The sequence below is a fragment of the Chengkuizengella axinellae genome (assembly GCF_030730905.1).
Lineage (GTDB): Bacteria > Bacillota > Bacilli > Paenibacillales > KCTC-33759 > Chengkuizengella > Chengkuizengella axinellae.
Map to the genome: position 1 here is coordinate 1 of NZ_JAVAMP010000017.1, position 57671 is coordinate 57671.

61 protein-coding genes (1 of these 61 running past the window's edge) are annotated in these 57671 nt (G+C 35.3%); 23 read left to right on the top strand and 38 right to left on the bottom strand.

Annotated features, from left to right (window positions below):
* From Q5Y73_RS21305 to Q5Y73_RS21360, 12 genes are all read right to left on the bottom strand, one after another.
* Nucleotides 1–690 (bottom strand): hypothetical protein (locus tag Q5Y73_RS21305; protein ID WP_305993943.1); only part of this gene is annotated, 690 nt, incomplete at its 3' end.
* Between the two features lie 51 nt (nt 691–741).
* The gene (locus tag Q5Y73_RS21310; RefSeq protein WP_305993944.1) at nt 742–3258 is read right to left on the bottom strand and encodes a phage tail protein; all 2517 of its coding nucleotides are present in this window, start codon (nt 3256–3258) and stop codon (nt 742–744) included.
* Nucleotides 3258–3617: a phage tail protein gene (locus tag Q5Y73_RS21315; protein ID WP_305993945.1), complete on the bottom strand. Its 360-nt coding sequence runs from the start codon at nt 3615–3617 to the stop codon at nt 3258–3260. Before Q5Y73_RS21315 ends, Q5Y73_RS21310 begins: the two co-directional genes overlap by 1 nt.
* 162 nt (nt 3618–3779) lie before the next feature.
* A complete protein-coding gene (gene groL, locus Q5Y73_RS21320) occupies nt 3780–5426 on the bottom strand; it encodes a chaperonin GroEL (RefSeq protein WP_305993946.1) in 1647 nt (548 codons plus the stop codon).
* Nucleotides 5427–5463: 37 nt separating this feature from the next.
* Nucleotides 5464–5745, bottom strand: a complete 282-nt coding sequence (gene groES, locus Q5Y73_RS21325; protein WP_305993947.1) for a co-chaperone GroES — start codon at nt 5743–5745, stop codon at nt 5464–5466.
* Nucleotides 5746–5982: 237 nt separating this feature from the next.
* Nucleotides 5983–6735 (bottom strand): twin-arginine translocase subunit TatC, encoded by a 753-nt coding sequence (gene tatC, locus Q5Y73_RS21330; protein ID WP_305993948.1) that lies wholly within the window; start codon nt 6733–6735, stop codon nt 5983–5985.
* A gap of 14 nt (nt 6736–6749) precedes the next feature.
* A complete protein-coding gene (gene tatA, locus Q5Y73_RS21335) occupies nt 6750–7004 on the bottom strand; it encodes a twin-arginine translocase TatA/TatE family subunit (protein ID WP_305993949.1) in 255 nt (84 codons plus the stop codon).
* A 120-nt stretch (nt 7005–7124) separates the two neighbouring features.
* Nucleotides 7125–8141, bottom strand: coding sequence for a molybdopterin-binding protein (locus Q5Y73_RS21340; RefSeq protein ID WP_305993950.1), 1017 nt, complete (start codon nt 8139–8141; stop codon nt 7125–7127).
* The gene (gene mog / locus Q5Y73_RS21345) at nt 8138–8632 is read right to left on the bottom strand and encodes a molybdopterin adenylyltransferase (protein WP_305993951.1); all 495 of its coding nucleotides are present in this window, start codon (nt 8630–8632) and stop codon (nt 8138–8140) included. Before mog ends, Q5Y73_RS21340 begins: the two co-directional genes overlap by 4 nt.
* A gap of 17 nt (nt 8633–8649) precedes the next feature.
* On the bottom strand, nt 8650–9132 hold the full coding sequence (moaC, locus tag Q5Y73_RS21350; RefSeq protein ID WP_305993952.1) for a cyclic pyranopterin monophosphate synthase MoaC: 483 nt from the start codon (nt 9130–9132) through the stop codon (nt 8650–8652).
* A gap of 126 nt (nt 9133–9258) precedes the next feature.
* Nucleotides 9259–9852, bottom strand: a complete 594-nt coding sequence (locus Q5Y73_RS21355; RefSeq protein ID WP_305993953.1) for a 5-formyltetrahydrofolate cyclo-ligase — start codon at nt 9850–9852, stop codon at nt 9259–9261.
* Nucleotides 9853–10503: 651 nt separating this feature from the next.
* A complete protein-coding gene (locus tag Q5Y73_RS21360) occupies nt 10504–11331 on the bottom strand; it encodes an endonuclease/exonuclease/phosphatase family protein (RefSeq protein WP_305993954.1) in 828 nt (275 codons plus the stop codon).
* Between the two features lie 250 nt (nt 11332–11581).
* On the opposite strand from Q5Y73_RS21360, the gene Q5Y73_RS21365 reads away from it, so the two are divergent.
* Both Q5Y73_RS21365 and Q5Y73_RS21370 read left to right on the top strand, forming a co-directional pair.
* Nucleotides 11582–13519 carry an ABC-F family ATP-binding cassette domain-containing protein gene (locus Q5Y73_RS21365; RefSeq protein WP_305993955.1) on the top strand — a complete coding sequence of 646 codons (1938 nt, stop codon included), beginning with the start codon at nt 11582–11584 and terminating at the stop codon, nt 13517–13519.
* Nucleotides 13520–13665: 146 nt separating this feature from the next.
* A complete protein-coding gene (locus tag Q5Y73_RS21370) occupies nt 13666–14118 on the top strand; it encodes a GNAT family N-acetyltransferase (protein WP_305993956.1) in 453 nt (150 codons plus the stop codon).
* Nucleotides 14119–14181: 63 nt separating this feature from the next.
* On the opposite strand, the gene Q5Y73_RS21375 is transcribed toward Q5Y73_RS21370, so the two are convergent.
* Nucleotides 14182–15090, bottom strand: coding sequence for an NAD(P)/FAD-dependent oxidoreductase (locus Q5Y73_RS21375; RefSeq protein WP_305993957.1), 909 nt, complete (start codon nt 15088–15090; stop codon nt 14182–14184).
* Between the two features lie 157 nt (nt 15091–15247).
* Between Q5Y73_RS21375 and Q5Y73_RS21380 the strand changes: the two genes are divergently transcribed.
* On the top strand, nt 15248–15979 hold the full coding sequence (locus Q5Y73_RS21380; RefSeq protein ID WP_305993958.1) for a MerR family transcriptional regulator: 732 nt from the start codon (nt 15248–15250) through the stop codon (nt 15977–15979).
* A gap of 267 nt (nt 15980–16246) precedes the next feature.
* On the opposite strand, the gene Q5Y73_RS21385 is transcribed toward Q5Y73_RS21380, so the two are convergent.
* The 7 genes from Q5Y73_RS21385 to thiL all read right to left on the bottom strand — a co-directional run bounded on the left by Q5Y73_RS21385 (nt 16247) and on the right by thiL (nt 23271).
* Nucleotides 16247–18490 carry an alkaline phosphatase family protein gene (locus Q5Y73_RS21385; RefSeq protein WP_305993959.1) on the bottom strand — a complete coding sequence of 748 codons (2244 nt, stop codon included), beginning with the start codon at nt 18488–18490 and terminating at the stop codon, nt 16247–16249.
* Between the two features lie 717 nt (nt 18491–19207).
* Nucleotides 19208–19336, bottom strand: coding sequence for a hypothetical protein (locus tag Q5Y73_RS21390; RefSeq protein ID WP_305993960.1), 129 nt, complete (start codon nt 19334–19336; stop codon nt 19208–19210).
* Nucleotides 19337–19462: 126 nt separating this feature from the next.
* Nucleotides 19463–20485: a tRNA (adenosine(37)-N6)-threonylcarbamoyltransferase complex transferase subunit TsaD gene (tsaD, locus tag Q5Y73_RS21395; protein WP_305993961.1), complete on the bottom strand. Its 1023-nt coding sequence runs from the start codon at nt 20483–20485 to the stop codon at nt 19463–19465.
* Nucleotides 20482–20946, bottom strand: a complete 465-nt coding sequence (gene rimI / locus Q5Y73_RS21400) for a ribosomal protein S18-alanine N-acetyltransferase (RefSeq protein ID WP_305993962.1) — start codon at nt 20944–20946, stop codon at nt 20482–20484. Before rimI ends, tsaD begins: the two co-directional genes overlap by 4 nt.
* 13 nt (nt 20947–20959) lie before the next feature.
* On the bottom strand, nt 20960–21745 hold the full coding sequence (gene tsaB / locus Q5Y73_RS21405) for a tRNA (adenosine(37)-N6)-threonylcarbamoyltransferase complex dimerization subunit type 1 TsaB (protein ID WP_305993963.1): 786 nt from the start codon (nt 21743–21745) through the stop codon (nt 20960–20962).
* Nucleotides 21742–22227 (bottom strand): tRNA (adenosine(37)-N6)-threonylcarbamoyltransferase complex ATPase subunit type 1 TsaE, encoded by a 486-nt coding sequence (gene tsaE / locus Q5Y73_RS21410; protein ID WP_371320254.1) that lies wholly within the window; start codon nt 22225–22227, stop codon nt 21742–21744. The genes tsaB and tsaE overlap by 4 nt, the downstream gene beginning before the upstream one ends.
* 18 nt (nt 22228–22245) lie before the next feature.
* A complete protein-coding gene (gene thiL / locus Q5Y73_RS21415) occupies nt 22246–23271 on the bottom strand; it encodes a thiamine-phosphate kinase (RefSeq protein WP_305993965.1) in 1026 nt (341 codons plus the stop codon).
* 260 nt (nt 23272–23531) lie between these two features.
* Here thiL and Q5Y73_RS21420 point away from each other — a divergent pair, with 260 nt between their 5' ends.
* Nucleotides 23532–23861 (top strand): inorganic diphosphatase, encoded by a 330-nt coding sequence (locus Q5Y73_RS21420; protein WP_305993966.1) that lies wholly within the window; start codon nt 23532–23534, stop codon nt 23859–23861.
* Nucleotides 23862–23939: 78 nt separating this feature from the next.
* Here the strand turns inward: Q5Y73_RS21420 and Q5Y73_RS21425 are convergent, their stop codons facing one another.
* Nucleotides 23940–24122, bottom strand: coding sequence for an H-type small acid-soluble spore protein (locus Q5Y73_RS21425; RefSeq protein WP_305993967.1), 183 nt, complete (start codon nt 24120–24122; stop codon nt 23940–23942).
* A 55-nt stretch (nt 24123–24177) separates the two neighbouring features.
* Complete coding sequence (locus Q5Y73_RS21430; RefSeq protein WP_305993968.1) at nt 24178–24375, bottom strand: hypothetical protein; 198 nt, start codon at nt 24373–24375, stop codon at nt 24178–24180.
* Between the two features lie 223 nt (nt 24376–24598).
* On the opposite strand from Q5Y73_RS21430, the gene ku reads away from it, so the two are divergent.
* The 9 genes from ku (at nt 24599) to Q5Y73_RS21475 (ending at nt 33571) form a co-directional block, all read left to right on the top strand.
* A complete protein-coding gene (gene ku, locus Q5Y73_RS21435) occupies nt 24599–25435 on the top strand; it encodes a non-homologous end joining protein Ku (protein WP_305993969.1) in 837 nt (278 codons plus the stop codon).
* 15 nt (nt 25436–25450) lie between these two features.
* Nucleotides 25451–26383 (top strand): ATP-dependent DNA ligase, encoded by a 933-nt coding sequence (locus Q5Y73_RS21440; RefSeq protein WP_305993970.1) that lies wholly within the window; start codon nt 25451–25453, stop codon nt 26381–26383.
* A gap of 46 nt (nt 26384–26429) precedes the next feature.
* The gene (locus Q5Y73_RS21445; protein ID WP_305993971.1) at nt 26430–27317 is read left to right on the top strand and encodes a DNA polymerase domain-containing protein; all 888 of its coding nucleotides are present in this window, start codon (nt 26430–26432) and stop codon (nt 27315–27317) included.
* 82 nt (nt 27318–27399) lie between these two features.
* On the top strand, nt 27400–28998 hold the full coding sequence (locus tag Q5Y73_RS21450; RefSeq protein ID WP_305993972.1) for a spore germination protein: 1599 nt from the start codon (nt 27400–27402) through the stop codon (nt 28996–28998).
* Nucleotides 28991–30169 carry a Ger(x)C family spore germination protein gene (locus Q5Y73_RS21455; protein WP_305993973.1) on the top strand — a complete coding sequence of 393 codons (1179 nt, stop codon included), beginning with the start codon at nt 28991–28993 and terminating at the stop codon, nt 30167–30169. The genes Q5Y73_RS21450 and Q5Y73_RS21455 overlap by 8 nt, the downstream gene beginning before the upstream one ends.
* Nucleotides 30166–30396 carry a hypothetical protein gene (locus Q5Y73_RS21460; protein WP_305993974.1) on the top strand — a complete coding sequence of 77 codons (231 nt, stop codon included), beginning with the start codon at nt 30166–30168 and terminating at the stop codon, nt 30394–30396. Before Q5Y73_RS21455 ends, Q5Y73_RS21460 begins: the two co-directional genes overlap by 4 nt.
* A 22-nt stretch (nt 30397–30418) precedes the next feature.
* Entirely contained in the window at nt 30419–31741 is a 1323-nt protein-coding gene (locus tag Q5Y73_RS21465; RefSeq protein ID WP_305993975.1) for a GerAB/ArcD/ProY family transporter, read from the top strand.
* 315 nt (nt 31742–32056) lie between these two features.
* Entirely contained in the window at nt 32057–33118 is a 1062-nt protein-coding gene (locus Q5Y73_RS21470; RefSeq protein WP_305993976.1) for a M23 family metallopeptidase, read from the top strand.
* 63 nt (nt 33119–33181) lie between these two features.
* Nucleotides 33182–33571, top strand: a complete 390-nt coding sequence (locus Q5Y73_RS21475) for a bactofilin family protein (protein WP_305993977.1) — start codon at nt 33182–33184, stop codon at nt 33569–33571.
* Between the two features lie 75 nt (nt 33572–33646).
* Here Q5Y73_RS21475 and Q5Y73_RS21480 read toward each other — a convergent pair whose 3' ends face one another.
* The 11 genes from Q5Y73_RS21480 to Q5Y73_RS21530 form a co-directional block, all read right to left on the bottom strand.
* The gene (locus Q5Y73_RS21480; protein ID WP_305993978.1) at nt 33647–33907 is read right to left on the bottom strand and encodes a metal-sensitive transcriptional regulator; all 261 of its coding nucleotides are present in this window, start codon (nt 33905–33907) and stop codon (nt 33647–33649) included.
* 86 nt (nt 33908–33993) lie between these two features.
* Complete coding sequence (locus Q5Y73_RS21485; RefSeq protein ID WP_305993979.1) at nt 33994–34626, bottom strand: carbonic anhydrase; 633 nt, start codon at nt 34624–34626, stop codon at nt 33994–33996.
* 16 nt (nt 34627–34642) lie between these two features.
* A complete protein-coding gene (locus tag Q5Y73_RS21490) occupies nt 34643–36301 on the bottom strand; it encodes a SulP family inorganic anion transporter (RefSeq protein ID WP_305993980.1) in 1659 nt (552 codons plus the stop codon).
* Nucleotides 36302–36516: 215 nt separating this feature from the next.
* Nucleotides 36517–36744 (bottom strand): sulfurtransferase TusA family protein, encoded by a 228-nt coding sequence (locus Q5Y73_RS21495; RefSeq protein ID WP_305993981.1) that lies wholly within the window; start codon nt 36742–36744, stop codon nt 36517–36519.
* Nucleotides 36745–36760: 16 nt separating this feature from the next.
* A complete protein-coding gene (locus Q5Y73_RS21500; protein ID WP_305993982.1) occupies nt 36761–37894 on the bottom strand; it encodes an MBL fold metallo-hydrolase in 1134 nt (377 codons plus the stop codon).
* A gap of 73 nt (nt 37895–37967) precedes the next feature.
* Nucleotides 37968–38363, bottom strand: a complete 396-nt coding sequence (locus Q5Y73_RS21505) for a DsrE/DsrF/DrsH-like family protein (RefSeq protein ID WP_305993983.1) — start codon at nt 38361–38363, stop codon at nt 37968–37970.
* 48 nt (nt 38364–38411) lie between these two features.
* Nucleotides 38412–38648, bottom strand: coding sequence for a glutaredoxin family protein (locus Q5Y73_RS21510; protein WP_305993984.1), 237 nt, complete (start codon nt 38646–38648; stop codon nt 38412–38414).
* Between the two features lie 31 nt (nt 38649–38679).
* Nucleotides 38680–39252, bottom strand: a complete 573-nt coding sequence (locus Q5Y73_RS21515; protein WP_305993985.1) for a sulfurtransferase TusA family protein — start codon at nt 39250–39252, stop codon at nt 38680–38682.
* A 96-nt stretch (nt 39253–39348) separates the two neighbouring features.
* Nucleotides 39349–39660: a rhodanese-like domain-containing protein gene (locus Q5Y73_RS21520; RefSeq protein ID WP_305993986.1), complete on the bottom strand. Its 312-nt coding sequence runs from the start codon at nt 39658–39660 to the stop codon at nt 39349–39351.
* Nucleotides 39661–39683: 23 nt separating this feature from the next.
* Nucleotides 39684–40040 carry a rhodanese-like domain-containing protein gene (locus Q5Y73_RS21525; RefSeq protein WP_305993987.1) on the bottom strand — a complete coding sequence of 119 codons (357 nt, stop codon included), beginning with the start codon at nt 40038–40040 and terminating at the stop codon, nt 39684–39686.
* Between the two features lie 26 nt (nt 40041–40066).
* Nucleotides 40067–40537, bottom strand: a complete 471-nt coding sequence (locus tag Q5Y73_RS21530) for a DsrE/DsrF/DrsH-like family protein (RefSeq protein ID WP_305993988.1) — start codon at nt 40535–40537, stop codon at nt 40067–40069.
* Between the two features lie 159 nt (nt 40538–40696).
* On the opposite strand from Q5Y73_RS21530, the gene Q5Y73_RS21535 reads away from it, so the two are divergent.
* The 5 genes from Q5Y73_RS21535 (at nt 40697) to Q5Y73_RS21555 (ending at nt 47517) form a co-directional block, all read left to right on the top strand.
* A complete protein-coding gene (locus tag Q5Y73_RS21535; RefSeq protein WP_305993989.1) occupies nt 40697–41791 on the top strand; it encodes a GerAB/ArcD/ProY family transporter in 1095 nt (364 codons plus the stop codon).
* A 56-nt stretch (nt 41792–41847) separates the two neighbouring features.
* Entirely contained in the window at nt 41848–43272 is a 1425-nt protein-coding gene (locus tag Q5Y73_RS21540; RefSeq protein ID WP_305993990.1) for a spore germination protein, read from the top strand.
* A gap of 34 nt (nt 43273–43306) precedes the next feature.
* Entirely contained in the window at nt 43307–44440 is a 1134-nt protein-coding gene (locus Q5Y73_RS21545; RefSeq protein ID WP_305993991.1) for a Ger(x)C family spore germination protein, read from the top strand.
* A gap of 495 nt (nt 44441–44935) precedes the next feature.
* Nucleotides 44936–46591 carry a M4 family metallopeptidase gene (locus Q5Y73_RS21550; RefSeq protein ID WP_305993992.1) on the top strand — a complete coding sequence of 552 codons (1656 nt, stop codon included), beginning with the start codon at nt 44936–44938 and terminating at the stop codon, nt 46589–46591.
* Between the two features lie 281 nt (nt 46592–46872).
* A complete protein-coding gene (locus Q5Y73_RS21555) occupies nt 46873–47517 on the top strand; it encodes a TVP38/TMEM64 family protein (RefSeq protein ID WP_305993993.1) in 645 nt (214 codons plus the stop codon).
* A gap of 112 nt (nt 47518–47629) precedes the next feature.
* On the opposite strand, the gene ilvD is transcribed toward Q5Y73_RS21555, so the two are convergent.
* Complete coding sequence (gene ilvD, locus Q5Y73_RS21560; RefSeq protein ID WP_305993994.1) at nt 47630–49315, bottom strand: dihydroxy-acid dehydratase; 1686 nt, start codon at nt 49313–49315, stop codon at nt 47630–47632.
* A 160-nt stretch (nt 49316–49475) separates the two neighbouring features.
* Between ilvD and Q5Y73_RS21565 the strand changes: the two genes are divergently transcribed.
* Both Q5Y73_RS21565 and Q5Y73_RS21570 read left to right on the top strand, forming a co-directional pair.
* Nucleotides 49476–50450, top strand: coding sequence for a M23 family metallopeptidase (locus Q5Y73_RS21565; protein ID WP_305993995.1), 975 nt, complete (start codon nt 49476–49478; stop codon nt 50448–50450).
* Between the two features lie 14 nt (nt 50451–50464).
* A complete protein-coding gene (locus Q5Y73_RS21570) occupies nt 50465–50950 on the top strand; it encodes a bactofilin family protein (RefSeq protein ID WP_305993996.1) in 486 nt (161 codons plus the stop codon).
* 193 nt (nt 50951–51143) lie between these two features.
* Here Q5Y73_RS21570 and Q5Y73_RS21575 read toward each other — a convergent pair whose 3' ends face one another.
* The gene (locus Q5Y73_RS21575; protein ID WP_305993997.1) at nt 51144–51284 is read right to left on the bottom strand and encodes a hypothetical protein; all 141 of its coding nucleotides are present in this window, start codon (nt 51282–51284) and stop codon (nt 51144–51146) included.
* A 311-nt stretch (nt 51285–51595) separates the two neighbouring features.
* On the opposite strand from Q5Y73_RS21575, the gene Q5Y73_RS21580 reads away from it, so the two are divergent.
* From Q5Y73_RS21580 to Q5Y73_RS21590, 3 genes are all read left to right on the top strand, one after another.
* Entirely contained in the window at nt 51596–51922 is a 327-nt protein-coding gene (locus Q5Y73_RS21580; RefSeq protein ID WP_305993998.1) for a hypothetical protein, read from the top strand.
* 171 nt (nt 51923–52093) lie between these two features.
* A complete protein-coding gene (locus tag Q5Y73_RS21585; protein WP_305993999.1) occupies nt 52094–52405 on the top strand; it encodes a hypothetical protein in 312 nt (103 codons plus the stop codon).
* Between the two features lie 131 nt (nt 52406–52536).
* Nucleotides 52537–53559 (top strand): polysaccharide deacetylase family protein, encoded by a 1023-nt coding sequence (locus Q5Y73_RS21590; RefSeq protein ID WP_305994000.1) that lies wholly within the window; start codon nt 52537–52539, stop codon nt 53557–53559.
* A gap of 75 nt (nt 53560–53634) precedes the next feature.
* Here Q5Y73_RS21590 and Q5Y73_RS21595 read toward each other — a convergent pair whose 3' ends face one another.
* The 3 genes from Q5Y73_RS21595 to Q5Y73_RS21605 form a co-directional block, all read right to left on the bottom strand.
* Nucleotides 53635–55413 carry an acyl-CoA dehydrogenase FadE gene (locus Q5Y73_RS21595; protein WP_305994001.1) on the bottom strand — a complete coding sequence of 593 codons (1779 nt, stop codon included), beginning with the start codon at nt 55411–55413 and terminating at the stop codon, nt 53635–53637.
* Nucleotides 55414–55641: 228 nt separating this feature from the next.
* Complete coding sequence (locus Q5Y73_RS21600) at nt 55642–56820, bottom strand: acetyl-CoA C-acyltransferase (RefSeq protein WP_305994002.1); 1179 nt, start codon at nt 56818–56820, stop codon at nt 55642–55644.
* A 192-nt stretch (nt 56821–57012) separates the two neighbouring features.
* On the bottom strand, nt 57013–57671 hold the final stretch of the coding sequence (locus tag Q5Y73_RS21605; protein ID WP_305994003.1) for a 3-hydroxyacyl-CoA dehydrogenase/enoyl-CoA hydratase family protein. It continues 1714 nt past the right edge of the window; 659 of the gene's 2373 nt are visible here — the last part of the coding sequence; the start codon falls outside the window, past its right edge; the stop codon is at nt 57013–57015.

The window sequence follows — 57671 nt, forward strand, 5'->3', positions numbered from 1 at the left end:
CATAACTGCTTTATTTCCGTTAGGGTTCTCTCCAAAACCATACCAACGATAAGTCCAATATATATCTGATTGATTAGCCCTTTGTACCTTATCCTCAATCGTTAAGCAACCTTCAAAAAATCCATCTCCTAGTTTATCTTGGATGGCTCGGAGGATGTTGAAGGAGAACAGTTGTTGTGAAATTGTATTATTTGTATCAGTAGTGGTACTGCTAACATTTGAATCGAGACTATATATATTTTCATAACCCACTTGTGATTTTTCGTTATTAAAATCATTTGGAATAATTAAAGTGTCATTTTGTCTCCCATGAAATTCATGAGGAACTAAGTCCGTATCACCACTTTCTTTCCCTTCAAAATAAGCTTTAATTGTTACAATTCCATCTTCAGACTTTATAAGTTTCTGACCATTCACTTCACTTTCTAGTACGTTCTTAGGTACATGTTCAATCCCTTGACCCCCTGCAAAGTTAACACTGTACTCAATTAATATATCTGCTGTATTATCGCTTGGTGCTGTGTCTATAGTAAAAGTAGCTTCACTTGTTGCTAGATTCGTCCATGTTCCGTTTATTCCATCAACTTTCACTACTGGTGTTGATGTGTCTGCTGTGGTTTCTACAATCCAATAACTACTTATGTCAGAGCTGTTGTATTCTGCATCCGTTGAAACAATGTTATTGTTCACATCTATATCAATTACTGTAATTGTTAGGCTATAATCTATATTGTAGTCAGGCTACCAAAGGTTGTAAGTATCTCCTATTGAGAGTTTCGACACATCACTTACTTTAAATTTAGTTGAATCTGAAGTTAAATCTTTGTGAGTATGCCCATCTGCATAGCTAATAATCTCCGATATCGCTGTATCTTCATCAATCACACCACTAACAATACCGTCATAGCCTTTAACCTTTATAGTATCTCCAACACTCCAAACACCTTCAACAACTTGTGAAACTTCAATGTGTTTTAAATGATCGTTGGATAATACATCTATTTTATCCAAACATCGTTGACTTGTTTGTGCATCGGAAAAAACTCTGCGTTTTTCAGTGAATTTTGGTTGGATGTTTGAATATCCATCGATCAAATCTTTTGGTAGGTTTGACTCACCTCGGTCTGTGCTTGATATATGGAGTTCTGAAATCGTTAACCCACTTGCTGATCTACCACCAACGTCACTCCCTTCCCCTAATTGTATAGTTAAGAGAGCGGTCTTATCTACACCTAAGAAACTATATGAATTGACCAAATTACCATTTACATATGCTGTAGTTTCTTCATTATTTATAATAAGTCTAACATGATTGAATTTCCCAATATTTATACCTGCATCTCTTATTCTGATATCTCCTCTAGTACTAGCCCATCCAGCTTGTATTAATGTTTTATTAGTTTCTTCAATTCTATCTACTTTTAATAACATATCAATTGTCATTTCAGCCATAGTATTGTCTAAATCACTTATAGAAAAATCTTCAAAAGTCTCTCTGTATGCCCCTAATCCTGTTGGTGAGGGTCTGTATGAAGGGTCTGAAACAAAAACAGGATTTGTTCCTACTTCGGCATTAAGAGTCCCATCAAAACTAGCATAAAATATCGTATGTTCATCCGTTACTGCTTTCTGCAATCCAAAATACTCTTTCTTCATCTCAACATTTCCGTTTTCCCCTGCTAAGAGTCGGTTAAATTCTTCGTTGAGAATTTTGTTGTAATCTTCTTCTCTTACTTTGTGTCTTAGGTCGATGATGTCACGTTGATCTATGATATTTGAGTATAGGTTGTTGGGACGGTCTGATTCAATATTAAATTCATATCCTGTCCAAAACTGAGCCGTACCTTGAGATAGTCTTTTTACACCTATAGTATCGTTGTTTACAGTAATTATTTCGTATCGATGCTCACCAAGGTTTTTATATCTAATAATATTACCAACGGATAACCCTACTATATTTATAAAAGATAGTGTTTCTATATCATCTTGACCATGATTAGTGCTATTTTGAGTTAAAGTATAAACTACATACTCTCTAGCCCCATTCCCATTCTCAACACTATATCCACCGCTGTTTCTACGTGGTATACGAAACATAGGGACGGCATAGACATAACCGTCTGCTGTTTGGAGTAGGTCTTTGGAGTTTTGAGTTCCATCTCCTGCTAAAAACAAACCAGCGTCATTAAAGTTTAAAAAGAATTTTGAATTACTATGAGCCCCTGCATAATTATTGTTATAGATACCACTTCCAAAAAATTGTACATAATCAGTCTGACTTTCGATTGGATCTGTATTACCACCTTGAGGTTTGACAACTAGATTTTTATAAACATATTTATTAATACCATGATCTGAAATACCTTCAGAATAAGTGTCAAAGTCCACCCCTGCAACAGTGCGTGTTCTGAACGTCATTTCATGACCATTTCCATCAATCGGAAAATAAAATTCTAAGAAAGCTAAATCTTCTCTACTTCCCACAGTGGGTGCTTCAGGTAAATCAAATGTAGTTCCTGCTGGAATAGTGTTTAAATATCCATTTACATTGAGTACGGTGTCGGAAATCATCTTAATTTTATTAGGTTCAGATAAATCAAAATCAGATAAGCTTAAAAACCCACTGTGGGCTGTGTTTCTAGTTACTTCAGTTTGTGAGTCCTTTGCCTTTGCTTCTGCTAAATCTGCTTTCTCCTGGGCTCCTGTGGGTGTCTCTGCTCCAATCTGCTCAACCGTTACACCGTGTGGATTGTTTTTATTATTTTCATGGTCATTTACTTGTGTTTCTAGCTCTCTATGCTGTTCCAAAGTGGGGTTTACCGTTTGTTGAATCGTTGCAGATACTTCAGCATCATTACCTGCAAAAATAATTAATGTGATTAATTCCTCGAACACATCAGGTCCGTTACTTGGTGGTAAATGATCTGCCTGATCTCCTGCATTTGCTACACTATATAAAATTTCACCCTTATCAGGATCATCTGCAAACAAACCAATTTCACGAATAAATGAACCTTCAGGATTATCCTGGTTTACTAGAGTGGTTTTTACCTGTGTTTTTCCACCGCCTAAGTTATCTAGCTGTTGGATCTCCAGGGAAAAAGTTTCATTAATGAGCTCAGTAAGATCAACTAAGCTCCCTATTAATTCCCCATCACCAATAGCTATTCTTGTAAAATTCAATGTTGCCCCTGCTTGAACTTTACCTTGTAAATCTATCCCATCATTGGTTAGCTTCATTCCGTCAAAACTTGCCATTAGCTCACTCCTTCCTGGTAAATTGTTATTTTACGCCTGGTGTGTATTACTGAACCAACATAAATACTTTGTGTGGTATCTCTTGCTATTTCTAAAGCTTCCAACCATGCACTATTACGTTTTACTGAGTTAATAATTTTTGCTAGTTCAATTAGTTTGTTTGGATCCGAAACAACTTTTCTAGTTGTCACTCTAAAATGGTAAGGGGCTCCACCGTATTCATACCATTCTGAAACTACTGCATCATCAAAAGCAGCTTTAACAACCTCTTCGATTACTGAGGCTGTTCCTTTCCTTCTATGCCATGCAGCAGAGTTTTTTACGAGTTCTCGCTTAACCTCAAGATGATAACACAACAAAAAATGTTTATCTCCATGTAACTAAACCTAAAAAAAAGGAGGCTTCCGACAAGTTCAGCGAACTCATGAGAAACCTCCATTAAGTAAAATGTTAAACCAATGTTAAACTTTCAACGTAACATCCTTCAAAACCATTGATGCTACAGGCTTTTTAGGGCGATTTTACATCATGCCGCCCATACCGCCCATGCCACCCATGCCGCCCATATCAGGCATTGCAGGAGCACCACCAGCATTTTCTTCAGGTTTGTCAGCGATAACCGCTTCAGTAGTTAAGAACATAGCTGCAACAGAAGCTGCGTTTTGCAATGCAGAACGAGTAACCTTAGCAGGGTCAACAATACCAGCTTCAACCATGTTTACCCATTCACTAGTAGCTGCATTGAAACCAATACCTACTTCTTCTTTTTTCAAGCGATCAACGATAACAGAACCTTCTAAACCAGCATTAGAAGTGATGATACGTACAGGCTCTTCTAAAGCACGAAGAACGATGTTCACACCAGTTTTTTCATCGCCAGTTGCATCTACAGCTGCAACTGCACTAAATACATTAACTAATGCGGTACCTCCACCAGAAACGATACCTTCTTCTACAGCTGCACGAGTAGAATTCAAAGCATCCTCAATACGAAGTTTACGCTCTTTTAATTCAGTTTCTGTAGCTGCACCCACTTTGATTACTGCTACGCCACCGCTTAATTTAGCTAAACGCTCTTGTAATTTTTCTTTATCAAACTCAGAAGTTGTTTCTTCTAATTGATTACGGATTTGTTGAACGCGAGCACCGATATCAGCCGCTTCACCAGCACCATCAACAACGATTGTGTTTTCTTTTTGAATTACGATCTGACGAGCGCGTCCTAATTGAGAAATATCCGTATTTTTCAATTCTAAACCAAGCTCTTCTGTAATCACTTGACCACCAGTTAATACAGCAATATCTTGAAGCATTGCTTTACGGCGATCACCAAATCCAGGTGCTTTCACTGCAGTACAGTTGAAAGTTCCACGTAATTTGTTTACTACTAGAGTAGCAAGTGCTTCACCTTCAACATCTTCAGCCATAATAACTAAAGGCTTACCTTGTTGAACTACTTTTTCAAGTACCGGAAGAATTTCTTGAATATTAGTGATTTTTTTATCTGTAATTAAAATGTAAGCATCGTCTAAAACAGCTTCCATTTTATCAGTATCTGTAATCATGTATGGAGAAATATATCCACGGTCAAATTGCATACCTTCAACCACTTCTAATTCAGTTACAAATCCTTTAGATTCTTCAACTGTGATTACTCCATCATTTCCTACTTTCTCCATTGCTTCAGCGATTAATTGCCCTACTTCTTCATCAGCAGCAGAAATCGCAGCAACTTGAGCAATAGATTGTTTGTTTTCAACTGGTTTCGCAATTTCTTGAAGTTGAGTTACTGCAGCAGCAACTGCTTTTTCAATCCCCTTGCGGATTACCATTGGGTTTGCACCCGCTGTAACATTTTTTAAACCTTCACGAATCATAGCTTGCGCTAATACAGTCGCTGTAGTTGTACCGTCACCAGCAACATCGTTAGTTTTTGTAGCTACTTCTTTAACAAGCTGTGCACCCATGTTTTCGAAAGCATCTTCTAGTTCGATTTCTTTAGCAATCGTAACACCATCATTTGTGATCAATGGGCTGCCAAATTTTTTCTCAAGAACAACATTACGCCCTTTTGGACCTAAAGTTACTTTTACAGCATCTGCTAATTCATCTACACCGCGAAGCATCGCTCTGCGAGCATCTTCACTAAATTGAATTTGTTTCGCCATTTTATATGTTACCTCCTCAAATTAAAACCTTATATATTTATGCTAAAACTGCAAGAATGTCACTTTCACGCATGATCAATAATTCTTGACCGTCGTATTTTACTTCTGTACCTGCATATTTAGAGAATAATACAGTGTCTCCTTCTTTTACTTCAAGAGGAACACGCTCTCCATCTTTTAAAGTACCGCTTCCTACAGCAATAATTTTACCTTCTTGAGGTTTTTCTTTCGCTGAATCTGGTAATACGATACCGCTAGCTGTTGTTTCCTCCTTCGCAACAGCTTCTATCACTACGCGATCACCTAGTGGTTTAATCATAGGTAATAACCCTCCTTAAAATAAATATGTAATGTGAGTTACATTATTTTGGTATTATTAGCACTCGGATTAGTATAGTGCTAACAATACTATTTATCATACTCATTTTATTTCCATTTTTCAAGTCATTTAAGTAAATTTTTTGTTAAAATCATAAAATCAATAAAAAAACACTATACTTGTGCACTACTATTCACAGGTATAGCGTAAATTCATTAATCCTAATCTATAATCTCATTACTTCTCTCCGTATTCCTCTTCCCATGCACGCTCCATTTCTAGTTGTTTTTTAAACACTCTCTTAGATAGCAATACACTGAATTCATATAGTAGGATCATAGGAACAGCAACAATTAAAGCTGTTATTGCATCTGGAGGTGTAACCAATGTACCTAAAACAACTAATGTAAAATAAGCAAACTTTCTCACTTTTTTTAAAAGATTTGGATTTAATATTTTTAATTTCGTTAAAAACATCACAACAACCGGCAATTGAAAGATCACTGCCAGGGGAATTAGAATATTAAACATAAAAGAAAAATATTGAGCTATTCCATAGGTTTCAGTCAATCCCAAGCTTTCTGTAATCGTAGACGTAAATAAGAATGCTAAAGGAAATACTACAAAATAACCGAAGGACAACCCGACTAATACCATTAAAAAAGCAAAAGGAACGTATGCCAATGAAGCTTTTTGTTCTTTAGGTTTTAATCCTGGTTTCACAAATGCCCAAACTTGAAACAAAGTAAAGGGAAGTGAAATGACTAATGCGAAAATAAAAGCTACATTGACATACAACCGAACAGAATCCCAAGGAGATAATGCATGTAAACTGATATCAGGTGCTGCTTCCATTAAATACTTGATGATTGGTTTTGCTATAACAAAACCTGCCACCATACATATAACTAATACGATAACGACCCAGATAATACGCTTGCGTAGTTCACCTAGGTGCTGAACTAAATCCATGTCTTGTTTAGAACTCATCTCTACTCACCAACTTATTCAGGCAATCTTCTATTATCTTCCTTCTCATTTTTACTTTGTGTTACTTCTGCATCACTGATCTCTTTTCTTGACGAATTTTGATTCTTTTTGTCATCCTCATCTAAAATACCATTCGCACCTTTTTTAAATTCCTTTAACGTTTTGCCGAATGCACGGCCCAACTCCGGAAGTTTATTGGGACCAAATAAAACTAGTGCAATAATTAAAATCAAAATAAGCCCAGGTATTCCTATCGCTCCAATACCCATATTAAATTCCTCCTTCAAGTTCATTATTTATTTAAACCATAACGTATATTGCGTACTCAAGTAACGATAATATGAACTGCTCTATACATTTTGTGAACAACCTATATTCATCATTATAACTTAACAATTGTGTAATCCACCATAGCCTAACACAGTAATATCTTCCTTTTCAATTTTTTCACCTGCACAGATTCGAGGCAGCAAAACGTCAAATGAAGTATAAGGATCATGCATGACACACCCTGGCAGCCCCATGATAGGCGTACCATCTAAATAAGCCATCATCAGCATTGAACCTGGCAGCATAGGAGTTCCGTAACTCACAATATCTGCTCCCGCTTGTTTAATCGCACCAGGTGTTCTGTCATCGGGATCCACGGACATACCGCCTGTAATTAATATAAGATCGACTTTTTCCTCTTTAAAATCTCGAATATGCTGTACAATCGTTCCAGCATCATCAGGTGAAAAGCGCTGCTCCACAACTTCAGATCCAAAATCAGCAATCTTTTGTTTCACAATGGGTCCAAACTTATCCTTGATTCGACCTGTGTAAACCTCTCCCCCAGTTGTGATCAATCCTACCTTTAATTTTAGAAACGGTTTTACTTGAATGATGGACCTGCTGTTGTGATTTTGTTTAAATTGCTCGATCGTTTTTTCAAACAGCTCAAGTTTCTCCTTTTTAACAATTAAAGGGATCACTCGGGTTCCAACAATACCTTGATCCGCTTCTACAACAGAATTGTTTTTCAAAGTCGCTACAGCTATCTCATCTATTTTATTAAGCTGATGTATGAGCTCTGGTTCTACTTTAGCTAAACCAGGAATTATGGATTTAATCGTTACCTTTCCTTCATGCGGTTCCGTCAATTCGACATTTTCACCTTGGACAAGGTTAGCCATTTGTATCGCTGCATCATTCTCATGAAGATATCCTGCTTTTAAATTTAAAATATAAATATGCTCTTTACCAATATCAAGCAATTTAGGAATGTCATCTTTCTGAATCACATGCCCTTTTTTAAACAGTCTGCCCTTAAATTCACCAGGAATAATTTGAGTCAAATCATGAGCTAAAACCATTCCAACCGCATCTTCAGTACGTATCTCTTGCAACATGTTATCACTTGTCATGATTTATGCTCCCCTTCCACTCCTTTGAGAATAGCAAGTGCGTGAGGCAATTGATCAATAATGACTTGTAAATTTTCATGTACACCTTTCGGACTACCTGGTAAATTAATAATTAATGTTGTTCCTCTTATACCTGAAACAGCTCTTGATAACATGGCACGCCTCGTTTTCAACACCGAAGCTGATCTCATCACTTCTGTAAATCCAGGGACTTGTTTTTCAACAACTTTCAAAGTCGCTTCTGGTGTAACATCCCTAGGAGCAAACCCAGTTCCCCCTGTAGTTAAGATCAAATCGACTTGATGTTTATCTGCCATTTCAATTAGTGCATCCTCAATATGATGTTGTTCGTCTGGAACGATTTTATACATTTTAACGTCCCCATTGATCTCTTCTTCGATCAACTCTCTGATCACCTGAGCACTTACGTCTTCTCTTTCTCCTCTGGAGCCTTTATCACTTGCTGTTAAGATTGCTACTTTCCAGCGCATTGTGTCTCCACCTCCATTTACTCCCTGTAGTAATCCCCGCTTTTACCACCTGTTTTTTCTGCTAAATAAGTGGGACCGATGACAATTGCTTTTTCCAGCGCTTTGCACATATCATATACCGTTAGCGCTGCTGCAGATGCAGCTGTTAAAGCCTCCATCTCAACCCCTGTTTTCCCTATTGTACTCACAATGGCTTCAATATACAATTCATCCTGGTCATTATCTGAAAAACGAATATCTATACCTGTAATTGGGATTGGGTGGCACATAGGAATCCAATCGCTGGTTTTTTTAGCAGCCATAATCCCTGCTACCTGTGCTACAGCTAGTACATCCCCTTTTTTAATTTTCCCTAGCTTTATGGCACTTAAAGTAGTGGGCTTCATTTTCATTGATGTTTTGGCAAGAGCCGTCCTTTTGGTTTGATCTTTTTCTGAAACGTCAACCATCCGTGCTCTTCCTTGATCATTCATATGAGTAAATGTATTTCCTTCTTTCAAACCGCATTTCTCCTTCAAGTATATTCTATCTTAATTTTAAAATAATTATCTGCTGAACATGTTACAAATTCATTAAATGAACATTAATTTTATCTTATACTTCAAAAAGATTTTCGAGTGCTTTCTTTATAATACTCCTTTTTCCGTAATCACTTGATCCATCCTATAATCATGTTCTTCAATTGGAATGTTTTCAACAATTTGTGCATCATATGCAACGGCTATTTTGTAGGGTTGTTTTATACCTAATTTATCATACCGCGAGAAAAAGCGATCATAGTACCCACCACCGAAACCTAGTCTACCTCCAGATGAATGAAAAGCAATTCCAGGGACAATGACAATTTTGATCTGAGATAGATCATGACAAATATCTGTATTTGACTTAGGTTCCAAAATACCAAACTTTCCTGCTTCAACATCTTGTAAGCTATGTATATGATGAATCTCCATTTCATAATTATGAACTACTTTCGGAAGAAAAACAGATCCTCCTGATTTCCAGCACCAATCCATTAAGGGTGTGATATCTACTTCATTTTTAAAAGGCATGTACATTAACAGTTTGATTGGCTGCTTCTTATTTAATGTTCCCTTAAGGAATTGAATCATGTGATTACAGATTTGTTCTGACTTGATTGTTCTTTCCTCCAAGGTGATTTGAGCCCGTACTTGAAGCATATGATTTCTTAATTCCAACTTTTTATTTTTTATGGACATTGTTCATATAACCTCTCCATATTTATTCATAATTATATGTATTCACCATAATTTTATCATGTATATGAAAAAAAGACTGCTTTTCAATAGAAGGTTATGCAATCAATATATCTATTACTCTAATAAAATTCTATTTATAAGCAACAATTTAATCAATAAGAATACAATAAATATTGAATATTTTTCCTTCGATGACCTTTAGAAAATAAAAACGAAAGAAATTTATGTATATGATGAAGAAGAATTTATACTATCCAAAATTGAAATCTATTATGATCCTGCATTAAGGAAAAGAGTTATCTTAGTGTATACAGAATGGATAGTGTGAATATGGAAAGAATACGGGTTGATGAGGGATTAAACAATATTTATTCTACTAGCTTTACGACTTCTGGTGTTTTTTTCAATTAATTACAACAAATACTACAGAATACACACAGAGTTCAGATAGTAAAAAACAAAATGAAGCCATGCAAAGTAAGATGATAAATGTAAATACGGATATTGTAAGTACTATACAGCAATACATCTTAGATAAAAACTATTAATAAACATTACGAATATAAATACGAATAATACATTGAACTAAACATCTCGAATTTAAAGAGATGTTTTATTCTTTATGAGATATTAAAAGAAATCAACCACGAATTAGTACATCTCTGTCATCGATACTTCCGCAACTACAGGCAAATGATCTGAAGCTTCAGAAGGAATTGTCCAGCTTTCCGTCATTAATAAACCATTGTTCGTGAAAATATAATCGATCTCCAATCCACTGATTATAGTGGCAGAGTCTGTACGTGAGCTTTGCCATGTTTCTGTTACAACCTGCATTAACTCGTGATCATATGTCATATTAAAGTCCCCCATTAAAACAATAGGATTTTCTTTCTCTTGTATATGTAACATCAATTGCATCATTTGTGATTCCTTTTCTTCATATGTCAATCCCAAATGTAAATTGATAATTTCTATTAGACCCATTGGTGTTTCTACTTCTACTAAAATAGCACTCCGATCTTCTATGTTCCCTGCTAAATAAATCATATCAGTAGATAGTATAGGATAACGGCTTAATATGGCATTGCCATATTCCATAAAACTAAACTGCAAACTTGGAACAAATGCCCAGTACATATTTAACGCTTCTGCAAGCTCCTGTATTTGATCCTGCATGTCACTTCGGATGTGAAATCGATCCACCTCTTGTAAACCAATGATATCTGCTGCGGATTCCTCTACAATCTCTAAAATCCTTTTTAAATCCACACGTCCATCCAAACCTTTTGCATGTCTTATATTATAAGTCATCATTGTTAATTCTGTTATATCTTCAGACAACACACTAACTACTTTCTTTAAATGATCTGATCCTATTGTTATATTATTTTGTACAGATGGATAAGAAAAGCTAGAAGTAAATAAAACGATGAATACAATATATAGAAAGCGTTTGCAAAAGGTAATGAATTTCATACAATTCCTCCCTCTAGTATTTCTCTTTTCTTATATGATACATTACCTAGATTGATCAGCCTAGTTATAAAATTTGGCAGTAGAAAGCTACTTTGAAGTATAGATGAAATTAAGTTAAACTTGAGAGTGTACTGATATGTTGCGTTATAAATCATAAAATCAATCTAATTAATAAAGAGAATCTAAAATATGCTGTACATGAGAAAACAAAGAATAATATAGATATATAGTCATGATGGAGGTAGTAACAATGCTTTTACAAGCATCTAATATAAGCAAAAGTTATGGTATAGAAACCATTTTATCCAATGCTTCAATACAAATTGAAAAACAAGAGCGTATCGGAATTGTTGGTGTAAACGGTGCAGGCAAATCCACTTTTATGAAGATAATCGCAGGAGAACTCTCTCCAACTTCAGGAGATATTTTTAAAGCAAAAGAGATTAGCATAGGATATTTAGCACAAAACAGTGGTTTAAACTCTGACAAAACCATATGGAATGAAATGATGTCTATTTATGATGAAGTATTAAAAATGGAAAAGGATCTTCGCTCACTTGAGCAACAGATGTCAGAACCAAAGATCATTAATAATACAAAGCTATACGAACAAACATTAGAGCGGTATTCAAAGCTTTCAGACACCTTTAAAGAACAAGGCGGTTATGAAGTAGAGGCCAATATCAGAGGTATTCTGCATGGAATGGGTTTCTCGAAAATCCCATCAGATTCCGTAATTGAGAATCTAAGCGGTGGGCAAAAAACTAGACTTGCTCTGGCTAAGCTGCTTTTACAAGCACCAGATATCATATTACTGGATGAACCAACCAACTATTTAGATTTAACAACCTTATCATGGTTAGAAAGCTTTTTACGTTCATACCAAGGTGCTGTTGTTGTTGTTTCTCACGATAGATATTTTCTGGACGCACTAGTAAATGTCATTTATGAAATTGAAAGAACAACGAGTAAACGATACACAGGCAACTATACAAGATATTTAGAAATAAAAGCGCAGAATTACGAAATCGAAAATAAAAAATACGAAAAGCAGCAGGCTGAAATTGCAAAAATGCAGGACTTTGTTCAGCGAAATTTAGCGAGAGCATCTACGACAAAAAGAGCGCAAAGCCGTCGTAAGGCACTGGAAAAAATGGACATGCTCGACAAACCGTTGGAAGGACTTAAAAAAGCACATTTCACTTTTCAAATCGACAAAAGAACTGGAAATGATGTGTTAAAGGTCAATGATTTATCCTTTCAATTTGAAGAAAAATCCCCGTTGTTTAAACATGTTAACTTCCATTTGTACAGAGGTGATTCTGTAGCGTTGATCGGACCTAATGGGACTGGGAAATCAACATTACTAAATACAATCATGAATAAATACAAACCTTCATCTGGTACTATTGATTGGGGGTCAAACATTAAGATCGGATTTTATGACCAAGAACAGAAAAACTTGAACGAAAGTAATACAGTGCTCGATGAACTTTGGAATCAATACCCCTACTTAGAAGAAAAACGAATAAGGACGGTACTGGGTAATTTCCTATTCTCAGGTGACGACGTACTAAAAAAAATAAGTTCTTTAAGTGGTGGCGAAAAAGCACGTGTATCTCTTGCAAAGTTAATGTTGTTAAATGCAAATGTACTTATTTTAGATGAACCTACAAACCATCTTGATTTATTCAGCAGAGAAGTACTTGAATCTGCTTTAATGGACTATGAAGGAACTTTATTATTTATTTCTCATGACCGTTATTTCCTAAATAAACTTGCCGAAAAAGTATTCGAGCTTTCTTCTGATGGAATGACACATTTCCTGGGAAATTTCGATGATTATGTCGAGAAAAAAACGGAGCTTGAAGAAGAAAAATTAGAGCAGGATGCGAAAAAGTTAGAATTAAATAATAAACACGAAAAAGAAGATGTAAGCAAAAATAATAAAAACTCGTATGAATTAGAAAAGCAGAAAAAACGAGATGAACGAAATCGTGCCCGTAAGATTGAAACTTTGGAAACATCTATTCATGAATTAGAAGAGGAATTAGAAGAAATAGAAAAAGAGTTGGCAGACCCAGAAATTTTTAATGATTATGTCTTAGTACAGGAAAAAACAGAGCTGATTGAACAAAAGAAAGCAAAGCTAAAAGCAGACTACGAGGAATGGGAAACATTATTGTAAATAAATGATCAATGAAACAAGGATAGATAAAGCATTAATCGTATCTATCCTTGTTTTCTGTTAGAACAACTTCAAACAAGTATTAATGTATAGACTCATTTAAAATATCAAATAATGAGACTTCTAATATACAAATGGAGGAGAAAATGGAGAAAAAGAAATGGATTATAAGAAAAGCTACCGTTGATGATGCAAAAAGCCTAAGTGAATGTATGATTTCAGCTTATTCAAAATATTTAACTAGACTTAATGGGGCAAATTTACCGCCTATGACGATTGATTATGAAAAAGAAATATCTTCTTATCCTGTCTGGGTAATTGAATCCGGAAAAGAAATAGCAGGTGGTTTGATTCTTATGTTTGAAAATCAACGCACCACTATCGCTAATATCGCTGTTCATCCCGATTTTCAAGGTAAGGGCTTAGGCAAAAGTCTGATGAATTTCGCAGAAGCTGAAGCAAAACGCAGAGGATATACGGAATTAAGTTTAGCAACTCATATATTACTGACAGAAAACATCTCATATTATCTGAATTTAGGTTGGGAAGAGATTGATCGTGATGATACTCGGGTTTATATGAGAAAATACATCAATTAAAAATACCAAGAAGATAGTTGATCTTCTTGGTATTTCTCTTCACAATTACATCTGTTCTGTTTTTTACCATGTTTCAAAAATCATTTCTGCATTCATCTTAGCGCCAAGCTCGTAACCTTCACTCGCTGCTTTTATTAATCCAGAAAAAGCATTTTTTGCATCTCCTATGACATATACCCCCTTGATATTTGTTTCACCGATGTTATTCGTTATATATCCGCCCATTTCATTCATTTCAATTCCTAACCTAGATGGAATACTACTTGCTTGTATTTCACCAGTATCCATTAAAAAACCACCTGATCTTTTATACTCAATTCCTGTACTTACAACGACCTTCTCCAATTCCCCATCTGATGATTGAAGTTCTTCGATTGGTGTTTCCACAAGTCTAACATCATGCTCTAATAATTCATGTTTCTGTTCGTTTGAAAGCTTAGTCGGCCCATTCGTAAATACCATTAAATCAGGACTCCAATGATAAATCATTTTGACATAATCCATAAGCCAATCTCCGTTCCCAAAGACCGCCAAAGGTTCATCTTTTCTCTCCCAACCATCACAATAAGGACATGGATATACAGACTTCCCATATACATCTTTAAGTCCTTTTATTGAAGGTAAAGCATCATGCATTCCTGTTGCAAAAATGATTTTTTTACTTATATAAACATCACCTTCTAATGTATGAACTCTAAATATAGAACCGTCCTTTTCAACATATTCAACCCTATCCCTTTTATATTGAATGTTAGGATATTTTTTTAACTGCTCTATACATATTTTTTTGAATTCTAGAGGCTGAATACCATCTCTGCTTAAAAAACCATGAGATTCACGTGTTACTTTATTTCTAGGTTCATTTGCATCAATAATAAACACCTTTCTTCTTGAACGACCTAATATAAGTGAAGCACTTAGACCTGCAGCTCCTCCACCTATAACAATTACTTCAAATGTTTGCACACTCATTGATCTATTATCTCCCTTTCTTTACAATAACTCTGATAGTGATATCCTCAGCTTCATCAATGATTTTATCACCTCATAAAGCATCTTAAGGTGTTGACCAAGGCAACAGTCAATAGATATAATATTGTAAAAATGTACCAAAGGAGTCTCTCACTATATGACAAACAGATATAAAATAGGAGAAATAAGCAAATATATTGGAATCTCTAAAGATACGATTCGACATTGGCAGAAAAAAGGCATCCTTGAGATCAATAGGGATGATAATAACTACAACGTATTTACAGATCAGGACTTTTTAAAAACCTTTAAAATCAACCTTTACCGTGATTTGGGTTTTAGCATCGCCAATGTGAAGGAATTGCTTCATAAGGAAGGAACTGATGAAAAAAAAGAACTGATAGAGGGTCGCATTAAAGAATTAGACCATGAAATAGAACAATTATTATATCAAAGAAATGTATTGAACAATGCAATAGAAATGCCTAATTCAAGAGAACTACATTTTAAATTGATAAAAAAAACATTTAAGCTAAAGAAGGTTGATTCGTATGTTCCTTCAAGCTCTTCAATTGGAAAAGTGATGAATGAAAAACAAATCTTTATCACAAAATTTGTGACTAAATCCTTAGAGAATCATGACATTTTTATCGAAGTGTCTACAAATGAAGATCTTGTTTACAGTAATCATACTTTTATTCACTGTTTCTATCCAAGGAAAAAACTTGAGAGTAGTACCCATTTTATGGAGCAAATAAATCACTTTTCAAAGGAAAATCATCTTCAACTAAGAGGGGAAATGATTGAAGTACATGACCTAAAACAACTCCTATTTAATGATTTTGACTATATAGAGTTTTATATTGCTGTAAAAACTTTTGATGAATAACAGACATAAATCCAATCACTCCTTCAATGAAGCTCATACAATATAGAAACAAAGATGAAGGTAATGAATATGTATGGGTGTTTTTGATGAAAACCTCTGCGATTGTTGTGTATATCCGATGAATTGTGTTTTAAAGGAGTTGACAGGTGTAAGGGTTCAACAAATCCTGATTATCCCAAATACAATCGATGAGATTGTATTTCAAGAGATCAGTGATGTTTTATAGATAATTTTGAAAATGTCAAACTGATTCACCTTATCTCCGGTCTAAGTCCTTACATGCTCATCAATGTCATCAATCTTCAGCAACAACATAGGAATAGCCACATACACAATCATCGTTGCTGCTGCTACAATACCAGAATCATTTACAAAAAATACAACTATCGTTCCAACCGTTGTAGCGTAAAATCCAATCATAAAGGAATAATATTTGTCATGCCACTCTTGAAACTTTCCTTTTGGTTTAAGTATAAATAACACAACCACAATTAAACTCGTTAAAAACACCTTACTCCACGCTGACACTTGAATAAGGTGCCAATTCATAGATACCTTCCTAATCACTGTATTTATAATTTGTTCTACGTTTCCTTTAAATAATCCATCCATCGCTTTACCTATATGGCTCACTTTGCTCTTGTCTGAAATGAATAAATCATTAAATAACCATAGAAGAACCAATGCTGCTATACCTAATGTACCGCAATATACTGCTAACTTTGCCCAATGGATATTCCGAAGCCACTTTTCTTTAAAAGCTTTCACCCAAAACACAGTAAAAGTGACAACTGCAGTAATTGTACCTCCTGCATTCGTCCCTAAAAATGGAGCTGCTAAATAAAAAACTACGATTAATAAATATACCGTAAGCATCCATTTTGTTATGTTAGGATATTTCAAGTATGTAATATAAAACAACATGGAAGCTGCTAGTGCAGTTGATCCAATTAGAACACCCATAAACTCATTACCGATTCCATAATATCTAGCACCAATCATAACATCATACCCTAATACAGAATGTTTCATCGCATATGCACCAAACATACCATCCAGTAAAATCATAAACGAAGTACATAAACTGATCAGTGTAAGTACTGTAATAACTGAAAAATATTGCAGCATTAAACTAAGCAAAAGGGTAATCATAAGAAAAAACAAAGCCTGAACTAAGACAGAATACCCTGAAAAATAACCCATCCAAAGCATGACAACTGGAGCAATAAGGATTGAAAATAAAAACGGGTTCACGATACGCGTCCATTTTATCCACTTTCCTATTGCTACAAGCAATGTAAGTATCAACACAATAACCTCATAAGTAACAAATGAGTACAATAGCATCGGCCTTAATTGATATACATTTTGAATTTTGTTTAATTCCTGCTCGAGCCAGCTTATATTCATCTCTTTATTCTCTTCAAATTTCGCAATATTACCTATCATTTCTGAAGGAACTGTTACTTGAAATAAGTGCAATAAACTTGGAGCAATATCCACATGTGAAAGAATGCCGGTACGTCTAGTTGTTGCAGAGGTTAGCAAACCAGAATCAAGTTCATGTTCATAGTAAAATAACGGGGATAACAGTAGCTTTTCCTCTCTCGCATCACGATGAACCTGTGGTGAGAATACGAATAAAGCATCATCTTGTCCCATATTAGAGATTACTTTTCCTAAAAAATCATCCATCTCTTTTAATATCTCTTGTTTTAACAGTTGAAAACGTTCCGGTGCATAAAAAGACTTATCCACATATAATCGATCTAAATCTCCTAATTCAATCAAAACCAAAGAATTTGGGGTTACACTTTGTAATTGTTCATAGATCCAGTCATAATTCGTTTGAATTGAAAAAGGCCGAAGTTCATTTTTAATCACAGTTTGAGCTCCAATATTCCCGAATGGAATTAAGCCATTTGAATCCATAAGCATAAGCGAAGCTAATCTCTTTTTTTCATAATTAGGGGCATCATTCAGTACGATTCCTCTATCGCGATTTCCATACAAATATGTAGAAACACCATTTTGCTTCAATACCTCACCCAACAACCCGATTTGTGACTGATAACGATTATCTTCATTCAACTCATACAGGACAGATATTTCTGGTACTACGATTTGTGCATTTTCATTTAAACTTCCATTATAACGAGCATATAAGGTTTGTCCGCTCTCTTTATTTATCGTTTCATCCTTATTCAATGCTTTGATATCCGACCTGCTGACAGTTGGCACACCTGCCCCTAAAGTGGCATATACATCATCAATACCACCACTGATTCGCACATTCACTGCTGCAGCTCTACTCTGCTTGTATAACAAAGAGAAAGATGACAATGGCTGTAACTGTGCTGTGGAAAACTCATAAAAGGATAAGCTAGGGATAGAAAGTACAATCACTTTGTTCTTTTTAGTTTCTGTAAAAGCTGAAGCTTCTTCAAAAACAAAAAAAATCACTATGAAAGCCATCATACTTAGGAATAAAAGCAATTTATTTTTCCACACCATCATTCACCTCTGATCTAAAACAGCAGCACATACACCTACATTTTCCCCATTCCAATACAGATACATACTAATCCACATTATCCACAACTTTTTCCCCAAAGAACGATGTCGTTTTACATCGAATTTACACGCTTTTTACACATTTTTTGTATTTATCCACAATATCCACAATTTTCTGTGTAAAACTTATCCTATATTTTCATCACATCCTTTATGCAGTATTTTCAGTGCATAAAGGTACTTTTCCACATTATTCACACCCTGTTGATAACATTGTGGATAATCTGTGAACTCCATCTTGTTTTTTTCCATTATGATTTGGTGGGATGAATACAGGTAGGATATCAAATCAGATAAAGGGTTTGTTTCCCTGGATGCATCACTGTTTCTTGTTTTAATTTTTAGTATAATATTAGTTATTATTGGAGCAAACGCAATACAGAATTCATCAAATGAAAAAAATCAATAGAAAACAACTGTAGTATAAACGTCTCATACCAAAAACTTTTTATATTACATGAAATATGTCTTATAGGAATCTCTTGGAGATTTTATTAATACAAAAGAGGGTGGGACATAAGTTGAAATCTAGCTGGTTTTTGTACAATAAGCATAATTAAAACCGCATGAAATCAAGGTTTATAAATTTGATTTCATGCGGTTTATTCATTTTTGCTGGGTTTTGTCCCAGCCTCTTCTCCTACCTTATTAAAACTACTTGTCTCCATTCGTCAACTTTCTGACTTCGTCTTCTAAAATACGTATTCTTCGATTTATAGTATAAAAAATAGGAACATAAATAATCACAATACCAATAATGACATATAAAGCATTTACCTCCATTTGATTGCTCACCTCTTTATTTCATTTTACTGCAAAGAACCGAAGTTTAAATACATAAAAAATATATTTAAATTTTGTCTATATTATAACTTACATATACCAGGTTTTACTATCATGTCTTTTCTATCAAAGCCACTTTTCTAATGAAAGACGTGGGTCCGCTTTTAAATCCATAGCACTGAAGTCTTGCTTTTCCCATTTTAAAAATGCTGCTGCCCCAATCATTGCTGCATTATCCGTACATAATTCTAAAGGAGGAATAAGCAGTGGAATTCCTTCTATTTCACAACGAGCTTGCAATGCAGATCTCAAGCCCCTATTCGCTGCTACTCCTCCGGCTAAAAGAAGTTGTTTGGCTCCATATTGCTTCACAGCTTTCAAGGATTTCTCCACTAATACATCAATAACTGAATTTTGGAAGCCAAGAGCCACTTGGGGTTTATTCAAAGTCTCTCCTTTCATTTTTGCTTGATTGACTACTGACAGCACCGCTGATTTTAAACCACTAAAACTAAAATCATACGAACCCTGCTCTAACCAAGCTCGGGGCAGTTCAATTTCAGCATCAGCAATTTGTGCTAGTTTATCCACATGTGGACCACCTGGGTATGGCAATCCTAAAGCTCGTGCTACTTTATCATAGGCTTCTCCTACCGCGTCATCACGAGTCTGCCCTATAATTTGAAATGAGCCGGGTGATTCCATAAATACGAGTTCAGTATGACCTCCTGATACAACCAATGAGATTAATGGATATTCTAAATCATAAACTAGTTGATTTGCATAAATATGTCCTGCTATATGATGTACACCAATTAATGGTAGGTCAAGTGCGCTTGCAAAAGCTTTTGCAGCAACGATGCCTACAATTAAGGCTCCTACTAAACCAGGACCTTGTGTAACTGCAACAGCAGACAAATCTTTTACGTCTATATTTGCTTCTTTGATTGCTTCTTCCATGATTAAGGTAATCGTTTCAACATGCTTCCTAGAAGCAATTTCTGGAACAACACCTCCGAACTTTTGGTGTGTCTCCATTTGACTTGAAATCACGTTTGAACAGATCTTCTTTCCATTTTGAATAATGGACACAGCCGTTTCATCACAGCTTGTTTCCACTGCTAAAATTGTTGTAGTAGTTGTTGTCATTTTGTTCCTTCCTTTTGCTCCAATTCTATCCACATAATCAATGCATCCTCATTATTGTCAGTATAATACCCCTTGCGAATGCCTGATTCGTAAAAGCCAAACTTTTTATACAAATGGATTGCAATATGATTGGATACTCTCACTTCTAAAGTCATTTTCTTCATTCCTAAATCCACTGCCATTTGAATCATCTTCTGAAGTAACATCTCCCCCATTTTTTGCCCGCGATATTTTTTTCGCACAGCAATGTTGGTAATATGTGCCTCGTCTATCACAGCCCACATTCCACCATATGCAGCGATATTACCTTCTACTTCCATAACGATATATTTTGCAAATTGATTATTCATAAGTTCATTATAGAAGGCCTGGGCTGTCCAAGGGGTAGTAAATGCTTCTGTTTCTATTTCATAAACTTGCTCTATATCAGCAATCTTCATTGACCGACTTACTTGTTCCATTCCTGATTTCCTTTCACTTCACTGGGGAATCTATTTTAAGATTTCTTTCTGCTTCTGCTAATTGAGTATAATTTGGCGTAAAGTGATGAGGTTCGTTTATTTCGCTTCGTTCCAAGTGTTTTAAAGCTAAAATGCCTATATCAAAAGCACTCATCGGTTTTTCAAAGCACTGTACTTTTTGTCCAGAAATATTTTCAAATGTAGATATTTCAAATTCAAAATCCTTGATATCCCCTACAAATAAAATTTGCTTTGAAAAAGATTGTGTTTTCAGCTTTTCACTGACTTCTTCGATCCAGCTTTCCATTAACCTTATTCCATCATCAATCACACTAGAAGATTCATTGTTCCTATGCTCATATAATCCAGTATATACTTGTCCTCTTCGTGCATTTAAAATCGGAATTATCCACATTGCAGTTCCATTTTCTTCAAGTTTGTTTTCATTCTTCAAGTCCTGATATAAACCATAAGATAATCCCTCTAGGCTAGAAACACCATGCAGCGGAATTTTCAATGTCCATGCTAATGTTTTCGCCACAGTAACTGTTATACGTACCCCGGTATATGAACCTGGACCATGTCCAGCTGCTATCCCATCAAGGTCTTTCATTTTCAAGTCAATGTCGCTTAACAGCTTTTGTATAGACGGAATTAGTTGGGTTGAATGGCTTCTTTCCGCTCTGAGTCGGATTTCATTTAAACATTGTCCATTTTGCAGTATCGCTGCAGTCAGCTCTGCTGTGGAAGTATCTATCGCAAGAATGATATTGTTGTCTGATTGTTTTACAGTTTTCATGAAAGGACCCCATTTTTTTTCATATTTTCACAACAGTTTATGTATAACTCTCCCCTAGGTATAATTTCAAACTCACGCTTTTGATCTCCTAAATGAGAAATGAAGATTTCTAAACGATTGGATGGAAGCAGTTCAGTGATTTTACTTGACCACTCTACCAAACAAACTCCGTTTCCATAAAAATATTCTTCCAAACCAAGTTCATCCGCTTCCTCAATAGATAATCGATAAACATCCATATGATACAGGGGCAAGCGCTCCCCTTCATATTCTTTAATGATGACAAATGTCGGACTATTCACAATTTCAGTAATGCCTATTCCCTTTGCAAAAGCTTGGGAGAATGTAGTCTTACCTGCCCCGAGATCACCATCTAATGTAATTACAATACCTGCTTGAGTTTGTTTAGCCATTTCTGTTGCTAACCGTTTCGTATCACTTTCAGATAAAGCTTGAAACTGATACCTGTTTTGTAGATTCAATTTGTTCACTCCAACCTGTTAATTAAAATGATTGTATCCTTCTTTTTGTATTTTTTTTATATTACCGTACTGATCTTTGATATGCACACCTTTTTGATCTATTACTTCTCCTAAGATGAAAAACGGAATTCCCTGTCGTTGAAAGCGGCTTTGTAAATATTCAACATTAGATCTGGATACTGTCCCAAGTAAATGATAGTCTTCACCGCCATATAAAATCCAATCAAGCGGACTTTTTCCAACCAAATCACAATATGCCCTCAATGTGGGATGTATAGGAATCATATCCTCGTTTATTAATATCCCTACTTTAGAAGCTTCGCTAATTTCATGAGCTTCGCTTGCCAGTCCGTCACTGATATCGTTTAAGGAATGACATCTTTTTGATTCAAGAAGAAGGCGACCTGCTTTCATTTGAGGAATCGGCCTTCGATGAGCTTGTACAAGTGGTTGAATATCTAAGGATAGTTTCGCAGAGGTTAGATGCCTCTCCTGCTTTTCCAATAAATAATGCAATCCTGCAGCAGAGCAACCCAAGAATCCTGTTACAAATAAAAGATCATTCACTTTAGCATTTGATCGGAGCAATGCTTGATTAGTTTCAACCTCTCCAGTTAAAGTTACAGATATATTTAAATGTTTTGGTGATTTGGACGTATCTCCACCTATGATAGCTACTTCGAATTCATTTGCACATTCGTACAAACCTTTATATATTTTCTTCAATCGAGATGAAGAGTAATGTTTAGGTATGCTTAAAGAGATAAGTGCATGCTTTGGTACAGCCCCCATAGCAGCAATATCACTTAAGTTAGAGGCGAGCGCCTTATAACCAACATCCTCATCCAGCATCGTATATGGATTAAAATGAATGGTTTCCACCATCGTATCACACGTCATCACAAGCTGAGAGCCTGGCGAATGTTGAACAACAGCCGCATCATCCCCTATGCCTTTAATGACACCTAATTTCTGTTGAAGTTCTTCAGATTGTTTTTTATGATTTAAGAATTGAATAAGTGCAAATTCATCAAGTTTACTCAAAAAACCACCTACTGCCTCATGTTTCGTATTATACTTCTAATTATAAATAAAACACCCCAAAAAGTGTAGTGAAGCTTAAGAAGCTTAATCCGAATACTTTCCGGGGACCCCATAACCATGAAAGTATCACAAAAAAGTGAAGCCAAGCTATGTAGAATAGTCCTATTACTTTTTGCGGGACCCGAAACCAAATATCCCAAAAATGTAGGTATAAATTAGTAGTGTATAATCAATTTACCAGTTAGAGGAGGGTGATGGATATGTATACAGACTTTCTATCAAAAAGAGTAACAGTTGAAGTGGATAGACCTTTAGGTTCAAAACATCCAAAATTTGATGCTCACTATCCCGTAAATTATGGTTACATTCCTAATACTAAGGCTGGTGACGGCGAGGAAATTGACGCTTACATATTGGGTGAAGATCGCCCTTTAGAATCTTTCGAAGGAACAGTCATTGCGGTCATTCATAGAAAAGATGATGTTGAAGACAAGCTTGTTGTAGCAAACGAGGAATTTCAAGTAGATGAAATTAAATCATTATTACATTTTCAAGAGCAATACTTTGATATCGAAGTTATCATTTTATAATTTCAAAAAACCTATCTTTTAAAAAATCCCAAAATGAAAATACAACTTTTCATTTGGGATTTGTTATTTCTGCTACTATTACTGTAATTCCTTCAATTTATCTACGGTAACCGTATCTTGTTCATTAGGATTATTGATTTCATGAACATTCACACTTCTCTTAACAGGATCCACTTTATCAATCCATATTTCTTTTCCATTCAGATACACGTTGATTTTCGCTTTTGAATCAAATATTTCTTGCGCTCTTTCAACATCCACTATAAAACCTCCTAAACCAACAAATTAAATTCCTTTTTCCTATTGTTTTGTTCTCTTATTCTCCAAATGATTTTTCTTTAATATCATTCTTATCATCCATTGTATCTGTTGTTGATTCATCAATAAGTCCATTTTGCAAGGTCACTTGTCCCCCACCTAATCCTTCATTCACCATACGATCGACATCCATGAAATGATTTTCTCTTCCTTCATTTTGCCCTTCCTTGTTTTTGTTTTGTTTATTTTCAGCCATTGTTATGCTGTTTACCTCCCTTTGAATGAGATGCCCATTCATTATATTTGTAAAGCAATCCCTTGTTTAAATGATACCCACTCGTCATTATTTTTATCACGTTCTACATGTTGTTAGTAAAGAAATCAGAAGATACGGTTAATTTTATTTTTCATTGTAAATAATGAATAAAAATATAAGAAGAATTTATTCATTGAGATTATTATATAAGGAGGCAATTTGTATGCACACAATGTGGAAAGGAGCTATTAGCTTCGGACTAGTCCATGTACCTGTTAAAATGTTCTCTGCAACAGAAGATAAAGGCATATCCATGAAGTATATCCACAAGGAATGCGGAACACCACTTAGTTATGTTAGAAAATGCAAACACTGTGACGAGGAAGTAGAATGGGAAGCCATTACCAAAGGATATGAATACGAAAAAGGGAAGTTTGTCCTTTTTGAAAAAGAAGAACTTCAACAGCTCGAAACAGAAACAACCAAAGAAATTCAAATTTTAGATTTTGTGCAATTGGAAGAAATTGATCCAATCTATTTTCAGAAAACATATTACTTATCACCTGGAGAAACGGGAGCAAACGCTTATTCTTTATTATTAGAAGCGATGAAGGACAGCGGAAAAATTGGCATTGCTAAAATATCTATCCGTTCAAAAAGCAGTCTTGCAGCTTTAAGGGTTCTAGATAAATGTATTACACTTGAAACGATTTATTATCCAGATGAAATTCGAGCCATTGAAAAGATTCCTAATCTTCCCGAAAATGTGGATGTCAAAGAAACTGAATTATCCATGGCAAAAATGCTTATAGATCAATTAACCAAACCTTTTGAACCTGAAAAATATCACGATGACTACCGTGGACAATTACTTGAACTTATAGAAAGTAAGGTTTCTGGTCAAGAAATTAAAATTGCTCCTAAACAACAAACGGCTGATGTTATTGATTTAATGACTGCTTTGCAAGCCAGCTTAAACGCAATGGATACAGGTGACCAAACACCAACCAAAAAAACGACTGCAAAATCTAAAACAAAGAAAAAAGAGACAGTATCTTAATGAAGGAAGATGTTTATGACGTTACAGCTTCCTAAAAAACCGATGTCCCCACTCTTAAATGAGCAGATCCCTAAAGGAGATGAATGGGGTTATCAACTCAAGTGGGACGGTGTAAGAGTTTTAGCAGCCATTGATCATGGTGTTATAAACTTGTTCTCTAAAAAACTGCTTAATAAAAATGAAACCTATCCAGAAATCATGCAGTTGTTAAATGACCCTAATCTATCCGTCGGTTTTAACTCCATTTTATTGGATGGAGAAATCATCGTATTTGATCAGGAAAGCAAAAAACCAAATTTCAGTAAAGTGTTGCAGAGAGAAAAAACAAGAAGCACCTCTATGCAAACTAAATATCCCGTTTCTTATGTTCTCTTTGATCTCCTCTATCTAAATGGGGTTGATTGGAGAAAGAAACCGTTTAGGGAACGGTATAAAATGCTACAATCTCTTTTCCCTAAAACATCCTCCTCTCTATTTGTAACGGATTTATTTTATGATGGGGAAGACTTATGGAATTGGGTTGCCTCAAATCAGTGGGAGGGCATTGTCAGCAAGAAATTAACCAGCACTTATCATGATGGGAAAAAACATACCGATTGGTACAAGAAAAAAATCACTTCATTCTTCGATGTGCAAATTGTTGGGATCACTCTAAAAAACAAGTTTCTTTCAAGTCTGGTTATGGCCTATAACGGTTCGTATTTTGGAAGAGTTTCATCTGGGTTGAATCAACAATGGAAGGAAGTTCTCTTGTTATATTCCAAATTACATCTAGCTAATAATTCTTTTTTCACACTACTTCCTCCAGATTTAAAAGGAGAGCAAATAACATGGCTGAACAAACCTTTTCCTTGTAGGGTCAAGGGGTTAGAGATTACCTCATCAGGAGTATTACGACATCCCCAAATCGAAAAAATTGATATCCATCAATTGTACCCGCAAAAGTAATCACACCTTCCTTATAAAAGAATCGTTATTTAATGGAGGAATATGTATGTCCAGTGTTACAGATAAAGTGCCACTCATTGTAGAAGGTCATGAGATCCTGATCTCCAATCCTAACAAGCCGTTATGGCCTAAAATTAAAAAAGTGGACTACTTACAAAAACTTGTACAAATTGCTCCTTATTTATTGCGATACTGCAAAAATAGATACTTAACAACGATTCGATATCCTCATGGATATGGAGACAAAACTTATTTTTATCAAAAAAACTGTCCAGAACCGAGACCAAGCTTTGTAAAAACAGCCAAACTCCATGAGATTAACTATGTGAATTTAGATTCCGTAGCTACTTTATTATGGCTCGGTAATTTGGCCTGTTTAGAGTTTCACCCCTCTTTTCATTATATCGATCAGTCTTTCCCAGCGGAGTGGGTCATTGACATAGATCCTTCAGTAGAAAATGAACCTAGGCTGATGGATGCTGTCCTTTGTATAGGAGAGCTTTTAGAAACTTTACATATTCAATCTGTCCCTAAAACCTCTGGAGCAACAGGAGTTCAAATTGTGATCCCCATCATACAAAAGTATAGCTTCGACCAGTTAAGAAAAGCGGGACAATTTATAAGTGAGTATCTAGTTCATAAATACCCAAATCTATTCACCATTGAAAGACTTAAAAAAAATCGTGGCCACTTAATATATATTGACTATCTCCAACATTGGCAAGGAAAAACTTTAGCCGCCCCCTATACACCCAGAGCACGTGAGCTTGCTCCCGTATCTACTCCCCTTCATTGGCATGAAGTCAAAAAAGATTTGCACCCAAAAGATTTTAACCTTTTAAATATCGAGGAACGCTTAAAACAAGAAGGAGACCTCATCCAAAAAGTAAAACCTCAGCAATTAGACCATTTATTAGAGCATATATCCAACTAATACATATTGTAGTGAGATTTGGAGAAAATACTTTCATAACCCGTAATTTGACATCTTGATTTACAGTATTGGGGAGGTTAGTATGTTTTTTTCTAAAAGCAAGAGCAAAAAAAAAGCTAAAACTTATATTGATTACACCTTTGTTGATGAATTAAAAGGTCAGCCTATATCTAATTCGCTGGAGGAAAACAAAAAAAAGCTAAAATATCTTTTCAATGACTGCTCTGATGTCAGCATTTCAGAGTTTCAAATAAAAAATGGTCAAAAAGCGCTGTCTATTATCATCTCTGGTATGACAAATCCTGAACTAGTCAATCAAGCAATGAAAGCCATGATGAATACAGAAAATGACGCATCAGGCATAGATGATTTGAGAAATGTTGTACTTCCTTTTGCTCAGGTCGTTGAAGATCAAAACCTTGGGGATTTTTTAATGCATATATTAAGCGGGAACTTAGGTATTCTTGTTGACAACGAAAGCACAGGATTAGCTATTGGTATTACTGGATTCGAGATGCGATCTATCAGTGAGCCTGAAACAGAGTCAAGTATTCGCGGTCCACGCGAAGGATTTATAGAAAATATTAGAATTAATACTTCCATGATCCGAAGGAAAATAAAGTCACCACACTTAAAAACAAAACCTTATCGTCTTGGTCGAGTCACTGGGACTGATCTTGCTGTAGTTTATCTTGACAATCTCATTGACCCCAATCTTCTAAAAGAATTGGATCGACGATTAAATATGATTGATATTGATGGAATTCTCGAAAGTGGATATATTGAAGAGCTTATCCAAGATAATATATATTCGCCTTTTCCTCAATTCAAATTTTCAGAACGTCCAGATACGGTAGCAGCAGCATTACTGCAAGGGAAATTTGCCATTATTGTTGATGGTACTCCTGATGTTTTAATTGCCCCTACTGTATTTATAAATCTAATGCAAGCAAGTGAGGATTATTATGAAAGATATATGATCGCTACATTAATTCGTTGGCTTCGATATCTATTTTTATTCCTTGCGCTTACAACACCTGCATTTTATATTGCTTTTTCTACTTATCATCAAGACATTATACCAACAACCTTATTGTTAAGTATTGTTGCAGCACATGAAGCCATTCCATTTCCATCGATTATTGAAGCTTTAATTATGGAAGTCACATTTGAAGCATTAAGAGAAGCCAGCGTTCGACTGCCAAAAACGATTGGGCAAGCTGTCAGTATATTAGGTGCATTAGTTGTAGGACAGGCTGCTGTAGAAGCAGGAATCGTTTCAGCACCTATGGTAATCGTCGTATCCGTAACTGGAATAGCCTCCTTCACAATTCCTACTTTTAATGCAGGGATTGCTATACGTCTGTTGCGATTTCCTATCATGTTTGCAGCCTCTTTATTCGGAATCTTTGGAATCTTTATGAGTTTGTTGCTGCTGTTGGGACATTTAGCAAACTTAAAATCATTTGGAGTACCGTATTTAGCACCACTAGCTCCTTTAAGATTAGGAGATTTAAAAGATTCTGTAGTTGCTGCTCCCTGGCCTTTTATGAAGAATCGACCTGAATATGTCACACTTCAAAATCAAAAACGAATGGGTAATGAGCTAAGACAAAATGTTGAAAAAAATGGGGGTCTAAAAAATAATGAATCAGAGGAAGTGAGTGATCCAGGTGAATAAAAAGAAATTGCTTTTCATTTCCTTATGCATCTTTCAAACATTATTTATGACAGGTTGTTGGGATCGAACCGAATTAAATGATCTTGCCATCGCACTTGCTACAGCCGCTGATATTGAGGAGGATGATGTTATCCGAACTACTGTACAGTTTGCTTTACCTGGGAAAATGGGAGGGGCTACTTCTGGCGGCGGCGGTGGCGGTGCAGAAGACAACATTGCTTATGTTGATTCGGATGTTGGGACTACTCTTCGTGAGGCTGTAGGTAAAATGCAAAGAAGGATGTCTCAAAGAATCACGTTTTCTCATCGTCGTGTATTTATAGTTAGTGAGGAATTAGCTAAAAAAGGGATTCGAGATATGTTTGACACAACAGCTCGCGTTGCACAAAACCGTCTTTCTGCCTACATCATTGTTGCTAAGGGAAAAGCCTACGATCTACTTAAAGCTGAGCCTCAGTTTGAACGATTTTCAGGTGAAAATATCTTATATTTAGCAGAAGCTAGAGGTGTGATAAGCGTAAATATGAGACAAGCTGCTCAATCCATAAGCTCTTTTGGCAGCGATACGATATTAGCTTATATGACAGTGACAAAATCTCAGCTTTCCAACGAGATTTCTGACGAAATAGAATTTTTAGGGTATGCACAGTTTCGAGATGACAAGATGGTCGGAATTTTCGAAGGGGAGCAAGCGCATGGCTTAATGTGGCTAAGGAATGAACTTAGTCCCTATACAACCATTGTAGAGATCAAAGAGGATAAATACGCTGCGATCAATATTAAAAATGGAAGAATCCAAATCAAACCAAAATTAAAGGAAGACCACATCGAATTTTCAATAAAAATAGATATCAATGCGAATTTAGTAGAGGATTTTTCTAGATCTGATATGACTAAATTAAATGATAAAGATTTGTTTAATCGCAAACTTGAAGAACATATCAAAGCAGCGGTTGAAGGTGCAGTGAAAGTCATTCAAGAAAACAAGGCAGATTCTGCAAATTTAGGGTTATTGGTAAATCGTCATTTTCCAAAACAATGGGAAGAGAAGTATGGTAAAAATTGGTATGAAGAATTGTCAAAGGCAAAGTTTACAATCATAGCAAATGCCAATATAACTGATGCTGGATTAGTGTCTGAAAATATTTCAAAAGGTGAGGAGCCAGAATGAGTACTTCTATTCAAATCAGCCTTTTTCTTATGTATTTAGTTACAATTGCAATAGATATAAAATACATTAAATCAATGAAATTGGCTGAAAAAGTGATATTTTATAGTATGAATTCGATCATATTAATTCTTATAGGATTAAGATTTATTTTTACAGAATTCCCCATGCCTATTGATTTCTTTATCCATTATGTTTCACCATGGGTTTTGGAATGGTCTCGTTCATAAAGAATAAGAAGGAGTCAAAAAGATGGATCAGCAGCAAATCATATCCCCACGGCAATTTTCTTGGATCTCAACAGTGATAATATTTACAAGCAGCCAGACTTTTGTTCCAAGAGAAGCCCTTTATATTTCACATCATAACGCTTGGTTCACTTATATTTTGCCATTAGTATATGTATTGTTTATAACGTATGTTTTTTATGAACTATGTAAGGTTTTCCCCAAAAAAAATATTTTTGAAATCTCTTTCTTACTATTCGGAAAATTTGTTGGTGGATTCATTAACATCCTGATGATCTTGTATATTTGGTCTTCTTTTATGCGTAATATATCCACCATTTCTGTATTTATGGACAGTACAATTTTAATTCTAACGCCCGTTTATGTTATAGGTATTATTTGCAACCTCATTGTCCAGCATTATGGAAAAATGAGTATAGAAGTAAGTGCTCGCGTAAATGAGTTAACATTTATACTGTTTATTACTATGGCGTTTTCTATGCCTCTCATGTTAATAGGAGACATCCAAGTTCAAAATGTACTTCCAATATTAAGCCATGGCGTAAATGGATTCTTTAAATCCAATACGTTAAACCTGGGATGGTTTGGAGACTTATTTATTTTAGGTGCTTTTTTACATACTTTATCTGTCCCAAGACAAGTCCATGCCTCTTTAAGATATGGGGCCATTAACGCTACTTTTCTGCTAACTTTAATTATGATGTTAACGATTACTATTTTGGGACCTAACATCGGGAGTAAAGCTATGTATCCTATATATCTTTTAGCTGAGCAAATCCATTTTACTGATTTTTTGGAGCGTCTGGAAATCATAATGGTTACCGCCTATACTTTCTCATACATGTTAAGCATGATTTTCATTTTCATTGCGGGTTTGATTGGAATAAGCAGTTTTACAAAACGAAGAGATTATCGAATTTACTCCTCATCCGCTGGTTGGTTAATGTACATGATTACCGTTTTATCTTTTTCTAATATTACAGACTTATATAATTTTGTAAGTTATAGCAGTGTGATCATTGCAATCACAATTCAAGTGCCTATTTTAATCTTATTTTGGATCTTCTCAAAAAGGAAAAAATATCGTAAACAGATCTCCGTAAAAGTAAAAAAAGAGCATAAGTACGGTCGTAGTTTTCGTTGGATGACCAACGGATTCATATTGCTGTCATTAGTGTTTATTTTTTTTGGAATATGGTTAGGTGATAAGATTGCAATTTGTGGAACCATAGCAGGTTTAGGCTTTTTATTAAGCTTAAGCAGCGCGTTGATCACATCACTATTAGAGATGATAAAATGCAACAAATTAAGGAGAAATAACCCATAATCATCTAATTTTTTTGTTTTAAAGGCAGGTATTTCAGCTCTTTTATAGAATTAAAGATTAAGGTGAATTGATTTATCATGTGAGAAAAATTTTTATAAAACAACATTATTTCTCACGATTCAATATTCAGCAGTAATCATTTTTTTCTATAAGAAGTAGATAACGGACTGCAATCACACTTTTATGTGGTTTACATCTAAAAAAGTTCACATCTTTGTGGACAAACGATGCATTAAAACATCTGTTCTATCTCAACTTTCAGTGAAGTAAACTTCACTGAAAGCAGGTTCACTTTAATGGAAAAAGGAGTTACATATGAACAAACTATCTAAATTTAAGTGGAAGAAAAAGAAGTTTACTTTTATCATTTTACAAGATGCAAACCGTTCCTCTATTCAATTTAAAATGTTGGATTTAGTTCTCTATAGTATTCCTGTCTTACTGGGACTTCTTATCCTTGCCATTTTCGTCTTTTCCACACTTCATCAAGGTGCCATGTTAAAGTTCGAACGTGTTCAGGATTCTTTAAAAAACAGTGAAACAGAATATGCAAAGTTGATTTCACAAAAAAATCAAACGATAGAAAGTAAAGAGAAAACGATTGCACAATTGCAAAACAATTTAATTAGTTTATCAGAGCAGTCAAAAGAAATTGAAACAAAACTTCATGAGTTAAAAAAACTAGAAAATGAGTTAAAAAAGATAACCGGTACTGACTCTACAGCTTTAACAAAACCATCTAATATAACATTGGAAAAGCAGTCAGTTGCAGCATTGACAGCTTCTTCTTATTTTTCACATAACAATAATAAGCTTGCCGAATTAGGAATTGGTGGACAGCTAATTCCTGTACATAATGAAGGTTTAAAGGAACTCTCAACAAATACATCAGAGGATTTAACTATATTAAGTGAAGATATGGACTCTTTATTAGATAGTTTAACAAATACCAAACAAGAGATCATAGAATATCAACAATTACTGAGCATTACACCTTCGATATGGCCAACAAATCATCAAAAAATTACATCCAAATTTGGTTATCGAAGAGATCCATTTACGAATGCACTTAGCTTCCATACAGGTTTAGATATAGGAGCATACTATAATGATCCTGTTTATGCAGCTGCAAATGGAACCATTAGTTATACAGGTTATGATCGTATCTATGGGAATCAAATTACGATCAATCATTCAAACGGTGTACTTACAAGATATATGCACCTAAATAAAATATTAGTTCAATCCGGTGAAAAGGTTGAAAAAGGTCAAAAGATAGGTTTGGTAGGTTCTACAGGAAGAAGTACAGGGCCTCATCTTCATTATGAAATTGTAAAAAATGGTCAACGGCAAAATCCAATGGAGTACATTCAATGACAGAGAACCTAACTTATACGGAAGGAATGATCTATATTGTTTAAAGGAAACAAGGGGAAAATTGTGGATCCAAATAAAACAGACACATTAGTAGGAGAAGGAACAATATTTGAAGGAAACATAAAATCAGAGGCAAGCATTCGCATTGATGGAAAAATTATTGGAGATATTCATTGTGAAGGTGATGTTACTATTGGAGAAAAAGGCGCTGCAATATCCAATATTACAGCTCGTAATATCACTGTAGCTGGCAAAATTGAAGGGAATGTAACCGCAAACGAAAAAATGGAAATTGCATCTACTGGAAAAGTAAACGGCAATATCTCCATGTCTGTTTTAACCATTGAGGATGGTGGAGTATTTGAAGGCAGCAGTAAAATGAATATGAATCAAGCAAGAGAAGGGAAACAAAACGTAAGCGATCAAGAAAAAAGAAAAAATGTTCCCGCGTAACTTATAAACTCCAGAAATAGAGGAATTCTTTGGTCACCCTAAATTCCTCTATTTTCACTTATTATTGGAAAAAAATCATCTGCTTTTCACTAACAAATTTATGGCTTCCTTCACTACTTCACTCGTATCATTCCCATTTTCTTGTTCCTCTAGGATGCAGTTCTCTAAATTCACTGCAACTATATATGCAATTGCTTTATCGGCAGCACTTCTAACAGCTGATAATTGGCTTACGACTTCCTTACAAGGTTTTTCCTGATCCATCATATTTAAAACGCCTCGAACTTGTCCTTCTAATCGTTTTAAACGTTTTTTAACGTCATCTCCATATTCCATTTATATAAACTCCCTTCACTCATACATGTATAGGTATATTACCACGAGTAAAAGAATGAGACAAGTGAGTATATCTTTAGAAAGGTTTAATTAAAAGCTTCCGGGTTTGGTGCTGCCACTTCAATTAATTTACCAGAGGAAAGATCAAAAACATAACCGCTGATTTCAACACTTTCCCCATACTTTTTATAAACAGGATGTTCTTTCACATTTTCAATCTGATTTAATACATTTAATTTAACCAACTCAAAATTGGTTAAATCCTTGCATTGCTGTTGGACATGTAGATTCTTTTGAATTTCAGATATCCATGTCATAATCCCTTCTTCTGCTGTTTGTGAATCCTTTGATTTTTGATCTAATTCTTGTTTTTGTCCATATTGTTGCCTCGTTTTACACGCAGCATCAATTCCACCACAGTTTGTATGACCTTCAATGATTATTTTTTTAATTTGTAAATGCTTCAACGCGTAATATAAACCTGCCGAAAAACTGTCATCACTTTCAACTACCTGGTTGGCAACATTACGATGAACAAAAAAATGTCCTAAAGGCATATTAGCTGTAATCGATGGACTAACCCTTGAATCACTGCAAGCCAAAACAAAATATTCAGGCGATTGACCTTGTGACAGGTTGGAAAAGAATATTGGATCTTGTTTTTTCATTTCTAAAATAAATTGTTCATTCTGTTTTGATAAATTTAGTTCTTTTTTCACCTTTATCACCTGCTTATCATCCAATGTTTAATATATGTTTTATTGATGCATATTGAATATTTTGTCCATATTTTTCATTCCAACCAGCTCTCTTCACTAAATCTTTGATTGGTCCCTTCATTCCAGTAATGATAAATTCAATCCCTGCATTTTTATAATTGTCTATTATTTTTTCTAATTCATCTATTGAAACAGCATCTATATCATTGACAGCACTAAAATCTAGTATGATTCTGTTTATACTTGGCTTTTTCAGTAATTCGTCACTAAATCTTTTTTCTATAAATCCCATATTAGCAAAATAGATGGAAGCATCAATTCTAAAAATAAGCGTATTTTCAAATGTTTTCGCTTCAGGATAACGTCTGATGTTTCTAAACAATCCTTTTTCCTTTAAATATCCCAATTCAGCAATGTGTGGATATGCACTTCGCCATATAAAAACAAGTAATGAAAATACTGCACCTATAATGATCCCTTCTTCAATCCCTAAAATAAGCGTCGTAAAGAACGTAAGGATTAAAGTCCATCCATCCATTTTTTTCACCTTAAATAAATGTTTGAATTCCTTAACATCAATTAGACCAAAAACAGCAACCATAATAATAGCAGCTAAAACTGCATTCGGTAAATAATAAAAGAGAGGTGTGAAAAACAGTAAAGTGATCACAATTAAAACAGCAGTTATAATAGATGCCAGTCCTGTACGAGCTCCTGCTTGATAGTTTACAGCAGATCTAGAGAACCCTCCTGTTACTGGATAGGCTGAAAAGAAAGATCCAACTACATTCGCTAGACCTAAACCATTCAATTCCTGATTGGAATTTATTTTATAGTTTTCTTTTGATGCAATCGCTTTTGCAACCGCAATAGATTCCATGAAACCAACAAAGGATATTGTTAATGCGATAGGCATTAAGGTGATAATGGAATCCATATCAAATGCTGGTAAAGAAAAACTTGGAATTCCAATTGGAACCTCTCCTACGATTTTCACTCCAACATCATTTAATTTATAAAAATAAACTAGTAACGTACTAACTAGTACAACGATTAAAGGAGCTGGAAATCGCGGATACTTTTTTTTGAATAGCCATAAAAACAGAATACTTCCAATACCAATGAAAAAGGTAATTAGATTCATTTCATTAATACGTGATCCCGCTTCAAACAAGGTATGAAAGATCGTCTCCCCCGATTCCATATCGATTCCCAACAAATTTTTTAATTGACTCATTCCAATAATTAAAGCAGCAGCTGAAGTAAATCCACTAACGACTGCATGCGATAAAAAATTGACAATAAAACCTAATTTAAATACACCCATCGCTAACTGGATAATACCTGTCATAAACATTAATAAAAATACATAGGACAAATATTCTTCTGTACCAGGATCTGCTAACACGGATACTCCTGAAAAAACAAGCAGAGAAACCATCGCAACTGGACCTACAGCTAATTGTCTAGAAGATCCCATAATGGCATATATAAACAGAGGAATCGTAGAGGCATACAAACCTATAACAGGAGGCAAACCTGCAATCATAGCATATGCCATTGCTTGTGGAATTAACATAATCGCAACAATTAATCCAGCAGATGTGTCTCCTCTAAGATCCTGCTTATTATAACGTTGAATCCAATCTAAAGCTGGAAAGATCTTTTTTAACATTATTGCTCCTCCCTTCTCTTCCTACTCCCATCTCTTAATTAATGGCTTCTTACTAGAAGTTAAATGTTTTAACTTTTAATAATAAATGTATTGTGGTTTGCCCTTATTTAGTGACTTTTGCGGTCTTTGCAAGTGGAACGTATAAGGGCAAATCACATTTTATACTTTTTAAAAAGAAATATTTAAACCTTCTTCGAATTTATGAAGCCATTTAATTATCCTCGTCTAATCCAAAACTTAAACAATCCATCCGCTTCAGTTGACTCCAACAATTCATGACCCGTTGATTTAACCCAAGCAGCTAAATCATTTTTAGCCCCTTTATCAGTTGCGTGGATCTCTAAAATGTCACCTGACTGTAAACCTTCTATCGCTTTTTTAGTTTTCACGATAGGCATCGGACAAGCTAAACCTTTAGCATCTAATACTTTTGTTGCTTTCATATTTTCATTCCCCTTTTTAATGAGTATGGTGTACTGCACAACGATTGGGACCAATTTCTAGCTCCTGCTGTTTTTCTTCAGCTGCTTTTTCCACACCTCGATTTATTCCAATAATTTCTTCAAAATTTGGAGGTGTTTCAGAGCTGGCAGATTGTGCAACATGTTCTACAAAATCTTCTATGCTTTGATTAGACATGATTTCGTTTTGCTTTCTAATTTCGCCTAATGTCTCTCCAATATACCCTGCTCTATTTACTTCATCTTCAAAATCAGCATAATGTGAAGGTAAAACAATCACATCATCAGTGATTTGAGATACTTTATTGTAAACCGTATCGTATAAGTCTTTAGCCCATTCTCTAGCCTTACCTCCTAAATCGGGTCTACCTAATCCGCTCACAAAGATGGTATCACCAGAGAATAATAATTTGTCATTTACAAAGAAGGATACGCTACCCGGTGTATGACCTGGTGTTTTTATAGCAATTACCTCCAATGAAACTTGTTCAAAATCTATCTTGTTGTAGTTTTCTAATGCCTTGAAGTCAAATACAGCACCTTCACTTTTCATCAAGTAATAGTTAGCACCTGTTTCTTCAGCAAGTACGCGCCCTCCTGAGATATGATCTGCATGAAGATGAGAATCTACGATATGAGTAATTTTCACATCTTCGTCTTCAGCTGCTTTTTTATAAATCTCTGTAAATCTTGAAGGATCAACGATGAGAGCTTCTTCGCCTGACACAACCATATAAGATAAACATCCCTTACCTACTCGAACAAACTGGAACACTGTCATTTTGTCATCTTTATATACTTCTTTTTTATAGAGATATTCGCTCCAAGATTTCATACCTCCTTTTAAATATGACGTAGCTAACCCCTTGTCGCTTAACATCTCCGCTACCATTTTAGATGAACCTTCTTTGGCACATACAACAATGATTTCTTTATCTTTTGGAATTTGATCCATGATTTCTTCTACTCCATCGATGAGATCAAAATAAGGAACATTTAAATATTTAATTTGTTTGCCTTCAATTTTCCAATCTTTAAAATCGTCCGTATTTCTCACATCTAAAATAAACAACTCTTCACCATTCAACACTTGATCAAATATTTCTTTTGCCGTTTTTACTGTTACGCTCATTTTTTTCACTCCTCATTTTTTTCATATTATATAATTTTTTTTATATTAGTATCAGATCATTCCTAAGCTCTTTTTAGAATGTTAACGTTACATTTGCGTCCTTAGCAAAATCGAGAAATGTCACTGCCCCGCCTACATCAATACCTGAAATTAAGTCTTCTTTTTTTACATTCATAACATCCATTGTCATTTGACAGGCAATCATTTTCACACCTAAATCTTTTGCCATGAGAAGAAGCTCATCAATACTAGGAACTTGTGCCGCTTTAAACCCTTCTTGAAAATGTTCTTTTCCCTCTGGCAATGGAAGTTGTCCACTTGCCTCTTTTTGAATTAGATTTAAACCTTCAAAAGTAAAGAATATCCCTACCTCTGCATCTGTTGCAGCTGATGCAGTTGCAATATTAAAAACTTTATAGGCATCAAATAAACCTCCGTTGGATGCGATAATAGCTACTTTATTTGACATGATAAAACCCTCCTGTTTTATTTCATCATTTTTATTCATTCAAATTGATTATTCTTGAATAAATTCCAGTATTCTTTTTTGATCAAAACCTAATACCCAATGTCCATTGACCTCGGCTTGTGGAACACCTAGCTGCCCTGTAGTATTGATTAATTTTTCTGCTGCTGCGGCATCCTTCTCAAGGTTTATTTCTTTAAAAGGAAGATCTTGCTCGTTAAGAAAGTTTTTTAATAATACACAATAAGGACAGGTAGACGTGGTGTAGACTGTAATTTGGTTTTTCATATGAATGCCTCCTTCTTCATTTTGTAAGACCTTACGTAATTAAACTCTTAGTTTGACCCTTCCATTCTGTCATTCCAGGAACAACATTAAATACTTTTTCAAACCCTGATTGAGTTAATTTTTGTGCTGCAAGGTCACTTCGGTTTCCTGTCCGGCAAATCACAAACATTTCTGCACCTTTATTTAAATTACTCATTCGTTGATCCAGTTCACCAAACGGAATTGAAATAGCACCAGGAATATGATTAAATGCAAATTCTGAAGGCTCTCTAACATCAAGAATGATGATCTGCTCATTACTCCCTAGTTTTTTAGCTAAATCCTCATTATCAATCAAATGTGGATGTTGTATTTCTTTTATTTCTTCACCCCCTTTTCTTACAAAATGGTGTATCACATTCCCTTTGTGAACCGTCCCAATATATTGATGACCAGTATTTTCACACCAAGCTTTTAAGTCTGCCGTTGAACCTTTATCCGTTGCTTCGATTTCCAAAACTTGACCTGGTTCCAATTCATTGATTGTTTTTTTGGTTTTTACGATTGGCATTGGACATGCAAGTCCTTTTGCGTCTAATACTTTATCTGTCTGAATATTTGTCACAAATAAAACCTCCATATATTTATTTAGAATAAGTCTATCTAAGATGCCATTGAATTCTTCATTTAAGGATGACAATATACCTGGTAGGGTATTTGTTCAATCAAAATTTTTTTGTACTACTTTCCCTTCCCATTCCAACATACCACCTACCATATTCTTCACATGAAACCCTTGACTTTCAAGAAACTGTGCAGCTATTCCACTTCGATTCCCTGAACGACATACCATAATATATTCTTTTGATTTATCCAACTCATGAAGACGAAATTCCAACAAACCTAATGGAATATGTGTTACCCCAGGTATGACACCTTGCAGAACTTCATCAACTTCACGAACATCAATGAGATGAATTAATTCATGATCATCTAGTTTTTTCTCCACTTCTTTTGTTGTAACAATATCCATATGAATAATCTCCAATCTTTAGTTTACCAACTACTTAATCCACCTTTTACATTAGTAATTTGTTTAAAACCTTGTTTTTTCAGTATTCTGCTAGCTTGTTGACTCCTTGCACCACTTTGACAAATGACCACAACTTCCTTTTCTTTAGATAATCCATTTCCCTTTTTAGAAACTTCATGTAACGGGATATTTTTAAACTTTTTAATGTGGTTCCTGCGATATTCTTCTGTAGAACGAACATCAATAAATTGTTTGTTCGAATCCTCAAGTTCAAGCTTCAACTGTGACGTTGTAATTTGTTTCACACCTTTTGGTGAACGTCGCTGTAAAATAAAAATCAAAATAATGCCTGCTATAATAACAATACTAACAATATCCATATTTACTCCTTTTACTAGACCTTCAATTAAATAAACAAGTTCACATTGCCATCTTCAGCATCAGCTAAATAAGCGGCAACTCCACCATATTCAATGTCATTCAATAGTTCTTCCTTTTGTAATCCTAATAAGTCCATGGTCATCGTACAGGCAACTAACTTTACGCCCTGTTCTTGGGCCATCTCTATTAATTGTTCTGGAGGCAATACATTGTGTTTTTTCATTACCTGTTTAATCATTTTCGGACCCATTCCAGCAAAATTCATTTTGGAAAGACTCATTTTGTCTACTCCTTGTGGCATAAAACGGCCAAACATCTTTTCTAGAAATCCTTTTTTGGTCAGCACATTTTCTTCCTTACGCAAAGCGTTTAATCCCCAAAATGTATGGAAAATGGTAACCTCATGATCATAAGCAGCCGCTCCATTAGCAATAATATAAGCAGCCATTGCTTTGTCATAATCACCACTGAACAATACAATTGTTGTTTTTTTCATTAGTTTGCGTCACCTCCTTTTTAATACCTATACCCCTAAGGGTATCTTTATCATAAATCTAATTTTACATTTCGTCAACAACATTTTGAATGTTTCCATAAAAAACCACCGATACTAATGGCATATAAAGATAGAAATTGAAGAAGGGAGGGGAGACAAATGAAGAGTAATACAGACTTCATATCACCTACACAGTTAATGTTGCTAATGATTACGTCGGTTGGATTAATTAATCATGTTCTTATCATCCCTGTTTTATTAGAAACTGCTCAACGTGATGCTTGGATATCTGTACTTATAAACCTCATTATTTATTCTATATGGATTCCAATTATTATTTATATAAAAAAAAGAACAAAGCAAAAAAACATTCATGAATTTATTGAATCAAAACTTGGAAAAGTAATAACGAAAGCTCTGTTTATCTTTATTGTTGTACATTTATTTCTACTGTCTACAACAACGTTAATTGCTACAATTCGTTGGACTATCCTGACTTTTTTACCTGAAACACCGATGTTTATGCTGACAATCACTTTTATATTGTTATGCTTTTTTACAGTAATCACTAGTTTAAGAACGATTACAAATATGAATATGCTGCTGCTGCCAGTTGTTGTTATTTTAGGTTTTTTTGTCTCCTTTTCTAATACACAATACAAAGACTATTCATTGTTAACCCCTATATTAGAACATGGCTTCCAACCTGTTCTTATCGGAATGATGCTCTCAGGATCAGGTTTAGTAGAACTATTTATCATCCTTTTTTTGCAGCACAAAGTTCATTCTAAAATCAAACTTTTTCCCGTGTTGTTAACTGGAATCTCTTTAGTTTTCCTTACACTGGGACCCTTAATTGGCTCTATTACAATATTTGGTCCTGAGGAAGCACAAAAAATGAGAGCTCCTGCATTCGAACAGTGGCGAATGGTCACGCTTGGACGTTTTGTAGAGCATGTAGATTTTTTATCTATTTATCAATGGTTGGCTGGTGCTTATATTCGCATCTCTTTATTCATGTTTATCATTCCAGAAACACTGAACATCAAAAAACAAAAAAATAAAGTTTGGCTTACACTCATTTTATTTATGATCATGGTCATCATTGTTCAATTACCATTTAGTGATATGCAATTAGCTAGTGTGTTATATGGATTTTTCATGCCTTATTCCTTCTGGTTTATGTTTATCATTTCAATATTAGTAGGAATATTAGTTTCTGTACAAAATAAGATGAAGCCAAAAAGAAATTAAAAAGCATACGGATACTTCAATATAAAATAAAACTTAAATTAAGGGAAACTACAGCTATGGTCATACCAAAAAAAACTAGTCAAAATCATTTTAAAGAACAAACGATAAAAGATACATTCCAATCCTGTTTTGATGTTAAACATCAAACTTTTCATTTTCAATCCAGTTCAAAAGATTATCTTGTCATGTTTACATACTGTGAAGGGCTTTATGATTACGATAAACTCAATAAAGTCATCATTCCTGAGCTTCGTCATTTTTTTGAATCAATGGAAAAGGAAAAATTAACAGATGATTTGATTATAAATGATTTAAAAATCGCCACATTACAGAAGGTTGAAACTAAAGAAAAAATGATTTCTAAAGTTTTAATTGGTGAAGTATTGATTTACTTTCAAGAACAAAAAACCATTTTCTCTATTGATACTTGCAATTTTCCTAAACGTGATCCACAGGATTCCACTACCGATGTACCTATTAAAGGATCAAGAGATGGATTTATTGAAGATTTAACCACCAACATTGCGTTGATCCGCAAAAGATTACCTTCAACCTCCCTGCATTATGATCAATACTCTTTTGGAGAAAAAACGAACACAAAAGTAGGATTGCTCTATATTGATGATAAAATTGATCCACACGTACTGAAGAAATTAAAAAACAAACTATCAAAAATTAAAACAGAGGCCATCTATAGTACTAAACAAGTAAAGGAGTTAGTTGGAGATATTAAATCCCCTTTATTTCCGATATTCAGCTATTCGGGCAGACCTGATTTTACAGTTCATTCTCTGATGAATGGTCGTTTTGTGCTTATCGTAGACGGATTACCATCAGTCATCATAGGACCTGCTGATTTCATGTTTTTGCTGGATAGCGGTGAGGATAAAGAAATGATTACTATTTTTGGTTTATTTGAGAGAGCTATGAGAATCATCGGATTTTTGATGGCAACTTTTCTCCCTGGTTTCTGGGTTGCATTAGTGTCCTTTCATCATGCCCAAATTCCCTTTGCACTGCTTGCCACCATTGTCGAATCAAGGCGCGGGGTTCCTTTCCCTTCAGCTTTAGAGGTATTCATTATGCTGATGTTATTTGAAATTTTTAGGGAAGCTGGCATGAGACTCCCCGTTGGAATAGGTCAGACTTTAAGTGTTGTAGGAGGACTGATTATTGGAGATGCTGCTATTGCTGCGGGAATTACCAATGCTACAACAATGGTCATTATTGCTGTTGCTGTTGTTTCAACCTATACCTTAGTTAATCAATCTTTAGTAGGGGCAATTAGTGTAATTCGGTATTTTATTCTTTTTGTATCTTCCATTTTGGGGATATGGGGATTCTTTTTATCCTCTTTTACGATCCTACTTTATTTAGCCAATTTAAGACCCTTTGGTGTCAATTATCTTACAATGACATCAAAGAGCCCTCGTGAATTTATGAAAACATACTTTAGAATTCCTTGGAGAAACAACTCATAATTCTCTGCTGATTTCGAAACATAGGATGAGGTAAATGCTGAAAAAACTACTTTTAATTTTATCTATTTTCATATTGCTTACAGGATGCTGGAATTCTGATGAGGTTGATCGCATGTTGTATGCACATGCTTTAGGGGTTGATTTTAAAGATAATCTCTTTGAGATTCATGTGCAATTTGTTATTTTTGGAGGTCGTGGAGGCCAAGGACGAGAAGCAGGCGGATCACTTACACCAACAGTTGAAAAAGGAACTGGAAAAACCATTGAGGAAGCACTATTTGATTTATATAAAGCTGTACCAGAAAAAGTATTTTGGGGACATTTATCTGCTATCGTTTTTTCCGATAATATGATGAAAGAAAGAGGAAAGTTGAATGACGTAATAGAAAAATTTATCCGATTCCCTGAAACTAGATATACCATTTGGATGTACAGCAGCAGCACGGAGGCTTTGGACGAAATATTAAAAGTAGGTTCGTTTAAAGATATGAATTTATCTCCTATTTTTGGAAGATTAGGTGATCCCAAAAATAATTATGAGCAAAGCTCTTTGATTAAACCTGTAAATTTTAATGACTTATTAATTGAATTAGACGAACCTAGCTATACGTCAATCATCCCATATATTCAACTTAAATCTGAGGGTAAAGAAGAACATATCAGGTTTAATAGTGTGAGTGTCCTATATACACGCAATGAATTTAAAGGAATCTTAAAAGAAACTGAAATTGATGGGTTCCGATGGATGCATTCAGATATTATCAATAATAATCTCTTAGTTGAAGATCAGAATAATAACCTGTTGGCATCGATTATCATTGATAAATTAAAAGTGAAAATCATTCCTGAAATAAACCATGGAGTTGTAACGTATCAAATTAAATTAAAAGCAAAAGCATACGTAAGTGAATTATTTGCAGATGTTACTCAAGAAAAGCTGACTCAATTAGCAAAGAAAAAAATTAAAGCTCAAATTTTAACAACTTACAAACTAGGATTAGACTTAAATGCAGATGTATATAGATTAACAGAAACTTTATATCGAAAAGATCCAAAAAAATGGAAAGAGCTCACATCCAATAACAAACTGCCTTTAACAGAATCATCAGTTGAAACAGAAATAAACTTATTAATAAAGAGTTCATCTAATTTGGAGTTAACCCCATGATAACTCTCTTACTAGGGTTCATTTTACAGAAAGAGAATTTCTGATAGAATGAGGAGATTTATTTTCTATTGTTCTAAGGTACTTTTTTGTCTACTTTTGTCTGTTAATCTAGAATTGTTGTAATTTTACCCATGTTATAATAATATTGACAGATTTGTGACATTCAACTATAATTTGAGATGAGTAATCTGTTAATACATACCAGTTAATAATTATTCCCTTACATATTACTTTTACCGCATCTGTTATGGATTTATCTACTATTAAATACTCCACTTTTTACTAGTAATCACATCTACTAGATTAGTTATTCCACTCCATGCTTTAAAAATCCATTACCTGTGTTTATTAATCTATTAAACTATCAATGTATTTATATGCAGTCTATTTGTGATAAAAGTAATGTGAATTGTTAAACGGTTAATAAAAAAAGTGAGGTGAAATTCGTCCAATAGCAGATACTCAACTCTATTATATTAAAGAGGAGAGATTAAGATGAAAAAAAGATTTCTTGTTGTTTTATCCTTGTGTTTAGTATTGGCTATGCTCATTCCTCAAGCTAGTGCACAATCAGAGATTACTGAAAAAATCAATAAAAGCGAAAAAACTTCCACCCCTGAATTTATTTCTGGTAAATTGACTGAAAAATCTAACAAGAAACCAAAAGAAATCCTTTTTCAATATTTAAATGATAAAAAGGATGTTTTCAAATTTGCTGAAGCAGCTGAAAGTGATTTTGTTGTACTAGATGAGTTTGTAGATGATTTAGGCTTCACTCATTTAAGATTACAACAAGAATATAAAGGAACTCCTGTTTACGGAGCTACCTTTACAGCACATGTCGATAGTTCAGGAGTGTTGACAGCGTTTTCAGGAACTGTTGCTCCAGAATTAGATAAAAAATTAAAGGGCGAAAAGAAAGTAAAGAAAAAAGATGCACTTTCTATCGCTGAAGAAGACCTCATTTCTTCCCTTACCGATGCTCCAGCTTATGTCATAGAACCATCTGCAGAGAATGTGATTTATGTAAAAGATAATGAATCACATTACGCTCTTCTCGTTACTTTTAAATACTTATATCCAGAAGTAGCAGACTGGAATTATTTTATTGACGCAGTCACAGGAGACATTTTACACAAATTTGATTCCTCTTTTAAAGTTGACTCAACTGGCACAGGAACAGGCGTTTTAGGAGATGAAAAAATATTAAATACAGACCAACAAGGAAACACCTTTTTCTTACAGGATAATACTAGAGGAGACGGCATTTTTACTTATGATGGTGAAAATGTAAGTCAAAACATTCTAAATAGACCACTTCGAGTCATTATGCGATATCTTCCAGGTACGTTATGGAGTGATGCAGACAATGTATTGAATGATTCCTATGATGCAGCAGCAGTGGATGCCCATTATTATGCAGGTCTAGTATATGATTATTATTTAGAAACATTTAACCGTGATAGCTTTGATAATCAAGGGGCAGCCATTAAATCTACCGTTCATTTTGGACAAAATTATCAAAATGCAGGTTGGTTAGGTGAACCTCTAAATCAAATGATGTATGGTGACGGGGATGGAGTTGAATGGCTGGACTTTTCAGGATCATTTGATGTTATTGCTCACGAAATTACACACGCGGTCACAGACAAAACAGCCAACTTGATTTATCAAGATGAATCAGGTGCCATGAATGAAGCCATGTCAGATATATTTGGTGTATTAGCAGAGTACTGGGCAGGTTTAGACCCAGATTGGTTAATGGGTGAAGATATTTATACACCTGGCATTTCGGGTGATGCACTAAGATCTTTATCTGATCCAACTGCATTAGGTCAACCTGATCACTATTCTGACTATCTAAACACAACTGCAGACCACGGCGGTGTCCATACTAATAGTGGTATTATTAATAAAGCAGCCTATCTATTGAGTGAAGGTGGAAATCATTCGGGAGTATCCGTCAATGGAGTTGGTAAGGATAAAATGGGAGACATCTTCTATCGTTCTCTTACCCAATACTTAACTGAAAATGCAACCTTCAGTCAATTGCGTTCTGCTGCTATACAATCTGCAACTGATTTATATGGATCAAACAGCTCTGAGGTAACCTCAGTACAGCAAGCGTTCGATGCAGTAGGTATCAATTAATATGAAATAACCTTTCAGGTTAATATTATTTTATTTTCACCAAGCTCCCCTTATTGATTGTTTCATTTTCGATAAGGGGAGTTTCCATGCCTTCAACTTTTTTGTGGATTAACTTATAATATATATTAGTTATAATGTAAACATTATTTATTATTGTGTCTATACGCTGTCAACTCCCTCTTCTCTAAGAGGGAGTTGACAGCATGTAGAATGTGATAAAAGGACAAGCTATATTGTAATGGAATTATTTAATTCATTGTTTTCTAAACAATCAAGAAGAGGTGCGTAGTATTAGTTTCTTAGATATGTTATCCAATATTTCAGAAGAGGATATCCGTTTATTTATTGAAAAATATAGAGGTTTTGGACCACTGCCAGGGATTCTACTTCCTTTGTTGGAGTCATTCTTGCCAATTTTGCCTATATTCTTTATCGTTCTGGTGAATGCTCAAGTTTATGGACTTGGTTTAGGTTTTTTATTTTCCTGGTTAGGCATTACAATTGGAAGCTATAGTATATTTCTCATTGCCAGAACCTTAGGCAAAAAGCTCAATGTTTATTTACAAAAAAAATATTCAACAAAGCATAAACCTAAGTTTCTAATAAAACATAAACATAGAATTCAAAAAGCAAGTCAAATCTTTCATTGGATTGAAAAGAGAGGGTTTAGTGTTATATTTATTTTAGCCTGCTTGCCTTTCGCACCTACATTTTTAGTTAATGTGGTTGCTGGTTTATCTGAAGTGTCTAAGCGTACATTTTTTATTGCCACCTGCTTAGGGAAAGCTTTTATGAGCTTTTTAGTATCTTTAGTTGGATATGATATATTGTCTGTTGCGGAAAATCCATGGAAATTAATTTTGACAACCTCATTATTGTTTATTATATGGATTGTTGGTAAAAGGTTAGAAATGAGGTTTGCATAATACCAGCAAAAAAGAAAAACTGCACCTCCAATTATTAGATGTTATCTAAATAATTGGGGTACAGCTTACTATACGAAAATCCCACTAAAAGTCAGATTCTATTCTCTTCATTTTAATCCGTTACAGCGCCCTTAGAAGCAGAAGAAACTAATCTTGCATATTTGTTTAACACACCTCTAGAATATCTTAAAGGACGTTCTGTCCATTGCTGTTTACGTTTCTGCAATTCTTCCGCAGAAACATCAACTTTGATTTCCTGTGTTTCACTATCGATTGTAACCATGTCACCTTCTTCTAGAAGTCCTATTGGACCTCCTACTTGTGCTTCAGGCGCAACATGGCCTACAACAAATCCATGTGTTCCTCCTGAGAATCTGCCATCCGTCATTAGTGCAACATCTCCACCCAATCCTTTACCGATTACGATGGCTGTTACAGATAACATTTCAGGCATTCCTGGTCCACCTTTTGGTCCACAATATCGAATGACAATTACGTCCCCTTTATTGATCTTATCCGCTAACAATGCTTCAGTAGCCGCTTCCTCAGAATCAAATACACGAGCAGGTCCTGTAATCTTTTTCATCTTCACGCCTGACATTTTGGCAACTGCACCTTCTGGTGCCAGGTTTCCTCTTAATACAACAAGTGGGCCTTGCGGTTTTAAAGGATTATCAAAAGGACGAATCACATCTTGCCCTTCTTTTAATCCTGGAAGCTCTGCTAAATTTTCTGCAAGTGTTTTTCCTGTAACCGTCAAACAGTCTCCATGAAGTAATCCTTGTTCAAGAAGCAACTTCATTACTGCAGGCACACCACCTACATCTGATAAGTCTTGCATAACATAACGACCGCTAGGTTTTAAATCCGCTAAATGAGGTACACGTTCACGAATACGTTCAAAATCTTCTAGTTGAAGATCTACATTCACTGAATGTGCGATCGCTAGTAAATGTAAGAATGCATTTGTAGAACCACCTAAAGCCATCACAACAGTGATTGCATTTTCAAAAGCTTTTTTCGTCATGATGTCTCTTGGATAAATGTCTTTTCTTAATAATTCAACAACTGCTTGTCCTGCTCTATTGCAATCATCTTCTTTTAATGCAGCAATTGCTGGGTTAGAAGAACTGCTTGGCAAGCTCATCCCCATTGCTTCAATAGCAGAAGCCATTGTATTTGCAGTGTACATTCCACCACATGAGCCTTGACCAGGACATGCATGGCATTCGATATCTTTTAAACCTTGTGCATCAATATCCCCTTTATTGTACTGTCCAACTGCCTCAAAAGCAGAAACAATATCTAAATCTTTACCTTCCCATTTCCCTGGCTGAATCGTTCCTCCATAAACAAATACAGCTGGAAGATTCATGCGTCCGATTGCAATCATACAACCTGGCATATTTTTATCACAGCCACCAATCGCAACCACACCATCTAAACGTTCTGCACCCATTACAGTTTCTATAGAATCAGCGATGACTTCACGGCTCGGTAAGGAATAGAACATCCCTTCATGACCCATAGCAATCCCATCTGATACGGTTATAGTATTAAAAATCAATGGAGCGCCTCCACCTATTGAAACCCCTTCTTTAGCTTGAATCGCAAGTTTATCAATGTGAATATTACACGGTGTAACCTCACTCCAAGTACTTGCCACCCCTACCATTGGTTTCTTGAAATCCTCGTCTGTAAACCCTACTGCTCTTAACATCGCACGATTTGGTGCTTTATTCGCACCCTCACTGATGACTTTACTGCGAATTCTTAAATCTTTTTCATTCCCTGCCATATGTAAAATTTCCTTTCTTCTGTTTTATTTATACCCCTAATCGTAATCTACAACAAAAGCTTTAGTCAAGTAAAAGATTCATGTATTTTATTCGTATATCCCGTCCGTTAAGAACATATATTTAACTTACGAGAATATTCTAAACTTAAGAGGGGTTCCAATGAAAAAAAACAAGTTCACCTTTATGTTTATCCCGAATGCAGAACAATCTATAAGGAGAATCAGATTTCCTCCTTATCTAATGGCTGTAATTCCTATAGTGATCGTTCTTATTATTCTCATCATTTCCTACTGGCAATATAACCTTCATCAGCAATCTTCTGTGGAAATCAATGTGCTTTCTGAACAAATTGAAACCAACAAGGACTCATTTCAAGATTCTCTTATCGAAAAAGACCAAACGATTGAACATTTACAAGACGATATACTAGAGCTTACATCAGAAGTAGATGAAATCAAACAACAAATTGATGAATTAAGAGAATTGGAAAAAGACCTTTTGAATTTAGCAGAAGAAGGTTCATTCTCCATTAAAGATCTGTCCATAGATGAAATTGGACATCTTAATACAGGAGTTGGAGGGAGAGAGATTCCTTTATCAGAGTATTTAGAAACCTTAATTTCTGAATCTGATGAATATGTAAATGGTCTTAAAAATGAAGTGAATATTTTATCCAGCAACCTTGAGGAAATCAAAAAAACAATGCAAGAAAAAGTGGATTTAATGAAAGTCACACCCTCCATATGGCCAACAGATACGGCTAAAGTCACTTCTTGGTATGGGATAAGGAAGGATCCGTATACCAATGTAGATAGTTTCCATAGCGGTATAGACATTGATGGAAATTATCAAGATCCAATTTATGCAACAGCTGACGGAACGGTGGAAGAAATAGGGTTCGATAATCAACTAGGTATTTATGTGCTTATTACACATACAAATGAATTAAAAACGTTATACATGCATTTGGATCAAACCTTAGTGCAAGAGGAGGAGTCAATTACAAAAGGACAAAAAATTGCGTTGATGGGATCATCTGGTCGAAGTACAGGGACTCATTTACATTATGAAGTTTTATCGCGAGGATATCCTGTTAATCCCAGTCCTTATTTAAACGGTGAAGCATTAGATTAAAGGAGGAAAAAACAATGTTCAAAAAGTCAGAACTAGACCCTAACTCCATTGATACTGTCATTGGAAAAGAAACAACATTTGAAGGGGAGTTAAAAACACAAGCCAGTTTGAGAATAGAAGGGCAAGTTTCTGGAGACATTCATTGCACTGGTGATCTTACCATCGGTGTAGATGCCATTGTACAATCTAATATAAAAGCAAAAAATGTCATCACCTCTGGCATTATTCGCGGAACAGTTCACACAAATGGATTATTATCCATTTCTAAAACAGGCAAAGTTTATGGAGATATATCTGTTGGCTCAATTAAAGTCGAGGAGGGTGGCGTATTCTCTGGTGAAAGCAAGATGGAAGAAACTAAAAATATAACTGCTATCCCTACAGAAAATATGTCAGAAAAACAAAAAGAAGTAAAAACAATTATGCACAAAATTAAACAAGAAAAAGCGAAGGCTCAAGCTGTTAAACATGAACAACAAGTTATACAAATGGACAGATAAACTTTGCGATTTATTCTACCCCAAAAGCAAAATGCTTAATACGTTTACAGACCATACAATTAGGAAATTCTGTGCGAATAACGCTAACTTTACGTTAGATGTTATTCGCACATTTTTTCTTTCATCCTAAAACTTGGTGTCCACTCACTGTTATTCAGTGTTTCATCCACACATCACAATGTATGCAGAAAAATCAATAAAGGTACCTATTATCTTTAAAAGCAGATTCGTTCGAAATGATGCTCATGTCCCACATCTTCACATCCGCTTCTATATGAATCGGGGATCCATCACCTATTACGATTTTTATCGTAACCCCATCTTCTTCCTTCACAAGAAAAACATCTTTTTCATATTCAAAAATTTGTAATCCTTCCATATGAGTTGTTTATGACGTAAGTAAAAATTTACAAAAGCTGATGTGGATCGGTAGGAAATAACTCAAAATAGACTGATATCCAAGCACATGAACACAGCTGTGCATACAATATCAAGAAATATCCTATTTATAGGTTGTATAACAAAAACTCCTGTAGGAGTCTCTCGAAGGATACAGCCGAATACTTTTAGCTGTAGTTTTTGTTGAAACATTGAATTTATAAAAATTATAAGTTCAGATGTTATAACGAAAGGAGGAACAATATCATGAAACAGATCTATCCTGTTAATGAAGCAACTTGCTCACCTCTTGTAGGTCAACATGTGTGTGCAGTATTATGGGATGGCACTACAGTGCATGGTTATCTAAATGAAGTTTCTGGTGGCAATTTATATTTTGACACTGGTTATGCAGGACCTTCTAGCATTTCTTCTAAAAATCCCAAAAAAGCAAAAAAACAGCTTATGGAAGCAAAGGATAAAGCATCTGTCTCCTTTTTCCCATTCTTGGGGGCTAGATTTGCATTAGGTTTTGCAGCGGTAGCAACATTGTTTTTATTGCCATTTGCTTTTGCACCATTTTTCTTTATTTGATAAATACCTGATAAGGACATTCGATATCAACTCGAATGTCCTTATTTTTTTCAAGATCAAAGAATTTAGCTTTCACACATTATTCCGTGACATAAACGGTTGAACATACGAATACTATTTAAAAATATACAGTCAAGATAAACAATCTATTAATCTGTAGGAGGAATGTTCATGGGTGCAGTAAAAAATTTAAAATGGGTAACAGGTGGATTGGAAGCTCTACTTGGCATCCCTATACTAGGTGGTACAATCGTACTCAGTTTGGCGTGGTCACCTTTAATAATAATGCTAATTTTACACATCATCACACTTGCGATTTGTTCAAAGCATGGTGCTTCTAAAGCTCCTAGCATTGTAGGTATAATCACTTCATGTATAGCATGGATCCCAGTGGTAGGAATGATTATGCATCTAATCACAGCCGTATTATTAATGGTAAGTGCTCATAAAACTTCATCTCATACAAATGTATCTCATACATAATAAAGTTCATCATAGGAATGACAAAAAGATGACAAAACAAGCCCCATTTTGTCATCTTTTTGTTACCCTTTATTTCAAATTCCTCTCTATCATATGTATTAGATAGATTATGAGAAAGGAGCAGCTTGCTCATGTATAAACAACAAGAATCCCAAACTAGAAACAGACAAGAGCAAAAGAAGAATCAGAAGCAAGAAAAAAAGGCATTTCATTTTAAAAGAGGAGCATTCATACTTTTCACGATCATCTTCATGTTTATAAATTTACAGCAATCTACTTTTGGAGAAACAGAAGAAAGTCCATATATAAAAAGCAATCATATGGGGATAAAAGAAAATCTAATCAAAACAGAAGATATGAAAACACTCCATTCTTTTAAACCAACTAAACAAAGACAGCTGAAAAATCGAATAAATGATACAAAACAAACCGAATCGTTTACTCAAAATGAACCTGTTATTGACTCTGAACAACCTGAACCTTCTGAGGATCCAACTGTAACAATTGAGGAACATACGGTTGACAACCATCAACAAGAACCTACAAATACTGAGGAAGATAACAAAATAGTATATTTAACCTTTGATGATGGTCCAAGATTGATTTCAGAAGATATTTTATTGTTATTAAGAGAATATAATGCTCAAGCGACTTTCTTCATGGTAGAGCCCAATATGAAGAAATATGCTGATAGTGTGCAGCAAATGGTAGAGGATGGACATGCAGTTGGACTACATGGTGTGACCCATGATAAAAATTCATTCTATGCTTCTAAGAATGCAGTCATAAATGAAATGAATCTAGCACAGCAAACACTCGAGGAAATTACAGGTGTTACATCTCATTTAATCAGAACTCCTTATGGGAGCAAACCCTATATGACCGATGAATATATGCATGGAGTAGAAGAAAATGGATATCTACTTTGGGACTGGAATATTGATAGTTTAGATTGGAAATTTCGTGATGAACAATATGTAAATCATGTTATTGATCAACTAAAGCAGAAAGAAGCATCACAGCAACCTATTGTGATATTATTACATGAGATTCCTGAGACCTTGCAGTACTTACCACTTTTACTAGATTACCTTGTGGAAAATGGGTACGAATTTCGAGGGCTGAATGAAGGATTAGATCCGATTCAATTTTAGTATTCGGTCCTCTTAAGCAGAAGAACCTCCTAATCACTATAGCAGTGATTGTAGAGGTTCTTTTCCTAGTTATCCTTAGACCACATATTTTCCTTGTTCTATTATTTTTTCAGCAATTTGGCGTTTAATCGGAAGCAGATTTTTGGGATGGAATCGAACCAACTTTTTTAACATAGCCAGCTTCATCTTCAACTGATCCCCATCCTCCATAATGACAAGTGCTTCCTTCGCCATAGATTCTATTTTTGAAAAACTTTCTTGTGTGAAAGCGGATGTCATATTCCATTTTTGTTTAGCTCTAACGATGCCTTCTTTGTCCACCGCTTTATTCGTTCTTAAAATGACCGATTCCATAGAAAATACTTGCATGGATACATTAGCTATGATTTCTAAAATCTCTTGCTGCTCTTCTATTTGCTGCTTGTATTTTTCTATAGCTATACCGACAATCATTAAAAAAATTCTTTTTGCGGAGCTAAGCATTGCTTTTTCTTGTAAAAATGGAACCCCCATGTCCCATGTAGAAGGGATATAAGTAATTAACTCTTGTTCCAATTTTTTTGCTGATTCAAAGAGGGAAAGGTCTCCTTTTGTTGCTCGACGAAACAATAAACCTGGAATCAACAACCGATTTATTTCATTGGTCCCCTCAAAGATGCGATTGATTCTCGAATCACGATAAATCCTTTCAATTTTATATTCTTGGGTAAATCCGTATCCACCATGAATTTGTAGACCTTCATCCGCTACAAAATCCAAACATTCCGTTGCAAACACTTTGTTCATAGAACATTCTATAGCATACTCTGCAATCCCTTCTATCGTTTGTTCATGGTTTGCAACATTCGGATCTACTGTTTTTTTGAATGTATCCATTAAACCTGCTGTACGATAAACGATACTTTCAGCCGCGTAAGTAAAAATAGCCATGTCAGCTAGTTTTTTTTGAATTAATGGGAACTCCGCAATGGTTTGATTAAACTGTTTTCTCCTACAAGCGTATCCAACAGCAAGCTCAACCGCCCATTTACTTGAACCAACACATCCTGCAGCTAATGAATGACGACCTAAATTTAAAATATTAAAAGCAATTACATGTCCTTTTCCTACTTCACCCAATACATTTTCCACAGGTACCTTAACATCCTCTAAAATGAGCTGTCTAGTGGAAGACCCTTTAATCCCCATTTTTTTCTCTTCAGCCCCTGTAGATACACCTTGAAACTTTTTTTCCACAATAAATGCTGAAAAATGCTTGCTATCTACTTTAGCATATACGATAAATACGTCTGCAAAAGCTGCATTTGTAATGAATTGTTTGGTTCCATTTAAAAGATAATGTGCACCATCCTCACTTAAAACAGCCGTCGTTTTTGCACTCAAAGCATCAGAACCAGAAGAAGGCTCAGTTAAACAATAGGCAAATACTTGATCACCACGCACTGAATGAGGGAGATACTTTTGCTGCTGCTGTTTTGTCCCAAACAAAACAATCGGTAAAGTCCCAATTCCTATATGTGCACTTAATGTTAGTGAGTACGAGCTGCTTCGCACCATTTTTTCATATATTAATGTTGAGCTGACCCTGTCTAAATTTGTCCCTCCATACGCTTCAGGCACCGCCGCCCCTAACAAACCTACTTCTCCTGCTTTTTTAATGAGCTTTAGCAGCAAAGTGAAATCCTGTCTTTCTAATACTTCATCATATGGATCAATTTCTTGATCAATAAAGTCCTCTGTTAAATTCGCGATCATAAGATGTTCCTCATTAAAATCCTCTGGTGTAAATATAGTAGAAGCGTCCACTTCAGCTACCAAAAAGCTGCCACCCTTCATCAGGTTATTCGCTTTCATTTTATTCCGCCCGTCAAAACTCTTCAGTTATTTTTGGCATTGAGCCATTGCATTTTAGTTTAATCATAAGTTTGACAACACAATCAATAAGAACTAACATCGCTGTAAATGCCAGAGACTTGTCATTCACCTGGGTCATCTGAGATTTTCTTCACTTTTTATTGAGAATAGGAATGTCGTGTATGCTTGGAACATTGAGATGCAGTTTTGACAAACGTACCTCCTTTCTTATACAAATTCAAAAACACCAGCAGCCCCCATGCCTCCACCAATACACATGCTGACTACTCCATATTTACTTTGTCTTTTCTTAGCTTCATGCAGCAATGTAGTCGTCAGTTTCGTTCCAGTACATCCTAGTGGGTGACCTAGCGCAATTGCCCCACCATTTACATTCACTTTTTCCTGATCAATGCCAAGCTCTTCAATTACAGCCAAACATTGCGATGCAAAGGCTTCATTGATTTCAAACAAATCTACATCCTCTATAGTTATACCAGCTTGCTTTAATGCTTTTGGAATCGCTTCGACTGGACCAATCCCCATAATCTCAGGTGCAACACCTGCTACAGCAAACGATTTAAAAATAGCCATCGTTTCTAGTCCTAGCTCTTCTGCTTTTTCACGAGACATAACTATAACGGCCGATGCTGCATCATTCATTTGTGAGGTATTGCCTGCAGTAACCGTTCCTTTTACAGAAAAAGCAGGTTTTAAACTAGATAAAATTTCAAGGGTAGTTCCCGGTCTCACTCCCTCATCGATTTGGAATGAAAATGACCTTTGTTCTTGTTTTCCCTGTTCATTAAGAAAGGATTGTGTCACAGGGACAGAAACGATCTCTTCTCCGAATTTTCCCTCTTGAATCGCAGCTGCAGCCTTCTGATGACTTTTCACAGCAAAAGCATCCTGCTTCTCTCTATTGATGTCATATTTTTGAGCTACATTTTCAGCCGTTATTCCCATCTGAATATAAACCTCTGGACGAGCATCCACTAAATAGGGATTCGGTTGTGGTTTGAATCCAGACATAGGTACGTGACTCATGCTCTCCACTCCACCAGCTACAATCACCTCTGCTGACCCACATTTTATTCGATCAGCTGCAAATGCAATAGACTGTAAACCAGAAGCACAAAACCTGTTGATCGTTAATGCAGGGACGTGGTCAGGTAAACCAGCACGCAATGACACAATCCTTCCCATGTTTAACCCTTGCTCTCCTTCAGGCATCGCACAGCCGATGATCACATCCTCGATCTCTTCCTTCTCTAATCCAGGTGTTCGTTTAATGACTTCTTCCACAACTAACGCCCCTAAATCTTCCGCACGTGTGTTGGAAAGCGAACCTTTATAGGCTTTGCCCATCGGAGTTCTAACTGCAGATACAATGACAGCCTCCTTCATCTGATCCCCTCCTTAAATATAGCCCAAAAAAGTGAACAAAATTCGATGATGCATAGTCCGAGTACTTTTCGGGGACCCCAGAAACCAATTCCTATTACTTTTGCGGGGTCCTAAGCCAATATGATGATGGAAAGTTATACTTTCCTAAACGTTTAAAAAGAGTACTTCATCGTATTTTTTGAACAATCTTTATCAATTACGCAGCGGTTTTCTAGTTAACAGCATATGCTGGATACGTTCTTGTGATTTGGGTTCTCCGCATAAGCTTAAGAATGCTTCCATTTCTAAATCCAATAGGTACTTCTCAGTAACCAGACTATTAGCTGCTACCTTACCGCCAGTTAAAATATTGGCAAGATGTGTGCCGATCAATTCATCATGTTCGCTGATGTATCCACTCATTTTCATCTGATACAGTCCCATTTTAAGAGCTGCAAATCCTGGTTCACCTACTACTCTCACCTTCTTTGGCGTTGGTGGCTCATAACCAGCAATGGACATTCCTAGTACCGCTTGTTTGGCATCATATATTAAATGATCAGGATTCATCGTAATTCTATCCGTTGACCTTAATAATCCAAGCTCCTTCGCTTCTGCTGCACTAGTGGAAACCTTCGCCATACCTATCGTTTCAAAAACACGGTTTACAAATGGCTGCAAGTCGATCGATTTATCAATATCTACAGGTACGGTAGCTCTATACAGCATCTCCTTCGTACCACCGCCTGCTGGAATAAGTCCTACTCCCATTTCGACAAGACCAATGTAGGTTTCAGCTGAAGCCTGCACATGAGATGATGGTAAACAAACCTCAACTCCTCCACCTAAGGTCATACCAAAAGGAGCAGCCA

Excerpts from the sequence above, each read along its gene's own strand:
- Q5Y73_RS21310 (WP_305993944.1), bottom strand. The coding sequence starts at position 3,258 with ATGGCAAGTTTTGACGGAATGAAGCTAACCAATGATGGGATAGATTTA.
- groL (WP_305993946.1), bottom strand. The coding sequence starts at position 5,426 with ATGGCGAAACAAATTCAATTTAGTGAAGATGCTCGCAGAGCGATGCTT.
- groES (WP_305993947.1), bottom strand. The coding sequence starts at position 5,745 with ATGATTAAACCACTAGGTGATCGCGTAGTGATAGAAGCTGTTGCGAAG.
- tatC (WP_305993948.1), bottom strand. The coding sequence starts at position 6,735 with ATGAGTTCTAAACAAGACATGGATTTAGTTCAGCACCTAGGTGAACTA.
- tatA (WP_305993949.1), bottom strand. The coding sequence starts at position 7,004 with ATGGGTATTGGAGCGATAGGAATACCTGGGCTTATTTTGATTTTAATT.
- Q5Y73_RS21340 (WP_305993950.1), bottom strand. The coding sequence starts at position 8,141 with ATGACAAGTGATAACATGTTGCAAGAGATACGTACTGAAGATGCGGTT.
- mog (WP_305993951.1), bottom strand. The coding sequence starts at position 8,632 with ATGCGCTGGAAAGTAGCAATCTTAACAGCAAGTGATAAAGGCTCCAGA.
- Q5Y73_RS21355 (WP_305993953.1), bottom strand. The coding sequence starts at position 9,852 with ATGTCCATAAAAAATAAAAAGTTGGAATTAAGAAATCATATGCTTCAA.
- Q5Y73_RS21360 (WP_305993954.1), bottom strand. The coding sequence starts at position 11,331 with ATGAAATTCATTACCTTTTGCAAACGCTTTCTATATATTGTATTCATC.
- Q5Y73_RS21365 (WP_305993955.1), top strand. The coding sequence starts at position 11,582 with ATGCTTTTACAAGCATCTAATATAAGCAAAAGTTATGGTATAGAAACC.
- Q5Y73_RS21370 (WP_305993956.1), top strand. The coding sequence starts at position 13,666 with ATGGAGAAAAAGAAATGGATTATAAGAAAAGCTACCGTTGATGATGCA.
- Q5Y73_RS21375 (WP_305993957.1), bottom strand. The coding sequence starts at position 15,090 with ATGAGTGTGCAAACATTTGAAGTAATTGTTATAGGTGGAGGAGCTGCA.
- Q5Y73_RS21380 (WP_305993958.1), top strand. The coding sequence starts at position 15,248 with ATGACAAACAGATATAAAATAGGAGAAATAAGCAAATATATTGGAATC.
- Q5Y73_RS21390 (WP_305993960.1), bottom strand. The coding sequence starts at position 19,336 with ATGGAGGTAAATGCTTTATATGTCATTATTGGTATTGTGATTATTTAT.
- tsaD (WP_305993961.1), bottom strand. The coding sequence starts at position 20,485 with ATGACAACAACTACTACAACAATTTTAGCAGTGGAAACAAGCTGTGAT.
- rimI (WP_305993962.1), bottom strand. The coding sequence starts at position 20,946 with ATGGAACAAGTAAGTCGGTCAATGAAGATTGCTGATATAGAGCAAGTT.
- tsaB (WP_305993963.1), bottom strand. The coding sequence starts at position 21,745 with ATGAAAACTGTAAAACAATCAGACAACAATATCATTCTTGCGATAGAT.
- Q5Y73_RS21420 (WP_305993966.1), top strand. The coding sequence starts at position 23,532 with ATGTATACAGACTTTCTATCAAAAAGAGTAACAGTTGAAGTGGATAGA.
- Q5Y73_RS21430 (WP_305993968.1), bottom strand. The coding sequence starts at position 24,375 with ATGGCTGAAAATAAACAAAACAAAAACAAGGAAGGGCAAAATGAAGGA.
- ku (WP_305993969.1), top strand. The coding sequence starts at position 24,599 with ATGCACACAATGTGGAAAGGAGCTATTAGCTTCGGACTAGTCCATGTA.
- Q5Y73_RS21440 (WP_305993970.1), top strand. The coding sequence starts at position 25,451 with ATGACGTTACAGCTTCCTAAAAAACCGATGTCCCCACTCTTAAATGAG.
- Q5Y73_RS21445 (WP_305993971.1), top strand. The coding sequence starts at position 26,430 with ATGTCCAGTGTTACAGATAAAGTGCCACTCATTGTAGAAGGTCATGAG.
- Q5Y73_RS21450 (WP_305993972.1), top strand. The coding sequence starts at position 27,400 with ATGTTTTTTTCTAAAAGCAAGAGCAAAAAAAAAGCTAAAACTTATATT.
- Q5Y73_RS21460 (WP_305993974.1), top strand. The coding sequence starts at position 30,166 with ATGAGTACTTCTATTCAAATCAGCCTTTTTCTTATGTATTTAGTTACA.
- Q5Y73_RS21465 (WP_305993975.1), top strand. The coding sequence starts at position 30,419 with ATGGATCAGCAGCAAATCATATCCCCACGGCAATTTTCTTGGATCTCA.
- Q5Y73_RS21470 (WP_305993976.1), top strand. The coding sequence starts at position 32,057 with ATGAACAAACTATCTAAATTTAAGTGGAAGAAAAAGAAGTTTACTTTT.
- Q5Y73_RS21480 (WP_305993978.1), bottom strand. The coding sequence starts at position 33,907 with ATGGAATATGGAGATGACGTTAAAAAACGTTTAAAACGATTAGAAGGA.
- Q5Y73_RS21490 (WP_305993980.1), bottom strand. The coding sequence starts at position 36,301 with ATGTTAAAAAAGATCTTTCCAGCTTTAGATTGGATTCAACGTTATAAT.
- Q5Y73_RS21495 (WP_305993981.1), bottom strand. The coding sequence starts at position 36,744 with ATGAAAGCAACAAAAGTATTAGATGCTAAAGGTTTAGCTTGTCCGATG.
- Q5Y73_RS21500 (WP_305993982.1), bottom strand. The coding sequence starts at position 37,894 with ATGAGCGTAACAGTAAAAACGGCAAAAGAAATATTTGATCAAGTGTTG.
- Q5Y73_RS21505 (WP_305993983.1), bottom strand. The coding sequence starts at position 38,363 with ATGTCAAATAAAGTAGCTATTATCGCATCCAACGGAGGTTTATTTGAT.
- Q5Y73_RS21510 (WP_305993984.1), bottom strand. The coding sequence starts at position 38,648 with ATGAAAAACCAAATTACAGTCTACACCACGTCTACCTGTCCTTATTGT.
- Q5Y73_RS21520 (WP_305993986.1), bottom strand. The coding sequence starts at position 39,660 with ATGGATATTGTTACAACAAAAGAAGTGGAGAAAAAACTAGATGATCAT.
- Q5Y73_RS21525 (WP_305993987.1), bottom strand. The coding sequence starts at position 40,040 with ATGGATATTGTTAGTATTGTTATTATAGCAGGCATTATTTTGATTTTT.
- Q5Y73_RS21530 (WP_305993988.1), bottom strand. The coding sequence starts at position 40,537 with ATGAAAAAAACAACAATTGTATTGTTCAGTGGTGATTATGACAAAGCA.
- Q5Y73_RS21535 (WP_305993989.1), top strand. The coding sequence starts at position 40,697 with ATGAAGAGTAATACAGACTTCATATCACCTACACAGTTAATGTTGCTA.
- Q5Y73_RS21540 (WP_305993990.1), top strand. The coding sequence starts at position 41,848 with ATGGTCATACCAAAAAAAACTAGTCAAAATCATTTTAAAGAACAAACG.
- Q5Y73_RS21545 (WP_305993991.1), top strand. The coding sequence starts at position 43,307 with ATGCTGAAAAAACTACTTTTAATTTTATCTATTTTCATATTGCTTACA.
- Q5Y73_RS21550 (WP_305993992.1), top strand. The coding sequence starts at position 44,936 with ATGAAAAAAAGATTTCTTGTTGTTTTATCCTTGTGTTTAGTATTGGCT.
- ilvD (WP_305993994.1), bottom strand. The coding sequence starts at position 49,315 with ATGGCAGGGAATGAAAAAGATTTAAGAATTCGCAGTAAAGTCATCAGT.
- Q5Y73_RS21565 (WP_305993995.1), top strand. The coding sequence starts at position 49,476 with ATGAAAAAAAACAAGTTCACCTTTATGTTTATCCCGAATGCAGAACAA.
- Q5Y73_RS21570 (WP_305993996.1), top strand. The coding sequence starts at position 50,465 with ATGTTCAAAAAGTCAGAACTAGACCCTAACTCCATTGATACTGTCATT.
- Q5Y73_RS21580 (WP_305993998.1), top strand. The coding sequence starts at position 51,596 with ATGAAACAGATCTATCCTGTTAATGAAGCAACTTGCTCACCTCTTGTA.
- Q5Y73_RS21585 (WP_305993999.1), top strand. The coding sequence starts at position 52,094 with ATGGGTGCAGTAAAAAATTTAAAATGGGTAACAGGTGGATTGGAAGCT.
- Q5Y73_RS21590 (WP_305994000.1), top strand. The coding sequence starts at position 52,537 with ATGTATAAACAACAAGAATCCCAAACTAGAAACAGACAAGAGCAAAAG.
- Q5Y73_RS21595 (WP_305994001.1), bottom strand. The coding sequence starts at position 55,413 with ATGAAAGCGAATAACCTGATGAAGGGTGGCAGCTTTTTGGTAGCTGAA.
- Q5Y73_RS21600 (WP_305994002.1), bottom strand. The coding sequence starts at position 56,820 with ATGAAGGAGGCTGTCATTGTATCTGCAGTTAGAACTCCGATGGGCAAA.